Annotated in this window: 77 protein-coding genes (2 of these 77 running past the window's edge); 11 read left to right on the top strand and 66 right to left on the bottom strand. The window is 30.3% G+C overall.

Annotation, left to right across the window (positions count from 1 at the left end):
* The 5 genes from Ccar_RS26160 to Ccar_RS16600 all read right to left on the bottom strand — a co-directional run.
* Positions 1–322, bottom strand: partial view of a phage head morphogenesis protein gene (locus Ccar_RS26160; RefSeq protein WP_053075345.1) — the start only. Its footprint begins 620 nt before the window's first position; the window shows 322 of its 942 coding nt (coding positions 1–322); its start codon is at positions 320–322; the stop codon falls past the left edge of the window.
* Positions 315–1,856, bottom strand: a complete 1,542-nt coding sequence (locus Ccar_RS16585) for a phage portal protein (RefSeq protein WP_048030240.1) — start codon at positions 1,854–1,856, stop codon at positions 315–317. The genes Ccar_RS26160 and Ccar_RS16585 overlap by 8 nt, the downstream gene beginning before the upstream one ends.
* Entirely contained in the window at positions 1,853–3,265 is a 1,413-nt protein-coding gene (locus Ccar_RS16590) for a DEAD/DEAH box helicase family protein (protein ID WP_053075346.1), read from the bottom strand. The genes Ccar_RS16585 and Ccar_RS16590 overlap by 4 nt, the downstream gene beginning before the upstream one ends.
* Positions 3,258–4,046 carry a phage terminase small subunit gene (terS, locus tag Ccar_RS16595; RefSeq protein ID WP_048030243.1) on the bottom strand — a complete coding sequence of 263 codons (789 nt, stop codon included), beginning with the start codon at positions 4,044–4,046 and terminating at the stop codon, positions 3,258–3,260. Before terS ends, Ccar_RS16590 begins: the two co-directional genes overlap by 8 nt.
* Positions 4,047–4,115: 69 nt before the next feature.
* Complete coding sequence (locus tag Ccar_RS16600; RefSeq protein WP_048030244.1) at positions 4,116–4,553, bottom strand: hypothetical protein; 438 nt, start codon at positions 4,551–4,553, stop codon at positions 4,116–4,118.
* 109 nt (positions 4,554–4,662) lie between these two features.
* On the opposite strand from Ccar_RS16600, the gene Ccar_RS16605 reads away from it, so the two are divergent.
* Positions 4,663–4,803, top strand: a complete 141-nt coding sequence (locus tag Ccar_RS16605; RefSeq protein WP_048030246.1) for a zinc ribbon-containing protein — start codon at positions 4,663–4,665, stop codon at positions 4,801–4,803.
* On the opposite strand, the gene Ccar_RS16610 is transcribed toward Ccar_RS16605, so the two are convergent.
* The 39 genes from Ccar_RS16610 to Ccar_RS16770 form a co-directional block, all read right to left on the bottom strand.
* Positions 4,787–5,110 (bottom strand): hypothetical protein, encoded by a 324-nt coding sequence (locus Ccar_RS16610; RefSeq protein WP_048030247.1) that lies wholly within the window; start codon positions 5,108–5,110, stop codon positions 4,787–4,789. The genes Ccar_RS16605 and Ccar_RS16610 overlap by 17 nt on opposite strands.
* A gap of 55 nt (positions 5,111–5,165) precedes the next feature.
* Complete coding sequence (locus Ccar_RS16615) at positions 5,166–5,384, bottom strand: Rpo12/RPC10 RNA polymerase subunit family protein (protein ID WP_048030249.1); 219 nt, start codon at positions 5,382–5,384, stop codon at positions 5,166–5,168.
* A gap of 450 nt (positions 5,385–5,834) precedes the next feature.
* Positions 5,835–6,305 carry a hypothetical protein gene (locus tag Ccar_RS16620; protein ID WP_048030251.1) on the bottom strand — a complete coding sequence of 157 codons (471 nt, stop codon included), beginning with the start codon at positions 6,303–6,305 and terminating at the stop codon, positions 5,835–5,837.
* Between the two features lie 10 nt (positions 6,306–6,315).
* Positions 6,316–6,588 (bottom strand): hypothetical protein, encoded by a 273-nt coding sequence (locus Ccar_RS16625; protein WP_048030253.1) that lies wholly within the window; start codon positions 6,586–6,588, stop codon positions 6,316–6,318.
* 12 nt (positions 6,589–6,600) lie between these two features.
* Positions 6,601–6,960: a hypothetical protein gene (locus tag Ccar_RS16630; protein ID WP_048030255.1), complete on the bottom strand. Its 360-nt coding sequence runs from the start codon at positions 6,958–6,960 to the stop codon at positions 6,601–6,603.
* On the bottom strand, positions 6,947–7,069 hold the full coding sequence (locus Ccar_RS27600; protein WP_278336728.1) for a hypothetical protein: 123 nt from the start codon (positions 7,067–7,069) through the stop codon (positions 6,947–6,949). Before Ccar_RS27600 ends, Ccar_RS16630 begins: the two co-directional genes overlap by 14 nt.
* Positions 7,063–7,260, bottom strand: coding sequence for a hypothetical protein (locus Ccar_RS16635; protein ID WP_048030257.1), 198 nt, complete (start codon positions 7,258–7,260; stop codon positions 7,063–7,065). The genes Ccar_RS27600 and Ccar_RS16635 overlap by 7 nt, the downstream gene beginning before the upstream one ends.
* 13 nt (positions 7,261–7,273) lie before the next feature.
* Positions 7,274–7,501 (bottom strand): hypothetical protein, encoded by a 228-nt coding sequence (locus Ccar_RS16640; RefSeq protein WP_048030259.1) that lies wholly within the window; start codon positions 7,499–7,501, stop codon positions 7,274–7,276.
* 10 nt (positions 7,502–7,511) lie between these two features.
* Entirely contained in the window at positions 7,512–8,228 is a 717-nt protein-coding gene (locus Ccar_RS16645; RefSeq protein ID WP_082141607.1) for an N-6 DNA methylase, read from the bottom strand.
* Between the two features lie 233 nt (positions 8,229–8,461).
* Positions 8,462–8,725: a hypothetical protein gene (locus tag Ccar_RS16650; protein ID WP_048030260.1), complete on the bottom strand. Its 264-nt coding sequence runs from the start codon at positions 8,723–8,725 to the stop codon at positions 8,462–8,464.
* A gap of 65 nt (positions 8,726–8,790) precedes the next feature.
* On the bottom strand, positions 8,791–9,567 hold the full coding sequence (locus tag Ccar_RS16655) for a DNA methyltransferase (protein WP_053075347.1): 777 nt from the start codon (positions 9,565–9,567) through the stop codon (positions 8,791–8,793).
* A gap of 39 nt (positions 9,568–9,606) precedes the next feature.
* Positions 9,607–9,807, bottom strand: a complete 201-nt coding sequence (locus Ccar_RS16660) for a hypothetical protein (protein ID WP_048030262.1) — start codon at positions 9,805–9,807, stop codon at positions 9,607–9,609.
* Positions 9,808–9,814: 7 nt separating this feature from the next.
* A complete protein-coding gene (locus Ccar_RS27605; RefSeq protein ID WP_278336730.1) occupies positions 9,815–9,940 on the bottom strand; it encodes a hypothetical protein in 126 nt (41 codons plus the stop codon).
* 3 nt (positions 9,941–9,943) lie between these two features.
* Complete coding sequence (locus Ccar_RS16665; protein ID WP_048030264.1) at positions 9,944–10,288, bottom strand: hypothetical protein; 345 nt, start codon at positions 10,286–10,288, stop codon at positions 9,944–9,946.
* A gap of 12 nt (positions 10,289–10,300) precedes the next feature.
* Complete coding sequence (locus tag Ccar_RS16670) at positions 10,301–11,167, bottom strand: hypothetical protein (RefSeq protein WP_082141608.1); 867 nt, start codon at positions 11,165–11,167, stop codon at positions 10,301–10,303.
* A gap of 39 nt (positions 11,168–11,206) precedes the next feature.
* The gene (locus Ccar_RS16675) at positions 11,207–11,833 is read right to left on the bottom strand and encodes a putative metallopeptidase (RefSeq protein ID WP_048030265.1); all 627 of its coding nucleotides are present in this window, start codon (positions 11,831–11,833) and stop codon (positions 11,207–11,209) included.
* A 26-nt stretch (positions 11,834–11,859) separates the two neighbouring features.
* Positions 11,860–12,261, bottom strand: coding sequence for a DUF1064 domain-containing protein (locus Ccar_RS16680; protein ID WP_048030267.1), 402 nt, complete (start codon positions 12,259–12,261; stop codon positions 11,860–11,862).
* Positions 12,262–12,270: 9 nt separating this feature from the next.
* Entirely contained in the window at positions 12,271–12,435 is a 165-nt protein-coding gene (locus tag Ccar_RS26845; protein WP_156184587.1) for a hypothetical protein, read from the bottom strand.
* Positions 12,436–12,518: 83 nt separating this feature from the next.
* Complete coding sequence (locus tag Ccar_RS27610; protein ID WP_278336731.1) at positions 12,519–12,641, bottom strand: hypothetical protein; 123 nt, start codon at positions 12,639–12,641, stop codon at positions 12,519–12,521.
* On the bottom strand, positions 12,638–13,069 hold the full coding sequence (locus Ccar_RS16685) for a hypothetical protein (RefSeq protein ID WP_156184588.1): 432 nt from the start codon (positions 13,067–13,069) through the stop codon (positions 12,638–12,640). The genes Ccar_RS27610 and Ccar_RS16685 overlap by 4 nt, the downstream gene beginning before the upstream one ends.
* A complete protein-coding gene (locus Ccar_RS16690; protein WP_048030271.1) occupies positions 13,023–13,211 on the bottom strand; it encodes a hypothetical protein in 189 nt (62 codons plus the stop codon). Before Ccar_RS16690 ends, Ccar_RS16685 begins: the two co-directional genes overlap by 47 nt.
* A gap of 30 nt (positions 13,212–13,241) precedes the next feature.
* A complete protein-coding gene (locus Ccar_RS16695) occupies positions 13,242–13,433 on the bottom strand; it encodes a hypothetical protein (RefSeq protein WP_048030273.1) in 192 nt (63 codons plus the stop codon).
* A 69-nt stretch (positions 13,434–13,502) separates the two neighbouring features.
* The gene (locus Ccar_RS16700; RefSeq protein WP_048030275.1) at positions 13,503–13,709 is read right to left on the bottom strand and encodes a hypothetical protein; all 207 of its coding nucleotides are present in this window, start codon (positions 13,707–13,709) and stop codon (positions 13,503–13,505) included.
* Positions 13,710–13,771: 62 nt separating this feature from the next.
* Positions 13,772–14,389, bottom strand: a complete 618-nt coding sequence (locus tag Ccar_RS16705) for a hypothetical protein (protein WP_048030277.1) — start codon at positions 14,387–14,389, stop codon at positions 13,772–13,774.
* A 39-nt stretch (positions 14,390–14,428) separates the two neighbouring features.
* Positions 14,429–14,611, bottom strand: a complete 183-nt coding sequence (locus tag Ccar_RS16710) for a hypothetical protein (RefSeq protein WP_048030278.1) — start codon at positions 14,609–14,611, stop codon at positions 14,429–14,431.
* Positions 14,612–14,652: 41 nt separating this feature from the next.
* Entirely contained in the window at positions 14,653–14,871 is a 219-nt protein-coding gene (locus tag Ccar_RS16715; RefSeq protein WP_048030280.1) for a double zinc ribbon domain-containing protein, read from the bottom strand.
* A 53-nt stretch (positions 14,872–14,924) separates the two neighbouring features.
* On the bottom strand, positions 14,925–15,359 hold the full coding sequence (locus Ccar_RS16720) for a hypothetical protein (RefSeq protein WP_048030282.1): 435 nt from the start codon (positions 15,357–15,359) through the stop codon (positions 14,925–14,927).
* Positions 15,360–15,369: 10 nt separating this feature from the next.
* Positions 15,370–16,305, bottom strand: coding sequence for a phage replisome organizer N-terminal domain-containing protein (locus tag Ccar_RS26165; protein WP_053075348.1), 936 nt, complete (start codon positions 16,303–16,305; stop codon positions 15,370–15,372).
* A gap of 268 nt (positions 16,306–16,573) precedes the next feature.
* Complete coding sequence (locus tag Ccar_RS27080; RefSeq protein WP_169823846.1) at positions 16,574–16,744, bottom strand: hypothetical protein; 171 nt, start codon at positions 16,742–16,744, stop codon at positions 16,574–16,576.
* The gene (locus Ccar_RS16730; RefSeq protein WP_048030284.1) at positions 16,741–18,543 is read right to left on the bottom strand and encodes an ATP-dependent helicase; all 1,803 of its coding nucleotides are present in this window, start codon (positions 18,541–18,543) and stop codon (positions 16,741–16,743) included. Before Ccar_RS16730 ends, Ccar_RS27080 begins: the two co-directional genes overlap by 4 nt.
* On the bottom strand, positions 18,527–20,674 hold the full coding sequence (locus tag Ccar_RS16735) for a hypothetical protein (RefSeq protein ID WP_048030286.1): 2,148 nt from the start codon (positions 20,672–20,674) through the stop codon (positions 18,527–18,529). The genes Ccar_RS16730 and Ccar_RS16735 overlap by 17 nt, the downstream gene beginning before the upstream one ends.
* A 2-nt stretch (positions 20,675–20,676) precedes the next feature.
* Positions 20,677–21,831: a hypothetical protein gene (locus Ccar_RS16740; protein WP_179945225.1), complete on the bottom strand. Its 1,155-nt coding sequence runs from the start codon at positions 21,829–21,831 to the stop codon at positions 20,677–20,679.
* A 137-nt stretch (positions 21,832–21,968) separates the two neighbouring features.
* The gene (locus Ccar_RS16745) at positions 21,969–22,415 is read right to left on the bottom strand and encodes a DUF5348 domain-containing protein (protein WP_048030287.1); all 447 of its coding nucleotides are present in this window, start codon (positions 22,413–22,415) and stop codon (positions 21,969–21,971) included.
* Positions 22,402–22,626 carry a hypothetical protein gene (locus Ccar_RS16750; protein ID WP_048030289.1) on the bottom strand — a complete coding sequence of 75 codons (225 nt, stop codon included), beginning with the start codon at positions 22,624–22,626 and terminating at the stop codon, positions 22,402–22,404. Before Ccar_RS16750 ends, Ccar_RS16745 begins: the two co-directional genes overlap by 14 nt.
* A 27-nt stretch (positions 22,627–22,653) precedes the next feature.
* The gene (locus tag Ccar_RS16755; protein WP_082141609.1) at positions 22,654–22,863 is read right to left on the bottom strand and encodes a helix-turn-helix domain-containing protein; all 210 of its coding nucleotides are present in this window, start codon (positions 22,861–22,863) and stop codon (positions 22,654–22,656) included.
* A gap of 21 nt (positions 22,864–22,884) precedes the next feature.
* Positions 22,885–23,034 carry a Com family DNA-binding transcriptional regulator gene (locus Ccar_RS26850; protein ID WP_242852172.1) on the bottom strand — a complete coding sequence of 50 codons (150 nt, stop codon included), beginning with the start codon at positions 23,032–23,034 and terminating at the stop codon, positions 22,885–22,887.
* A 188-nt stretch (positions 23,035–23,222) separates the two neighbouring features.
* Positions 23,223–23,543 (bottom strand): hypothetical protein, encoded by a 321-nt coding sequence (locus Ccar_RS16760; RefSeq protein WP_048030291.1) that lies wholly within the window; start codon positions 23,541–23,543, stop codon positions 23,223–23,225.
* A gap of 12 nt (positions 23,544–23,555) precedes the next feature.
* A complete protein-coding gene (locus tag Ccar_RS16765) occupies positions 23,556–24,374 on the bottom strand; it encodes an ORF6N domain-containing protein (protein WP_048030292.1) in 819 nt (272 codons plus the stop codon).
* Between the two features lie 80 nt (positions 24,375–24,454).
* Positions 24,455–24,667, bottom strand: coding sequence for a helix-turn-helix transcriptional regulator (locus tag Ccar_RS16770; protein WP_048030294.1), 213 nt, complete (start codon positions 24,665–24,667; stop codon positions 24,455–24,457).
* Between the two features lie 204 nt (positions 24,668–24,871).
* On the opposite strand from Ccar_RS16770, the gene Ccar_RS16775 reads away from it, so the two are divergent.
* The 4 genes from Ccar_RS16775 to Ccar_RS16790 all read left to right on the top strand — a co-directional run bounded on the left by Ccar_RS16775 (position 24,872) and on the right by Ccar_RS16790 (position 27,114).
* The gene (locus Ccar_RS16775) at positions 24,872–25,348 is read left to right on the top strand and encodes a helix-turn-helix domain-containing protein (protein WP_048030296.1); all 477 of its coding nucleotides are present in this window, start codon (positions 24,872–24,874) and stop codon (positions 25,346–25,348) included.
* A 44-nt stretch (positions 25,349–25,392) separates the two neighbouring features.
* Complete coding sequence (locus Ccar_RS16780) at positions 25,393–25,830, top strand: ImmA/IrrE family metallo-endopeptidase (protein ID WP_242852173.1); 438 nt, start codon at positions 25,393–25,395, stop codon at positions 25,828–25,830.
* Positions 25,831–25,970: 140 nt separating this feature from the next.
* Entirely contained in the window at positions 25,971–26,519 is a 549-nt protein-coding gene (locus Ccar_RS16785) for a RodZ family helix-turn-helix domain-containing protein (protein WP_053075349.1), read from the top strand.
* 55 nt (positions 26,520–26,574) lie between these two features.
* Positions 26,575–27,114 (top strand): hypothetical protein, encoded by a 540-nt coding sequence (locus tag Ccar_RS16790; RefSeq protein WP_048030298.1) that lies wholly within the window; start codon positions 26,575–26,577, stop codon positions 27,112–27,114.
* Here Ccar_RS16790 and Ccar_RS27615 read toward each other — a convergent pair whose 3' ends face one another.
* Complete coding sequence (locus Ccar_RS27615; RefSeq protein ID WP_278336732.1) at positions 27,115–27,243, bottom strand: hypothetical protein; 129 nt, start codon at positions 27,241–27,243, stop codon at positions 27,115–27,117.
* 231 nt (positions 27,244–27,474) lie between these two features.
* On the opposite strand from Ccar_RS27615, the gene Ccar_RS16795 reads away from it, so the two are divergent.
* The gene (locus Ccar_RS16795; RefSeq protein ID WP_048030300.1) at positions 27,475–28,611 is read left to right on the top strand and encodes a tyrosine-type recombinase/integrase; all 1,137 of its coding nucleotides are present in this window, start codon (positions 27,475–27,477) and stop codon (positions 28,609–28,611) included.
* A gap of 362 nt (positions 28,612–28,973) precedes the next feature.
* On the opposite strand, the gene Ccar_RS16800 is transcribed toward Ccar_RS16795, so the two are convergent.
* The 5 genes from Ccar_RS16800 to Ccar_RS16820 form a co-directional block, all read right to left on the bottom strand.
* Positions 28,974–29,288: a hypothetical protein gene (locus Ccar_RS16800; RefSeq protein ID WP_007060788.1), complete on the bottom strand. Its 315-nt coding sequence runs from the start codon at positions 29,286–29,288 to the stop codon at positions 28,974–28,976.
* Between the two features lie 186 nt (positions 29,289–29,474).
* Positions 29,475–29,966, bottom strand: coding sequence for a M26 family metallopeptidase (locus Ccar_RS16805; protein ID WP_007060787.1), 492 nt, complete (start codon positions 29,964–29,966; stop codon positions 29,475–29,477).
* Positions 29,967–30,250: 284 nt separating this feature from the next.
* Positions 30,251–30,985: a Fic family protein gene (locus tag Ccar_RS16810; protein ID WP_007060786.1), complete on the bottom strand. Its 735-nt coding sequence runs from the start codon at positions 30,983–30,985 to the stop codon at positions 30,251–30,253.
* Between the two features lie 125 nt (positions 30,986–31,110).
* A complete protein-coding gene (locus Ccar_RS16815; RefSeq protein WP_007060785.1) occupies positions 31,111–31,605 on the bottom strand; it encodes a DUF1016 N-terminal domain-containing protein in 495 nt (164 codons plus the stop codon).
* Between the two features lie 488 nt (positions 31,606–32,093).
* The gene (locus Ccar_RS16820) at positions 32,094–32,324 is read right to left on the bottom strand and encodes a hypothetical protein (RefSeq protein WP_007060784.1); all 231 of its coding nucleotides are present in this window, start codon (positions 32,322–32,324) and stop codon (positions 32,094–32,096) included.
* Positions 32,325–32,472: 148 nt separating this feature from the next.
* Here Ccar_RS16820 and Ccar_RS16825 point away from each other — a divergent pair, with 148 nt between their 5' ends.
* Together Ccar_RS16825 and Ccar_RS16830 are read left to right on the top strand one after the other, a co-directional pair.
* Positions 32,473–32,901 carry a hypothetical protein gene (locus Ccar_RS16825; RefSeq protein ID WP_007060783.1) on the top strand — a complete coding sequence of 143 codons (429 nt, stop codon included), beginning with the start codon at positions 32,473–32,475 and terminating at the stop codon, positions 32,899–32,901.
* A gap of 283 nt (positions 32,902–33,184) precedes the next feature.
* The gene (locus tag Ccar_RS16830; protein WP_007060782.1) at positions 33,185–34,252 is read left to right on the top strand and encodes a M20 family metallopeptidase; all 1,068 of its coding nucleotides are present in this window, start codon (positions 33,185–33,187) and stop codon (positions 34,250–34,252) included.
* A gap of 290 nt (positions 34,253–34,542) precedes the next feature.
* Here the strand turns inward: Ccar_RS16830 and Ccar_RS27620 are convergent, their stop codons facing one another.
* From Ccar_RS27620 to Ccar_RS16900, 15 genes are all read right to left on the bottom strand, one after another.
* Positions 34,543–34,677, bottom strand: coding sequence for an OadG-related small transporter subunit (locus tag Ccar_RS27620; RefSeq protein WP_007060781.1), 135 nt, complete (start codon positions 34,675–34,677; stop codon positions 34,543–34,545).
* Positions 34,678–34,696: 19 nt separating this feature from the next.
* Positions 34,697–35,818 (bottom strand): sodium ion-translocating decarboxylase subunit beta, encoded by a 1,122-nt coding sequence (locus Ccar_RS16835; protein ID WP_007060780.1) that lies wholly within the window; start codon positions 35,816–35,818, stop codon positions 34,697–34,699.
* 25 nt (positions 35,819–35,843) lie between these two features.
* Positions 35,844–36,233, bottom strand: coding sequence for a biotin/lipoyl-containing protein (locus Ccar_RS16840; RefSeq protein WP_007060779.1), 390 nt, complete (start codon positions 36,231–36,233; stop codon positions 35,844–35,846).
* A gap of 25 nt (positions 36,234–36,258) precedes the next feature.
* The gene (locus tag Ccar_RS16845; RefSeq protein WP_007060778.1) at positions 36,259–36,591 is read right to left on the bottom strand and encodes a hypothetical protein; all 333 of its coding nucleotides are present in this window, start codon (positions 36,589–36,591) and stop codon (positions 36,259–36,261) included.
* 66 nt (positions 36,592–36,657) lie between these two features.
* On the bottom strand, positions 36,658–38,085 hold the full coding sequence (locus tag Ccar_RS16850; protein ID WP_007060777.1) for an oxaloacetate decarboxylase subunit alpha: 1,428 nt from the start codon (positions 38,083–38,085) through the stop codon (positions 36,658–36,660).
* Positions 38,086–38,325: 240 nt separating this feature from the next.
* Complete coding sequence (gene citX / locus Ccar_RS16855; protein WP_007060776.1) at positions 38,326–38,868, bottom strand: citrate lyase holo-[acyl-carrier protein] synthase; 543 nt, start codon at positions 38,866–38,868, stop codon at positions 38,326–38,328.
* Positions 38,869–38,897: 29 nt separating this feature from the next.
* Positions 38,898–40,430 carry a citrate lyase subunit alpha gene (gene citF, locus Ccar_RS16860; RefSeq protein ID WP_007060775.1) on the bottom strand — a complete coding sequence of 511 codons (1,533 nt, stop codon included), beginning with the start codon at positions 40,428–40,430 and terminating at the stop codon, positions 38,898–38,900.
* A 1-nt stretch (position 40,431) separates the two neighbouring features.
* Positions 40,432–41,319, bottom strand: a complete 888-nt coding sequence (gene citE / locus Ccar_RS16865) for a citrate (pro-3S)-lyase subunit beta (RefSeq protein ID WP_007060774.1) — start codon at positions 41,317–41,319, stop codon at positions 40,432–40,434.
* A complete protein-coding gene (gene citD, locus Ccar_RS16870; protein ID WP_007060773.1) occupies positions 41,319–41,618 on the bottom strand; it encodes a citrate lyase acyl carrier protein in 300 nt (99 codons plus the stop codon). Before citD ends, citE begins: the two co-directional genes overlap by 1 nt.
* A 15-nt stretch (positions 41,619–41,633) precedes the next feature.
* Positions 41,634–42,683 carry a [citrate (pro-3S)-lyase] ligase gene (gene citC, locus Ccar_RS16875; RefSeq protein WP_341390336.1) on the bottom strand — a complete coding sequence of 350 codons (1,050 nt, stop codon included), beginning with the start codon at positions 42,681–42,683 and terminating at the stop codon, positions 41,634–41,636.
* Between the two features lie 188 nt (positions 42,684–42,871).
* Positions 42,872–43,750, bottom strand: coding sequence for a triphosphoribosyl-dephospho-CoA synthase CitG (citG, locus tag Ccar_RS16880; RefSeq protein WP_007060771.1), 879 nt, complete (start codon positions 43,748–43,750; stop codon positions 42,872–42,874).
* Positions 43,751–43,754: 4 nt separating this feature from the next.
* Positions 43,755–44,444, bottom strand: coding sequence for a GntR family transcriptional regulator (locus Ccar_RS16885; protein ID WP_007060770.1), 690 nt, complete (start codon positions 44,442–44,444; stop codon positions 43,755–43,757).
* 193 nt (positions 44,445–44,637) lie between these two features.
* A protein-coding gene (locus tag Ccar_RS16890) for an IS1182 family transposase (protein ID WP_416101003.1) occupies positions 44,638–46,073 on the bottom strand; the annotation gives its coding sequence in 2 pieces (ribosomal slippage) (positions 44,638–45,491 and positions 45,491–46,073; 1,437 coding nt in all).
* A 194-nt stretch (positions 46,074–46,267) separates the two neighbouring features.
* Positions 46,268–47,569 (bottom strand): CitMHS family transporter, encoded by a 1,302-nt coding sequence (locus Ccar_RS16895; RefSeq protein WP_007063479.1) that lies wholly within the window; start codon positions 47,567–47,569, stop codon positions 46,268–46,270.
* Between the two features lie 267 nt (positions 47,570–47,836).
* Positions 47,837–50,095, bottom strand: coding sequence for a sensor histidine kinase (locus tag Ccar_RS16900; protein WP_007063478.1), 2,259 nt, complete (start codon positions 50,093–50,095; stop codon positions 47,837–47,839).
* 250 nt (positions 50,096–50,345) lie between these two features.
* Here Ccar_RS16900 and Ccar_RS16905 point away from each other — a divergent pair, with 250 nt between their 5' ends.
* A complete protein-coding gene (locus tag Ccar_RS16905) occupies positions 50,346–51,038 on the top strand; it encodes a response regulator transcription factor (protein ID WP_007063477.1) in 693 nt (230 codons plus the stop codon).
* An 88-nt stretch (positions 51,039–51,126) separates the two neighbouring features.
* Here the strand turns inward: Ccar_RS16905 and Ccar_RS16910 are convergent, their stop codons facing one another.
* Positions 51,127–52,209, bottom strand: a complete 1,083-nt coding sequence (locus tag Ccar_RS16910) for an AbrB family transcriptional regulator (RefSeq protein ID WP_007064886.1) — start codon at positions 52,207–52,209, stop codon at positions 51,127–51,129.
* A 151-nt stretch (positions 52,210–52,360) separates the two neighbouring features.
* On the opposite strand from Ccar_RS16910, the gene Ccar_RS16915 reads away from it, so the two are divergent.
* Together Ccar_RS16915 and Ccar_RS16920 are read left to right on the top strand one after the other, a co-directional pair.
* Positions 52,361–53,296 carry a LysR family transcriptional regulator gene (locus Ccar_RS16915; protein WP_007063475.1) on the top strand — a complete coding sequence of 312 codons (936 nt, stop codon included), beginning with the start codon at positions 52,361–52,363 and terminating at the stop codon, positions 53,294–53,296.
* A 204-nt stretch (positions 53,297–53,500) separates the two neighbouring features.
* On the top strand, positions 53,501–55,473 hold the 5' portion of the coding sequence (locus Ccar_RS16920) for a hydratase (RefSeq protein WP_007063474.1). The gene runs 331 nt beyond the window's last position; 1,973 of the gene's 2,304 nt are visible here — the first part of the coding sequence; the start codon lies at positions 53,501–53,503; its stop codon lies off the right edge, out of view.

Consider the following 55,473-nt stretch of genomic DNA (forward strand, 5'->3'; position numbering starts at 1 on the left):
AAGGCTGCATCTTCTTACTTAATTTTTTAATGTATTTATCCTCGTCTGAAAATAAAATAGCTTCTAGATTTTTCTCTAAGGATTGTGCTGCTATTTCATCCTCTGCAGCATTTTTTATTCTTGCAATATAATCCTTTTTCTGTTTATTAAAGAAGTCCGTCATAACTTTTTCTACATCTCTTGAAAATTGTTCTGCATCACTTATCCAAATTTTATTGCCTTGAACCTTTGCAAAATAATCCTTTGTATCTGTGTCAGCTTTAGCTATAGCCTTTTTTAATCCTATCGAAAGAGCCTTTAATACTTTTTTTCTTCTACTCATCCCCAAGAGCTCCCTCTACTGCTAACTGAATATCCTTTAAAGCTTCTAGTATTCCATTTTCATCAGATTTTTGAACAGCATTTTGTAACTGTTGAGCCTGCTTTTGAAGTTCTAACTCTTTCAAAGTTATTTGTAGTGGTTGATTAGCCCAATCACCTTCAAATTGCTCAAATTCTTTTCCTAATAGTTGACCCATTGCATCTAAAACCATATTAGGAGTTGCTGCACCACATGTTATATATGGATACAAGGCTCTTGCTATCTCTCCATTATCAGTTATCCTTGGAGATTTAAGAAACATTGAAACATTTTTTATTTCTAACTTAGTTTTTAAAAGATTATTAAGCCTGAATCCTAGATCTTCCCTCTCAGGCTGAAAAACCTGTTCCTCGGTAAGTTGCCTTGCAGTATCTGCAGTAGCTTTATTATAGTCCTGACTTTCTCCTGTATATATTGGGGGTAATCTATATGCTGATCTTATATTAGTTCTATTATTTTTACAGTATTCTTGAAACAATGCATCATCTTGAAGTATCTCAGCTAACTTTTCAAATCTTATATTAACTTTATTAGACTTTTCTTCAGTTCCTAATAATCCATCACCATCTTTAAATCCTTCAGCTTCAAGTACTAAATAGCCATGTTGTGCACTTTCACCTTTTGAATTTTTAAGCATATCTATGGATGATTGTGTTAGTTGTCCATTCTCCACGACTATTGCTAATGGTATGTGCCTGCCATCATCAAAGTAATTATAATTAAGTTCCTGAGCCTTTCTGCTGCCTTGAAGATTTAGCACGTTTCCTAAATATCGAGGTAGCCCATATTCTGTATAAGGACAGTAAATATTGAAAAACATTATTGAAGTTGCCTTTCTTTCCTCAGGAATATTTTCGCCATATTCACCTGTATTACAATCCATGTCCCGTGGATCTCCAAATTCTTTAAAGTAAACAGTGTTAATCCCTCTTATCTGAACAAATTTTCTAAACTTCTTTTTCCTTTTTATAGTTACTTCTTTTCCATTTTCATCAGTTATAACCACATCAATATCAACTAATATATCCTCTCTCTTACACATTCTTAAAGTATGTCCTGGTATATGCTCAAATCCCGCTGGATTGTTTAACCCATCAGGTATAACTTCAATAGCCCCCCAGCCAAGCTTTTCCCTATCATCAATAACTTTCTTCATAATTTCAACAAAAGATTCATCAAAATTACAGTATTTAAAGAAGTTATCATATTTATTCCATTCTAAATCTAATTGTTTTTTAGTTGCTTCATCTGATTTATCATAATCAATGTCATACTTAAAACTGTATCCAAAACCAACTATATTAGTTTTATAAGCTTCTATGCATTGTTGCAATATATCACTTTGCTCTGGTAGTCTTATTAAAAGCTCAGGATCATAAAGTGGTGCTATTACTCCATTGTTATATAATCCTGTAAATGGGTCCTTGTCTATTTGTCTACTTTGACCTACTGCATCATTTGCAACTATTTTCTTAACTACTACTGTGTTGTTCATATTCTACCTGCTCTACCTCCTTTCTGTCTTTCGTTAACTTGTTCTTTTACTGGTAAACATGCTAAAGTAACTGCATCAGCTCTATCCGGTGATTTAAGTCCTCTAGCTTTCATTTCTTTTTTAGATTCAATTTTAATTTTTCCTGATGAATGATAAATATATTTTCTACAAGACAGCTGCCCTACTAAATCATCATCGTTAGGAAGTATTAACTCACACTTTTTACCTCCAGATATGTCAATTAAATCTCTTACTATGCTCCACAAATAAGTGGTTATATCATAGTAAAATTTATTATGAATTGATATGGATAAATTAACCGGATATATTGTAATCCAATCTAATCCTTTATCTCTTTTTACTTCCTTAATTCTGTCTGTTACTCCCCCACCAAGTCCAGTATCATCAATTTTTACTTTTATTTTGCCACCCTGCTTAAAATACTCTGGATATTTTTCTCTTAAATTAGTGCAAGAAAAAAGAACATCTCCTGCTGTTCTCATTAAATCCTGGCCTCTTCTTATCAAAAGAGGATCTACTTTATTATTTATTTTCTTAGCTATTACTGTATCATCATCCCCAAATCTAGCAACGTCCACACCTAAATCAATGCTTTCAGTATCTCTTTCTACATACTCAGTCATTATGGATTGCTCTATAAATTCAAGTGGAATGAATACATCATCCTCTTGTTTTGGAAACTCTCCATCAACTCTAACTCTTACTACATTTGAATCTTCTCCATACTTTCTAATAAGTGACTCTATATTATCTTTATTGGTCCTTTTAACATTCCTGGCATTAACTTTTACAGTGTAATAATCAACCTTATCCTTAAAAAAAGCATCATGGAATATTCCAGTTGTTTTAGTTGGATTCCCTAATAGTAATAGTCTGTTATCCTTATGGCCTAAAGTACCTAATATAGCCTCTAATATTTTATCTTCTACACCGGAGGCTTCATCCACAACAAAAAGCATATACTGCTCATGATATCCCTGCATATTTTCAGGTCTTGTAGCAGTTTTTGCAGTTGCATACCATACAGCTCCATAACCACTCATTTCAATTCTAGTTTTCTTCCATATGATTTTTCCATCAAGTATGGTCCCAGTTAACCATTTGTTTATTTCAGCCCAAAGTACATCATGTAGTTGCTGCTTTGTGGGTGCAGTAGCAATTATTCTTGCATATGGATGCATGGCAATATACCATAAAATTAAACATGCTGTAAAAGCTGTTTTTCCTACACCCTGTCCACTTCTTATTGCAGTTTTAGGATTATCCCTTACACTTTTACCTGCTTCATTCTGCCAATTATCAGGATAAAAATTAAGTATGTCTTCAAAGAAACCTATAGGATCATTAAAGTATGTGGTAACTATCTTAACCCAAAAATCATTATTCATTGCTGCCACCATTCTTCCTTTTATCCATGGCCTGAAGAACTGCTTTAGCTAAATCATTATCTTTATTACCATCACCTGTTGTTTTTTCTATATCAACTTTTAGCTTATTAATTCTAAGTTTCTGTTCTTCTGTAGCTAAATTCCAATTAGTATGCAGCATTTCATCATATTGCTTAATAAGGCTCCTAAGTTCTGACATGGCTCTTGATTGTGCTTGTAAAAATGTAGCCTGTCTATCCCATGCAAACTGAAACTCATATTCATACTCTTGTTCAGACTCATTTGTAGAAGTTTTTTGTGTGCTTCTATCTTTTGATTTAACTTTAGACCTTTTAAGTTCCTTAATCATTTCTTCTTTTTCAGTAACATTCATAATTCTTTGGGACCTTGCTATTGCAGTATATTGAATTATAATATTTTCCCATAACATATCTAATGGATCTTTAACCATAATTTCCTCAACTATGTCTATTGTTTCAGGTGGAAAAATCTTAGAAAAAAAGCCATGGGTTTCAGCATTTTTATTACCTTTTGGGACACTGCTTTCATGACCTACTGAGTTTTTATTTCCTTTTGGTGCTCCTCTTTTTGTGTGCACACTTTTTTTATTTTTTTCTTCTTTTGTATGCACACCTTTTCTATTCCATTTATACCTTGTCTTCCATGATTTTATGGTATTCAAACTTACATTATATTTTTCAGCTAAATCTTTATATTTCATGCCTTTAATGTAATCTTTTTTTGCCTGCTCTTTTATGTCTGGAGCTCTTATGTTTGCCATATCACCACCTCATTGCTATATGCATTTGTTTTGTTTTGAACATAAAAAAGAGCTTGTAGAAGCTCTTTTTTATTTAGAAAATATTATAATAACTGCTACTACTATAACTAAAATAAATATTATAGAAAATAAAAATTTAAGAAAAATTATATTTAGTATTAATAAAAGTATTCCTAAAATCAAATTAACTATGAATTTAATTTTGCTTATTTTTATGTTTTCATCATAATAATCTTCTAATAACTCTTCAATTATGGGTATTCTTGTAAATAAAGATAAAATTAATATAAAATTAATTATTAGTGCTATTATTCCTAAAAATAAACATAAAAAATATTTATCAGTTTTAATAAACATAAATACTAAGACTTCCCATAGCCCACCTGGCTTTGGTAAGTCTTTTATAAATAATAAATACCCAATAACAGATATTGATTGAAAAGCTGCTAATATATAAAATATATTAGTATTTAGCACATTCTTTAAATACTTTGTAAATTTATGCATAATATCACCTCCATAACCTACATATTCTCCATAATTTTCAAATTTCCTTCCTAATTTTAGAGGAATTTAACATTTTGTGTTGAATATTCAATTATAAGGAGGTGATATTATGTACCATACTGGTGATAAACCTGGTAAAGGTCATTACAGATGTACTGTCTGTGGTGAAGTGATTTATTTAGATCAAGATACAGATACTTTACCACCATGCCCTAAATGTCATAAAACTGAGTTTACAAAAGTTGATTAATTCCTATGAACTTTTTAATTGACTCATCTGAATAACCAAAGGCTTTACCTAGAATCCAATGATCAAAAACAGTCTTTGGTTGTTCAGGTAAATTCTTTATTATTTCTAACATATACTTTTCTTTATATATCCATATAGTTTTCCATCCTTCTGATAAATCTTCTATGTAAGCAAATAAATTATTTTTATTTATAATGCTTTCAGCTTCTTCTATGTACCTATCTTGTAATGGCATCATAGCCGTTGGTTTACCACGACTTACAAACTCACAATAAGACACTATTTTTCCTTTATTGAGATCATTCATGATACTACCTCTAAATAATTTTTTTACTATCTTATGCCAAATACTTTTCAATTATTTACCTAACCTGTTTAATAGCTCCATTAACTCTCCTATAACTTCTTTCCTGCATACATTCCTTAAGACTATCCGAAGCCTTTTCTTTTACAACTCTTTTACTATTGCAATAAGGACATGTTAAATACCTACCATTAGCCATATTGTCTACATCATCTGTTAGCAATACAAATTCTTTTTTACATGTTCTGCACCTATAGCTTGTATAAATATTTAACATATTCCCACTTCCTTAAAATTTTATAATATATTTTTTATCATAAGGTTATATTTTTCTGTAATTTGGTTATACTCATAATTGTAAAAATTAATTCAAGTAAATTGATGTATAAAAATAAAAGGAGATTTAACTATGCATAGCCTGAATTATATTCAGGTCATAGTTCTCTATATTTTGTTTTGTATTTTTAATAATAGCTACATTTCCATTGAAAAACATAATGGAAAAATAGTAAAAATTTTTAAATATAAAGGCAAAAATTATAAAGAATAACATGGCCCGAGAAGATTTTAAGTATCTTCCCGGGTTTAATAAATCAAATAAATAAATAAAAAGAATCAACTGAAGTTAATCAATTGATTCTTTTTGCTATTGTCACCGATTTATAATCCCTGCTTTATGGCACAACCTTAAATTTCTAACTGTATATATTATATCACTTGACATACCCTAGTTACTGCCAACTTTATAAATTCTTAATCCTCTCTGATATGAAAATAATTCTCTCGCTTGCTTTAACCATCTATATATTGATCTCTCACCTGCAGGTATTTTAGTTGATGCAACATGTACTCTATCTTGTATATCACCTATAGTAAATTCTTTATCAGCATCCTTAAAATATACAATTTCTATTGCCTTTATTATATGTTTTTTATGCCTTGCTTCTAGTTCTGCTAAAACTTTATCTACTGCCTCCATATCATTGATTTCAGATATTCTTTCATTTACTGCTTTTTCTGCTGCAATAAGAGCCTGCTCTGTAGGTTTAGATATTCCATCTTTAACTTGTGTTTCTTTTTTCTTTATTTCATCTAATGCTTCAATGTATAGTTTCTGTTTATATTTTTCAGCTGACATTCCATTTTGAGCGTAAAACCTAAATGCAGCTGTTGCGTAATCTCTTAAGTAATCTTTCATGCTTGTCCTCCTAAACCTTAAATTCTTTTTTCTTAGCCTGTTTAAATTCATGTTTCATGATCTGTTTTTTAAATATCTTCCTAAATACCCCACTTAATAATTTCAATAGTTGATTTTCTTTTTTTAACTTTACAACATTAATAATTACTACTTCTTCAGCTTTTAATGCAATTTTTATATGACATCCCAAACTTTCAACATCTAATTTATTTAAATCTAAAACTACACTTCCTATCGCAACTCTATCACTCTTATAAACATAAGAAACTAGATACTTATTCATTTTTATTCTCCCTTAGCAATTATTTCTGCATTTATGATGTAATATCTTTTTGTTTACTACTCTTGAATTAAATCTATTTTTATAGCTTCTATGCTTCCAACTCTGCCTTAGCTTGTCTCCATCATCTATCTTCACTTGATTTACTTCTTTTAAGTCCTCGGAAAGTTTATCCATAAATTCAACTAATTCAGAAGTATCCATAGGTTTAGTTCCAATTATGGATTCTAGTTTCTTCTTTTCTGCCATATTTTCCTCAGCTTTTTGCACTGCCTTAACAACATTTCCTATAGCATTAGTAAAACCAACTACTAAACCAACACATAAGGCTCTAAAATTTTTTAAGCTTTCTTCTGAAAATTTAATTTCTAGCATCTTTATCATCCTTTCTAAGTTCCTTGGCTATTTTACATATAGCTAATGATATTACTGGAGTTACTATTATAAGAGTTATGGTTGTAACTAAAATTATTAATGTTAACATACATTACACCTTCTAACTACTTGTCCACCTACAAGTATTACCCCAGTTTCAAAACATATTAATGCTCTGCGTTTCTTCCCATTTATTTTGAATAGGCACCTATGATATATAGGTTTATGAATACTCTCAAATCTTACTTCTTTTGTCCCAGCTATGAAGTCCTTTAATGACACTTTTGCTAGCTGTTCCACAATTTTATCCTCCTTATTTGATATTATTCTTCTCCCTAAAATCTCTTATTTCACTTTCAAACATTTTTATAAGTACTTCTTCATGAGCTATGTCCTTCTCTAATTTTTCTAATCCTTTTTTTAACTTTGGATTATCTTTATACACCGAAACTACTGCTCTTCTGTTTAGCATTTTAAACTGTAATGCATGCTTTATTGCATACATTTCTACCAATGTTAACTTTATAGTTTGCTTAATCATTTTTATCCCCCTAAAACATAGCCATCTGGCCATTTTCTTTAACCTGAAAATCTATCTTCTTTTTAGGCTTTTTCTGTTTCCTGAATTGCCATCCGCCTAATACATAAAAAGGTGTTTTCCACTCTTCATACATTTTCATAGATAAAGTATTTCCATGAAGTACTATTGCTGGAATACCTAAAAGGCTTAATTGTATATAACACATATGAACTGCTTTTATATCCAAATCTACTGCAGTAACTATCAAAAGGATATGGTAGTTATAACCTTTATCTTTTAGTGCTAATGCTAGCCCAATTATTGTACTTCCTCCCCCTGCTGACGGTTCACTTACAGTAATAAACCCTTTTTCTTTTATAACTGTATCTATATTTTCTATAGTCATAGCTCCCATAGCCTTTGATATATGAATTGGTGTAAAAAATTGTCCCTTCCATTTGTTACCCAGTTGAAGCTCCATAAATATTTCTCCCAACACATCACTTGTTTCTTCTTCCAGTGCCATTACTAATTCTGCAAATAACTTCGGAAAAATTGCTCCTTCTTCTTTTGAATATGCTGCTATTACATCCATGTACCTTTTTTCCCTTTTGGATCTATTTATGAAGTCTACTGAATTGCTTAACGTTATGGCTGACATTTCTAAAAAATCTGAATATACCGTCCATAGATTGTGCCTATATGATACTTTTTCAAATAGTTTAATCATATTTTTCTTGTGATTCACTCAACCACCTTCTACTACATGAGTTTCATTTGAGAATAAAGTATTAAAACCTTACCCTTAATGTCCTTAATATTTGTATTACGACTTGTCTATTTTCCATATATCTAATATTTTTTGGTCTTTGCTTTTTAGAGCGTTCTTAAGAATCTTGCGTTGTTTATAATAACTCCCGATGAAAAACAAATAATTCTCTTTTATCTTTTTATTAATAGTTTTTTGAGGTCTATTCACAGCTATACCTCCATATTTTCAAATTTTATATCTTTAAATATCTTCATAATTTGCAACTCTTCCAAGTTTGTTAATGTTTTACGCCCTGATTTACCACTTTTATGATTATGCATTATTATTGTTGTATTACTTTCTAAATTATTTAGAGGATTATCCATGCAAATATCATTATTTAAAATATCAGTTTTACAAAATCCCTCTTTATTCTTTAAACACTGAGTTAAAGGACATTCAACATATATTCCATTTTCTTTTTTCTTCTTCATAAACATTCCTCCATCATAATGACGTATAATTTTCAGCTCCTATAGCTGCTTGTTGAATTACACACCTAAACAAATTTAAGCTGCCTTGTTTCTTCCCAAATTCTCTCGTTTGCTAATTCCGCCCAATATTGACCATAATATTCTCCTGGCTTCTCACACACTCCATTGTCAAAAGCTATAAAATTTCTATTGTTCTTTATAGCAGCTAATGGAATACTTCCATACCCTGTAGTTAAATCTAAAATCGTTGCTCCCTCATTTGTATAGGTTTTAATAAACCAATCACATAGCTCTATAGGCTTTTGTGTTTGGTGCAGAGGATAAGTATCCCATGCAAACTCTAATACATCTAAAGGATATCTTTCATCACTGTCATAGTGATAATCAGATATATTTGCATTGTAATTTGAGCTTTTATTTTCTTTTTTAACAGTTACTACTTTTCTTTTATGTCCAGTAGTCTTCTGAGGATTATATATAGGTAATTCATCATAAAATACTAAAACATCTTCATGTGCTTTCATAGGCATTTTACTAGCATTTTGATATCCTTTAGGTTGTCTTTTTTTACAAACTATTTTATATTTATAACTATCTAAATTACTGCACATTAGCTGTCCTACAAACTTTCCTTTAGCAAACAAACATACTGCTGCATTGTCTTTTTTTACTCTATTTATAGCATCCCATAGCTCATTAAAAGGAATTACCTTATCCCATGAATTATGTGTTTCTCCAAAAGGTAAATCACAGAATATCATGTCTATACTTTTGCTTTCTATATCTTTAGTACCTTCTAAGCACTCTTTATTTATTACTTTATTTCTAATTAATCTTCTCATTTCCACCCTCCCCGATGCTTCGTATAATTTTCATTATGCCTATTTTTCTAAATGGCATGTTAATCTGCTTTCTCGTTTATGGCTTTTAACAATATATTCAATTTTAAGTTTTTGGTTTTCTGCACATGCTTCACATGGAATATTTGAATTGCAAAACTCACTATTAAAGAAACATGTAAAGTCTATTACAGATTTAGCTCTTTCAATTTCTTCATGAGTACCTTCTATTGTAATCTTCATAATTACCCTACCTTTCTATAACCTCAGCATCCTTTTTGCTTACTTCTCCATCTTTAGTTACTCTATAGGTTTTTCCTATTTTATTTGAATACCATAAACTTTTACTGGAGTAATCCATAATCATTATTTTCATAAATTACTTTCCAACTCTCTTTTCTTTCTGAGCATCTTCTCCCTTATTCCAAATCATCCTACAATGCTCATGAATATATTGCATTTGCCTATACTTCCTATAGCAATAATCTTTAAGATCAGTTTTATTAATTTTCTTATCCTTATTCATTGCTAACTTTCCTGCATTAGCTGCTATAGCTGCCCACCTATCTGCAAGTACCCATGCTTTCTGACTTAATTTAAATGCGTGGCTACAATCTTCTGTAGTTAGATTTATATATTGAGTTGCTAAATCATAGTATTGATCTATATCTTCAGGAAAACATTCATCTAAATCTACTTTCTTACGTGTAATTGTTAATCTCATCTAATCACCCACCTAAGCACTCTTTAATATTTTTAAAATCTGCATCTTTCCTATGGCAGTATGCTTCGTACCATTGTCAAATATAATGTTTAAAATATCCTTTCCCATTCCATACTCACGCACTATAGTTCCCTCTATGATGTTCTTTCCATACATAGCTTGTACATAATCACCAACTTTAGCTTTGCTTATTTCTGGTACTGTAGACTCATCTTCTTCTTTTTCATCAACTAATATTTTCATAACATCTTCTTGATTACAATCAACTCTATTTATACTTGTAAAATCAATAATCCATCCATTTTCAAGAATATCTATTACATTATCTGAAAGCTCAATGAGTATATTACTGTCACCTTTTCTTTTGATTACTCTTTTTATACTATTTTTAAATTTACCAAGTACCTTTTGTAGATTCTCTTTCTGTATGGTGTTTGCATTAAATTCAGATTTATAGTACATGATCTTATCCATTGGAAGCACTGGAGACTTATTGGGTATAGTAAATTCCTCTCTTCCATCTTTATTAATGTAAATGGTCCTATAAGAATTTTCATATACTACTTCAATACCTAATCCTCCACCACAGTACTTAATTACCCTAGATAAATTCTCATTTTCCTTAACCTTATTTTTCTTTAGGAATTGTTGCTGCTCTTCCGTTGGAACTAAAGGGTTTATAATTTTCTCATTTTCTTTACATGCAACTTTAGTGATAATTTTTGTAGCCAAAACAGGATTTTCTGTGACCAAAACACCATTTTCTATAGCCATTTCAGCTTTTTTTGTGAACGATTTAGGTTTTTCTGTAATCTGTATGTCAAATATACTTAACTGACCATCTATAGGCTCAATATTATTTTTATCTACTTTCTTCACTTTCCTCCCTCCTTTCAGGGACCTAAAGTCCCTGACTTGTTACTTTTTATCCCTGCCTATATAGTCATATATAGATACTTGTCTTCCTGCCTTTCTAAGCTCGTCCCATAAAAATTCATCATCTAAAATATCTGCTATATTTGCCTTTGTTTCTGCCCAATCCTTTCCAAGTGTAGCTACCATATTGGACCAATCTTCAATATCATGATCTTTTAATGTTCCATCACTATCTATATGCCTTAACTCATGGTACATAAGTGCTACTACCTGTTCCTTGCTCATCTTTTCTGTGTAGTACTCTCTAGTTTCTATAATGTATTCATAACCTGTGACAGAATAAAGTTCATTATTTGTTGCCTTGATCCGAGCTATCCAAGATTTTTTACCTCCAGTTGGTTTCCAATAGGTATCTTCTAAAAATAAAATTTTATCTGGTTTAATATATTTCAATTCTTCAAACCTACTAACTAACTTGAAGCATATAGGTCTATATATTAGATTTTTAATCCAATGCTTTTCATCAAACTTTGCATTATCCAGTCGAGTAACTTTCTGAATTCTTCCTGAGTCTTCATTACTTGCATATTGAATGTTATATCCTCCAGAAAACTCTATGTCCTCTATTATTTCACCAGAGCTGCCTTCAACTATGGTAAGTTTTTTCATACTACCTTCTCCTTTCTTACATAATGCTAAACTTCTTTTAAGATTTCTAATTTTATACCTGGATATCTTAGTTTAAATTGCTTGTAAGTTCGTTTCCATTGCTCGCTTTCATACCCTTTAGTGTCTTCCACTGAATAAGTCCCATCATTATTTAGTATTAAAAAGTCTGCGCTATAAGTAATTGCTCTTTCTTCTATATTCCCTTCCTGAAGAATGAATTGTGGCTGTAATATGAATCCTGCTATTTCTCTAGCATGGAATAATAATTTTAACTGGCAGTACCTTTTCATTTCTAACTGACTTCTAAAAAATACTCCATCATGCCAGCAGCCATTGTTATTATATTTTTGTCTCTTAGCTTTTGGTTTTTCTAGCTTTTGTCCTCTTCGTTTTAAATAATCTTCATATTGCTCTGGTGTCCAGTTCATTAATAAACTTTACCTCCTTGTAACTTGTCCTACTTTTCGTCTACATGTTTTCTCTACTGCTCTTATGCTTAAACTATTTAAATCGCACTGTAACGCTCTTCTTGCATACTCCTTTAGCTTTTTACGTCTTTGCAAAATCTCATAGGTCTTTTGTGCTTTCTCACTGACAGCCATATTTTTTCTCCTTTCTTTTTGTATTAGTAAATTAATACTCTAGTACACTTAAATTAAAACTATATCTAAAGTTATCTCTAATCCTAGCCTTTTAAGTTCTTCCTTTTTTCAAGTTCATTATGTGCCCACTCTGAAAGTTTTACTGACTGCTGCACTTTGCCTCTTTTGGCATATATGACTTCTACCTTTAAGTAATTTATTATCATATGATCTCAACCTTTCTTGTATAAAAGTCTGCGCACATGAAACTTTCTTTATAATTCCCTGATTTAACAGTTATAAACTTGCTATTTTTACTTATTACTACCCCATCTATGAACCTAATTGGAACATTCTGCTTATCAGCAGTTACTTTAATTTTTATTTCTTTGTTTAAATTAATCATGTCTGCTATTTCCCTAATTTGCTGAGTATGCTTTCTGCCTTCTATCTCTAGTGCTGCTTCGCTACCATTTTCAGTCGTATGATTTTTCTTTTTAGTCAAAGACATTCGCTGTATTTTGCTGTCTACTGATCCTTTACTTCTATTAGTTTTAAACTTTTTGTTAAGCTCTTCTGTCAACTTATTTGCATCCATAATCGGCTTATTAGCTCTGATGAACTCCTCTTCCTTTGGGTCCCACTTCATCTGCATTTCCATTCCCCCTAAACCAATTTTGAAGTTCTAAATCACTTATTCCTAATTGTTTAGCTGTAATATCTATAGCTTCAGAAACCGTGCAATCATTGTTATAGTAGGTTCTAACTACTTCATCCATGAACTCAGATTTTTTCATACTTTACCTCCTATAATTTCTTTGTACTTTTTATAATCCAAGCCCTTTCATGAGCCCTATCATTAAAGCTTTAGCAATTTTTCTCTCATGTCTTCTAAATTTTTCATATCTTTTATACTCTCTTTTGCAGTCTCTATAGAACAAATCGTATCTTCCTGAAAGTCCAAATATTTTATAAGTTTTTTTAGCTGCCTTCGATATCTGCTTTTGATACTTATTCATGAGCATTTCACCCACCTTTGACTTATATTAATTTATATTCTTCCAACTCTTTTTTTGAAGCACATGACATTAAATACACATAATGCCTTTATCAAATAAACAACTATATACACTTTTTATGATCTCTTCATCAAACTCTCTTGGTGATTCTTCAATGTTTCTTAATAATGTCAAAATATCACCAGTAGAATATTGCTTTAATACTTCTATCTTTTCTTGATTAGTCTTTTCTGTATCAGTTTTGAAAAATAAATTAAATCTACTTCCATATGTCATGTGACTTTAAACCCTCCTTCATGAATTCTTTGTATTACATAACTATCCATATATACAGATAATTAGATTGTATTTTTAAAAACTCTTTTAAATTCAACTACCCATACCCAAGGATCAGCTTTCCAACCATACTTATCAAGAGATTCTTTTTTTACTGTAATATTCCATAACTTTTTAAATTCTTCTATATATTCATCTGCAGTATATATATCAGTAATAGGGTAATCAATTTTAATACCTTCTTTTTTACACTCTCCTGCAGTTGTTGACCTTATTTTTTTAACTTTTATATCAGTAACTTTCAAAAATATTCTTGCTGCTTGTTTTGGCATATGAATTGAAGGTATCCATACTTCATCTTTACACTGGTTGGCATTCCCCCAATAAGGGAATTTAGCCGGTTCACCATCTGCTTTATACACAAAACCTTCTTCACCATCAGGTGTCCATGTATTTGCCCATGTTTCCCTCACATAAAGAATATCTCCTACTTTATAAGGAGTTTTTATTTCAAACTTAGTAGTAAAAATGTGTGCATCTTTAAAAAGTACATTTCCATTATTGAGTTTTCTATCATACTCCATTCCTTCGACATTTTTAATTATTCTTCTTGTACTTGTCTTCCTACCTTCTAAAATTGCTTTAACCATCTGTGTATTAAATAATATAGGTTTTTCCATTTTTTCACCCTTTCTATAAAAGTTTCTCGCTGATTTAATTTAAAACATACTTATTTGTTCATTTTCTACTATCTCAAAAGGTTCGACATTCTTACCATCCACTATCAAAGGTATAAACATGTTTCCTGGTTCCTTTTCTAATTCATATAGTTCTACTGCTCCGGTTTCCGAAAATCTAAGTATATTTACAAGTTTTCTTTTCTTTCCCCAGTAAGCTAACATCAAACCACCTCCTGCAGCTATTCTTTGAATTATGACTTAAATTATTTATATAGGCCAACTGGAGCAAATTTATTAATAGTACACTCGTTACAATTTTTTGCTTTGCTTGTAACGATTTTTTTACTTGTTCTCCAGCAGTGCAGACATTTATCTTCAAGTAATTTTTGCCCACATTTTCCACAAAAGTTACATGGCATTTTGTTTTCTTTGCCACAATTAGGACAAGTAAGAATAGTTAAATATTTAGATTCATATTTCATAGTAAAATTCCTTTCTTAATACTCATAATTTTCAAATTATAAATTATTATCTGTTAGCTAAAGTTAAAGTCATTTGTAAGTAGATCCTTAACATCCTCTAAGTTGTAAAATTTCATATTCTCTTCATTACGTTGAAAAGTCATATCACCTAATTCATATAAAACGTTGCTTATAAACGTCAAAACTTTTTGTTCAGCATCCTCATTTATGCTCCTAAATCTAGCAAAGTTACCTTTATACAACTGTATAAATGCAATTAAGAATCTAGCTTTATCTGAATTTATACTAATTTGTTCTTTACTGAATCTTGAGTTTATGCTTTGAATTTTAGAATTTAATTTTTTATTTTTATCTTCCAAATAAGCTATTTTGTGATTCTTAGCTTCTATTACTTGCTGCAGCTCTTTTAAAATATCCTCAAATTTCTTAATTTTAGATCCATTTGGAACTTGGATATTCTCTCCTAGTATGCTTATTTGCTCATACACTTTTTTCGCCTCACTTTTGCCACCCTAATAATTTTTTCTCCAGGTCGTCATAATCATAGCTCCTCTGCTCAAAATTATTGAATGTGCTTTCTTTTTTACTGCTGAATTGCTGTCTATTAGGTTCTTTCTTTTTTTTCTTATTTTTAAAATCTCTTTTATCTGCCATTACTGCTTCTACAGTTTTTAGTCCATGTTCTAGCCACCTGTTTAATATTGCCTTTATATAACTTATTTCTCTAGCATCTTTTTCAACAGCTTCCTGAAGTGCTAATGTAATTACTGCAGATTGCATACCATCTTCAATATAACTTTGTAATATTTGAAACTCGAAGGGTGTCATGAGATGGCCAAAGTTATTATTAAAAAAATCTATAAAGTTATCCACATTATCCACAGGTTCATTTCCAGTAGTAGCAGTAGTAGTATTATCTACTTCTTTATCTACTTCTCCTTCTACTTCTATATCGTGACTGTCACGTGACATATCGTGACTTTTTTGTGACGTCACGTGATTTGTATTTTCAGTTCCACAAGATTCACCTTGCGCAGGTGCTTGTAATTCTTTGATTTTAGATCTTTGTCTTTGTTTTCTTAGTCTATTTTGCTCTCTTATCTTATCCATTCCTTCCAGATTCTGATGGTCCTCCCATCCTGATATTTTAATGCCCTCATTATGTGTCTCTACCATGTTGAACTTTTCAAATATTTCTAGTGCCATTTTTACTGTATTAAGTTCCATATCAAATTCAGTTGCAAGCATTTCTGGTTTATATGGCAAGCTTTCAGTAAGTAAGATATATCCTTGAGCATTACATTTACCTGCTAGAGTAAGCAGCATAACCCAAAATAGAACTATGTCATTTCCACCTGGGAGCTTACGTATCTGCTTAATTTTTCTATTATCAAACATATCTATATTTAATTTAATCCATGTTAGCTGTGCCATAATTACTGCTTCATCTCCTTATCTAAAAGTTTTTTCCTATTACGCCAACGTGTTTTAAGCCACTTTCATCTATCCAAACATAAAATTTAAGTCTTAGTTTTTTCTTAGCATTTTTCAAATTCTTCATCCTCCCATTTGGTATAAATTTCATACCATTGAGCATACTATTGATATATATAGGTTTAATATGCTACAATGGGGACAAGAGCTGGCAGGCTCTTATCCAATAATTTTTTATCAGGTATGCATCCTCTGCAAAGGGTGCATTTTATTCTTTCTCCATAAAATTCGCTTTTATCAAATCATCCCTACTGTCATATTTAATGCTGCCTAAAAAATACTCCAAATTATCCGAATCATGTATCTCATAACCATTCTTAACTAAAACTTCTATTTGTGAATTTATGCTTTCTATTAGAGTCTTTAAGGCCATGTTCATGGAATCATCTCCTCTATAAATTGACTTTGCTCTGTGTCTATTTCTTTGCCATTCCAACCTAAAATTTTCTTTGCTCTAGTTACAAATAACCTTTCTTTTGCTCTAGTGATAGCTACATAAAATAACCTACGCTCCTCTTCTAAATCTCCTCTTTTACTTGGAAAAATATTTTGATTCATTCCTGGAACAAATACTGTATTAAACTCCAATCCTTTACTTGCATGTACTGTCATAATCTTAACTGCATCCCGTTGCTCCATTAATTTTTCCTGAATATCTTTCATGTGTACCCACTTTAAGAAACTTGATATGTCTGTAGACTCTACTAAGCTTTCTTGTATTGATTGCCATCTTTCAATGGCTGACATAGCTTCATGTAAATCTTGAATTTTATTGTCTCTATTTTCATGGAGATATCTTATTGAAAGATTCAAAACACATATTGCTACATCAAATACTTTTACAGCTTCTGAACATTTTTCAGTTATATAATTTCTTATCTCATTTAATTGCTGAATAAATCTTTGTATATTTTCAAGAGATTCTGCTCCTTCTAAGGCTTCCATAAAACTTATAGACTCATCAATTTGAAACTTTTCTAATTCGTGAGCTTGAAGTTCATTTAATCTTTTTACAGGAAAATTTATCACTTTTTTTAAAGTTGCATCATCTTTAGGATTTAAAACTACTTCTAAAACATTTAAAATCATTTTTACATCATGTTTTTTAAGAGGATCTTCTTTATTACTTACTAATTGATAAGGTATATTAAATGCCTTGAACATCTGCATAAATGGGTCCATTTGCTTGTTTGTTCTGGTTAGTATTGCATAATTACTATAGCTGCTGTCTTCTAATATTTTTGAAGCTATTAAGTTAACTTCATTCATTACATTTTCAGCTTTAATAACTTCTACATTAGGACCAGTTTTATGAGCTTTTAATGTCTTTTTAGTTTGATTTTTGTTATGAGCTATAACATTATTAGCTGCATTTATAATGGATTCTGTGCTTCTATAGTTATCTTCAAGTTTTATTACTTCACAATCAGGATAATATTTTTGAAAGTTTATGATATATTCCGGTTTAGCTTTTCTCCAACCATATATAGATTGAAAATCATCACCTACTACAAACAAATTTTTAGGGTACAATGCTTTTATAATTTTCATCTGAACATCATTTGTATCTTGAAACTCATCTACGAACATATACCCATACTGGCTATTGTAATTTTGCTGAACTTCCTTAAATTCAGTTAAAAGCTTTAAAGTCTCTGTAAGAAGCATATCTAAGTCTATTGCATTGTTCCTTTTTAAAGTCCATCTATATTCCTGAATAACTGCCTCTTCTTCTCCGCAATCTACATTTCTATTTCCATCAAGTACATCAATTATTGCTTTGAGATTAGTGTATTTTTTATAGCCAAATTCCTGTATTATTTTATCTATAATTGACTCTCTATCTTCCTGGTCATATATAGTAAATTCCTTGTCATAACCTAGTAAGTATCCATATTCTTTAAGCACTTTTACACAGAATGCATGGAATGTATTACAAAATAATTTTTCACCTTCAGCACCTATTAACTTTATAACTCTCTCTTTCATTTCTTTACCTGCAAGTCTTGTAAATGTTAAAGCTAACATACTGCTGCATCCTACTCTATTTTCATGTAAGTGCCCTATTCTTCCAGTTAATGTACTTGTTTTTCCAGAACCTGCTCCAGCTAAACATAAGATAACCGGTGATGTGCTTTCTACAGCTTTTCTTTGTGCTTCATTAAGCTGATTGTTCATTTATTTCACCTTCTCTATTTAAATCCCAAACTTTAAACCCATCTACTTCTGTGGCAGCTATAACTCCTGAAAGAATGATATTATCTAATTTATTACTTATTTTATTTAAACCATCTATAACATTTTTAAAGTTTTCAGTATCAAGATTTTCAATATTATCTATGGCCAAGATCCTACATGTTGGATTTGCTTTTTCAATAAATGTTGTTAGCATTGAGATTAATAGAATCATTTGTTGCCCTGTACTAAGTGCATCAAAGTTCCTTTTATCACCAAACTTATCTTTCCATCCAAACTGGAATATTTCTTTTCCTCCTGCAGTTTCAGTGGTGAAGTAAAACTCATTTTTTATCCCCATTGCAGTCAAGTTCTCTTGTATAGCACTTTGAATAGGTTCTAAGGTTTCCTTTACTAATTCCCCTTGCAATCCTTTAGCTCCAAGTGTTTCATCTAATGATTTAAAATTTATATAATTGTACTCAGCAGTCTTACTATCTATCATTGTTGACTTTAAATTTGACAAAGTAATTTTTGCTTTTTCCTGCTCATCAATTTTAGATTTTAAAGAGTCTATATTAGTTCTAATACTTTCAATTTGTTTTTGCAGTATATCTATTGGAGCTATGGCTTCTACAGGCTCATTTTGAAGTTTCTTTAGTTCTGCATTTAAATTTGATATTTTTTCAGTTTTCAAACTATCAAATGACTTAGCTTGATTTAATAGTTTTTCCTCATTATTTATTGCTGCAGTTAATGAGTTGTTAGCTCTATTGGCTTCAATTTCTTGATTTTCTAATGCTTTTTTATTTTCTTGTAATTCCTTACACTTTTTATTTAAAGACTTCTCTTTTTCATCAAGTTCATTATAAGTATCTGCAAGGACTTGCTTTTGAACTTTCCATATATTTATTTGGCTTTCTGTATACTCAATAAACTTACTAAAATCTTTACCACAAGCTATTCTTCTATCTAATACACAACATTTTTTAATACTTTTTACTCTTTCTAAGCTTTTTTCATTAGCTTCAATCTGAATTCTTAATTCAGTTCCTTTGTTTTTAACTTCATCCTTATCTTTTATAATTGGTTTAAGTTCATCTTCAAGTTTGATTAGTTCATCTTTAATTGCTTTTATTTTTTCTGAGTTATCTACATTTTTTATCTTCATCTTTAGATTTTGAATTTTTTGCTGAATATCTTCTGTATTTACAGAACATTGTTGCAATTCCTCATTTTCAATAGCTTTTTTTAGCTGATCTATTTTAGCTAATTTAGCATCTATATTCTTTTTTTTCTGAGTATCCGCACTGATCTGCTTTTCTGCTTTTACAAGTTCCTCTTGAAGCTTCTCAAGCTCATCTTTATTAACTTTAAGATTTCTGTCTGTCTCAGCCAATTTATTCTTTAATTCCCCTAACTTCTGTACTGCTGCAGTAGCTCTCTTTTTTTCATCATTCCAGAAACTTAATTTAGTTTTAGTCCAATCAATCATACTTTGTAATCCTGCAACAATATCATATTTTTCAGGGAACTCATTTAAAACATCTAAAATTATATTTTTCATCAATTCAAATTGTTCAGGATTATTTACTTCAAGCTCTACTGTAAGAAGCTGATTTTCAAGATATTCTTTTACTTTGTCTTTGGTCCATTTCTCACTCTCAAACCCTGCAAGATTATATATAAATTCTCTTCTTTTGCTATCTGAAAGATTTAAAAACTCACTAAAGTCCATCATTATAGGAAAAGATCCTAATTCAGCTAGTATTCTTGCTTCTTTCTCGTTTATTTTCTTTTCACCTCTGGAGGGACTAACATTTAAATTTTGTTGTATACTCTCTTTTATAGAACCATCTCTGCTCTTAGAAACTTTCTTTTTAAATTCTCTAGTAAAACTGAACTCATTTGTTTTTAGTCCAACTTCCATAGAACTGCTGCTGCTTAGTTTAAAAGTTTCATCTGCTTTTTTCCCTTTGCCTGGAACATAACCAAGTAATGATATTCCCAAAGACTGAAGTCTAGTGGTTTTTCCTATACCATTAGGACCAATAATAATGTCTTTTCCTGTAAGTTCTTGAACTACATTTTGGCCTTTAATGTTTTTCATAGATATTCCAGTTATTTTTTTCATCTTTAAAATGCCTCCTGTTTATCTAATTTTGAATTTATTATTGTTTTAGCCATTTCTAACTGACCTGCTGTAAGCTCTTCATAAGGTTTTCTAAAGTTATCATGAATTACTTTATTAAACTCCTCTTCTCCCATAATTCCTATTACAGATTCTAAATCAGCTCTTAGAACCTTTACTTTTTCATTGTTCTCGTTATGAACATTTTCAGTATGGGTAATTTCTACATTTTCCCTTTCTTGAGTATTTATGTGCTGCATTGGTTGAGCTGTGCTTTCTGTAAGCTCTGGAGTTGTTTCTTCTTCATCCCTAGCAGTGTATATGTCCTCTTCTGTAATATCATCTATTACATTAGCATCAATAATATCTACTTTTGCACCTTTATATTCACTAATGCTTTCTCCTTTTTCAGCCATGTGAGCTAACTTTGTTAAATCATCTCTAGTTAAATCACTATTAAATCCCACTACATTTACAAAACCTACATGGAATTTATCTGGACCTACTGCATCAACATAAACCTGACATAAACTTGGGTGCTTCTTAAGTGCATTTCTTTCTGCAATTGTCTGTGCTTTTCTTTCTGCAAAAAGCTTATTTTGAATATATGTGTCCATGCATTTTAATATATCTACATTAGTTAAATCTACCCATATGCCCATAGTCCCTTGTATTCTTAAAAACATTCCTTTTTTCTTTTCATCATCTGTAAGAGTTTGCTCCATACACATTCTTCCAGAACCCTTATTATATTGAACTTTCTTGTTTAGGTCCTGAATAAAATACATTTTTATATCATAAAGAAGTGTACTTGAAGTCATTACTAAATTTCCTGTAGGACTATAGCCTATTGCAGTTTTCTTTACCCAAACCTTATCTATAGTTCCACTTTCAGGATCTATAATTGGGTAAGGATTAACTACTATATCTCCATTAGGCAATGTTAATTTTTCAGGCGTAATTATACTAATTCCTGCAAATTGATTCATTGCATTATATCCAGCTGCTGTAATCATTGCCTTTCCCTGTATTACTGCTAGATGCCCTTTTCTTTCTTCAAGCTTAACTCTACCTCTTAAAGCCTTTATTGCTCCTGTGGGTGTTCTTTTTATGAAAACATCACCATCTCCTAATTTTGCGACCTCTTGATTTTTACCCATCTCATATCCTCCTCATATTAAATAAATTTTATGGTTCTTTTTTACAGTTATTGGCATAGAATATAATGTAAAGTGTTTGTGTCTTTCCAAATTTAAGTTTTTTATAAAAGGCTTATTCAGCCTTATTTATCAATAAGTTAATCAACTCTTTCTCTTACTTTCATACCATCATAAAGTAATGTTTTCCATTGTCCATAAAAGTAATATCCTTGATTGTTGTGCTCAACACGACCTGAGTACCATCCTCCATCTCGCCCTATTTCTTCATCTGCTGCAAGATATATTTCAATAGATCTCCCACAGCTTAAAGGGTATGAGGTACCTCCTTGGTTAAAGTCAATCTCAAACTTACCATATGAATTTTTTCTTAAACGTCCCTCTTTCACTGGTTTTGAAAAATGCTCTATTGCCCATTTAGCATCATTCAAATTCTCTGCAGCTCTATAAATAGCACTTCTTATTTCTGATTCCTCCATGGTTTCACCATCTGAACAACTTGGAAGATTATTCAATGCATTATCAAGCTTTTCAGCTAAACTGGTTATGTCTGATAAATACTTTGTATACAATTTATCTCTTATCATTTTTTACCTCCTCCAGCATACTTTTAATACTTAATGGCTCCCATCCAAGATATTTTCTCATTATATTGCTCGCATCAATTAATGCTTTTAATTCTTCATATGAAGGACATTCAGAATATTTTTTGTACTTGCCACTTTGCCATTCTAGTAAAAATTCATATGAAAAAGTAACTTTTATAAAAGGTTCTAGACTATTTATTGCATGATCCATTAACTACACCTCCTCAAGGCCACCTCCTTAAACACATTGATAATACTTTGTATTAACCTTAATCCAATCTAATAATTTATCTTTGGGTATTCTTATCTTTCTTTCTCCAAGTCTTAACACTGGAAAATTCTTTTGATAAACAAGCTCATACGCTGCATTTTTACCTATGTTTAAAACTTTTCGCATATCTGTAACTGTTAACAACATTGGTAAATTCTCAAATTCTTTTTCTGTCACTAGTGCCACCTCCTAAATTACTTATTTACTATCTACAATTAAAGTTGCTATAGTACTGCATCTAGTGCACTTTATTTGAATCTGTATACTTCCCCTCAACTTATATTTAAAAAGTAATTTATTACATTTAGGACATCTAAATTGATCCATTTCACTAAAATCTTTTATCATTCGGGAACTCCTCCTTAATTCTGAGTTATTCCCCTCCATTTACCCCTTATTTAAGAATCTTAATGGTGATTCCATACATTTATACTCTAAAGTTTCTATAGTGTCCTCTAAAAGCTTCTTAGTGAATATCGCTGTAACCTCTACTCCTTCAAATTCTGTTTCTATAAGCTTTAATATTTTATCTTCTACTAAACTAATCTCGTTATCTGCAATTTTGCGGTAATACTATCTGGAATTTCTTCAAACATTAGTGTATTTGAAAGCTCCTGTAATTTATCTAATGCATTAAGAAGTTCTTTTGATGGAATGTTATGTAGATCTATTTTTATACTAACTGTCCCTTTATTTAGTAGTGCAGTTTTTTCAAAACACTTATTTACATTCTTACTAGATTGATTTTCATACTCAAGCACATTTATAACTCTTGATAATGCAGATGTTAATTCATCATTTTGGGGTTGCTCTTGAACTGGTACTTCTTGAGCAACTTCTTTTTTAGTTTCACTCATTCTTTGATCCTCCTAAGCAACTTTATATTTAATAGCCATTTCTTTTACTATAGCTATATAGACTTCTGTTAATCTCTTATCATCTGCAATTACATCTAACTTAGTTACTTTATTAGCTTTACTTTTACTGCCAGTTTCCTCTAGGACTTTCCTTCTTCTATTTGTAAGCCTTATCTCTAATTTTGCTCCTGCTCTTTCATTGAGTAATTTATAACTTTCATTTCTTACCTCTCGATAAGCTTCAGTTGTTCCACCACGTTCAATTGCAATCTTTGAAAGAATACTATTAATATCTGCTTTCCATGAATTAGGATTTAAAGCTATAACATCTCTAATTCCTTGGACCTCTTGCTTAACTGCTGCTGTTTCCTCTTTAGCTACTGCAAGTTCCTGCTGTAGTTGCTTTTGTTCAAGCTCTTGCTTTGCCATATTATCAAATATTTGCTTAAATGCTTGAAGTTCTGGACTAAGTTGATTTATTGAAAAATTTTGCTCCTTAACTCTAAAATAAGTTTCCTCTAAAGCTTCATATACTTCCCAAGCTTCATCAGTATCAAGAATCTTTGCATGCCTTGCTGCTCCTTTTTCAGTCCATAAAATAAGCTGTGGTGCGAATTTTAAAGGTTCCCTGATATTATCGGGTAAGCTATTTTTAAATTGTTTAAGCTGCTGTCCTTCTAACTTAAAATAATGTTTTCCTTCTACAAACCTATTTTTGTTATTGGAAAAATTATCTTGAATATTCTTCTCTGTAGCACCATATTCTTCTGCTAAAACTTTAGTTGTCATTATTCTTTGCTTTTTAAATTCAAGTGGTATTAAGTTACTCATTTTACCATCTCCTTTGTTTTTTATTTTCTCTTCCACGAAACCCATAATGTTCTATTAAGTTTTTTTAGATTTTACATATACTATATAGTAACTTTTAAGTTGACTTCATTGTCAAAAAAAATATCATGAGGAACTTTTAATATTGAAATCAGCTTTTTAACTTCTGCAACTGTAAATAAGTCAGGGTTATTTTCCTTTGTATTATAGTTAGCAATGCCCATTCCCATTAATTTTGCAGTTTCCTCTTGACTTAATCCTTTTAAAGTTCTAAATGCTTTGATTACATTTGACATATTTCTCACCCCCCTTTTTTGTAACCTTTAAGTTGACTTGCTATGATTTTATTATAATCACTTTTAAGTTGACTGTCAATAATATTTTTATCATTTTTTATAAAAATATTCTAAAAAACAATAAAAAGTATATTTAAAAGCGACTTTTATTTATTTTGTCAACCTTTGAGTTATAATATATTTAAATATATAAGAGGTGAAATCATGGAAAATATTACAGGCACTAGAATAAAAAGTTTAAGAAAAGAATTGCATCTAACGCAAGAAGGATTAGGCAATATTTTGCATGTTACAAAACAATCTGTTAGCAAATGGGAACTTGGTACAAACATTCCTGAACCTCCAATTTTAAAGCAACTTGCTAACATGTGTAATTGTTCAACTGATTATTTACTAGGAACTACAGATGTAAGAAACTACACAGATAAAGTATTTTCTGAACCTAGTAAATTAAATAAGGATGATAACACTGAATTAAATAAAAAAGATGAGAAAGACATAGAAAAAGCTACAGAAAAGTTTCTGGAAGGACTTGAAGGTGGAGCTATGCTTAATGGTGAGATATTAGATGATGAAGATTTTGAATTATTTAAGCAAGCAGTAAAGAATGGACTTACTTATGCTAAAATCTCAAATAAAAAGAAGTATACACCTAAAAAATATAGAAAAAATGATGATTAAATAGAATATAAGGGTTAATGGTCATAATATTGGGGGAATTAACTTTGAAAAATATTATTGATAAAACTGTTAAAAAACTTATAAAAAAGTATAATACTAGAGATCCTTTTGAACTTACTAGATATTTAAACATTAAAGTTCTTCAAGAGCCTTTAGGAAAACATATAAAAGGATTTTATCAGTTATGCCCAAAGAATAAAGTTATACACATTAACCAAGATTTAGAAGATGCTGAAAAAACTTTTATTTGTTCTCATGAATTAGGACATGCCTTATTGCATACCAAGCTAAACATTTTATTTTTAGAACGCAACACATTTTGTGTAAAAAACAGATATGAAATAGAAGCTAATACATTTGCTTCTTGCTTAATGATAAAAGACGATTTAGTACAAGCATATCCTGATTACTTTACCTTAGAACAAATAGCCGCAAGTGAAAATTTACCTGTAGAACTTTTAAAACTCAAATTTAATATTTGAGTATTTTTTGGACTATTTTGAGAAAAATTTTACATAAATGTATTATGTTGAAAATAGTCTAATGTTGTAGAAATAACAAATGACCATCCGAGAGCCTTTGAGCACCAACCCTTTATATATTGATGAAAGAAGGAATAATTATGGGATTTAGATTAAAAAAATCAGATAAAAATAAAATTTCTAAAAAGAGTAATGCTGCTAATAAGTCTACACCCACTACTAGTAAAAACCCTGGATGTGGATGTTTTACTGTAATAATTGTACTAATGCTTATTGGTATACTTCATTCTGCTTTTTCAGGCGATACCACTAAGAATGCTTCTACTAACACTAGTAGTAATAGTACAGTAGAAACAAAGCAAGATAATAAAAGTAATGCTACCAATGCAGAGAATCAAAATAAAACTACTACTCCAACAGATAACTCATCTAATACACAATCACAAAATAATGCTGTGCAGCCAAGCTCTCAAAACTCTGCCAGTACAGTTCAACCTCAAAATGGTACTTCTACTCAAAATTCAAACTCTGATGATAGCACCATAGTATATTATGTTCCTGGAAGTAAAGTATATCATTTAAGTAAAAGTGATGGAACTCTAAAAAGAAGCAAAAACATACAATCCATGACATTAAAGGAAGCAAAAGCAGCAGGAATGAAACAATCTGCATCTAAGGCAGATGAATAATAGTTTAAAGATATCATTTGAGCACCAACACTTTATATAAATTGGAGGAATGTTTATGGAGTACTCACAAGATAAATATTATAAAATAAAACTGACTAAAGAACTTATTATAAACTTAATCGAAAATTGTTTGAAAACAGTAGTTTTTAAAAATATAGAAATTAGACCAAGTATAAAGTATGAGGCTAAAAATAGCAATTTAAGCTTGCAAGGTCTATCTTTAACAGATTTTAAGAATGAAACTTTAAAGAATACTAAATTTAAAACTTTCTCTATGGTTATCCTGTGCAATTCGAATAATGAACTTTATTCTTTGGTTTTGTTAAAAGATTCAGCCATCAAAGATGAAATTGTTATAGCATTAACGTCCCATGATAAAATATGGGTAGATGAGAACTTAGATTATATAACAAAATTTTTAGAAAAATGTAACAATAACAACATTGATACTATTTTTACCAATAATTCTAATAAAAAATTAGAAAATTCTGCACCAAAGGGTAATTTATTTACATGGTTAAAAAACAATATAATTGGTATTCTGGCTATACTTGCAGCATGCATAATAGCGTATTTACAACATATATATAAATAATTAAAATTTATTCATTTTTGATTTTTTAAGTTCATTGATGATACTTTCTAATTTTGTAACTCTATACATTAATGAGACTATAGCAACACTTAAAGCTAATACTTCTAAAATGTTCAACAATGTATTCATTTAATCAACTCCATACATAATATTATTTACTTAAATTATATCACTTTCAAAGTATAGATAATAGTACTTATGCATATTGACACAAGAACATATATTTGCTATATTAACTATAGAAACCCGATAAAATTTAGAGATTTTTTAAAATCCGTTTAATAGAGGTTCCACGAAACCCATACAAGCCTTTGAGCTATGTATTGGGTTTCTTTATTTTTATATTGAGGAGGAACTTCTATGCAAACTGTATTTATTCGTAAACGTGGTAAAAAATATGTAGTTACATTAGAATATAGGGATTCATCTGATGGAAAGAAAAAGCAAAAATCATTAGGATCCTGCGATAAAAAAAAGGATGCTGGAAAATTATTAATAGAGGAAAAGTCAAAAATAAATAATAATGATTTTATTATGCCTGAAAAAACAACCTTTGAACAATACTTAAATACCTGGATAGAACAACATAAGAATAATTTAAGTGTAACAACTTATAATAGATATAAGGACATAATAGATAGGCACATAATACCTCATCTGGGTGAATTTGAACTACAAAAGCTAAATCCTTTACAAATACAAAACTTTTATAATATAATGGCTCAATTTTTAAATAGCAAAACAATATTACAATATCACAGAATAATTCATAAAGCACTTGATAGTGCATATAAATTACAAATTATATCTAAAAATCCTTCTGACTTAGTTGAAACACCTAAAATCAAAAAATATAAATCTAATGTTTTTAGCGTAAAAGAAGTTCAACAGCTTTTAGAGACTTGCAAAAATACTAGGTTAGAAGTACCTATAAATTTAGCTGTTATTCTAGGCTTAAGAGCTGGTGAAATATTAGGTTTAAGTTGGGACAAGGTTAATTTTTCAAATAATACTATAACGATAGATAAAAATTTAGTTAAGGATAGAATGTCAAAAAGTTATGTTTTTAAAGATCCTAAAAGTGAATCTTCCATAAGAACATTAACAGCTCCTAAAGAACTAATGAGTTTATTAAAAGAGCAAAAGAAAAAGCAAAGTCAATTGCAACTACAAAGTTATGGTACTTATAATAATAAATATCATCTACTATTCACTAAAATAAATGGAGAACCAATGACAAGTGATTCTTTCAGCCGAATGTTTAGAGACTTTTTAAAAAAGCATAAATTTCATTTAATAAGATTCCATGATCTTCGCCATACAAATGCCTCATTAATGTTAGCAAGTGGTACAAGTGCTAAAGTAGCTTCAACAAGATTAGGACACAGTACTATAGGAATAACAATGGACCTGTATACTCATGTTCTAGAAGGACTTGAAAAAGAAGCTGCTGACAATATTTCAAATTTAATTTATAATACTACATCAAACAAGTAATATCAATGCTTTAGAGCACATACAAAAAGTCAGTAATATGTCAGTAAGTCAGTAAAATGCCATGAGAATTATTAAAACTTATTAAAATCAAATGAAGAATATTAACACATAAAAAACTCACAAGCCTTTGATTATACTGGCTTATAAGGAATTGTTAAAACTTACTAAACACCATTAAAATTGCAACATGCGTATTCAAAATCCGTCGAGGTCACACTCGTGCGGGTTCAAGTCCCGCCTTCGGCACCACAGAAATCCGCACTTTTTTCAAAGTGCGGATTTCTTATTTTTTGATTCATTATTTTAATATAAAAAAAAGATACAGTAGAAATTATTTTTACTGTATCTTCTTTTTAATGATCTTATAATCCAAAGATTTCTTCTAATTTTTCTGCATCAGTTTTATTGTATTTTATATTTATATTTCTCTTTAGTTGGCTTTTGTCAGTTAAAAACATATCCGAAAGATCCATCTTAATTCCATCTACATATGCTGCTTCTGCTATGCCATTTTCCATCGCAAACTTTACTGTACCTGTATTAAGATGAGAGCTGCTTTTTTTCTCTGTTAAGATATTTGAAAATTCTCCTTGCGCTGTTACTGAATTATTTTTTATAGTGTTAGTATTAGTTGAATGATTTAAATAATTATATTCATTTCCTATTACTAATCCCATTTTATTAACCTTCTTTCTTTCAATTAATTTAATTATCTTTTATAAATATCGTGTATATTAGAGACTCATTTAATGTAGGAGTTACATTTATATTTCCAATAGGAGAAACACCCTTTTGCTAGTTTTTCATACTACTCAGTATATTACTTGTACTTATTAATTACCTATACCTAAAATGCAATAAACTTATTTAATTACAACATTATCATATACTTTTCCATCTAAACAAATAGCTACAATTGGACTAATTGATCTCCTGTTATTACCCGAAGACTCAATATTAACATTTTTAAGAGTAACATTGTAAATGCTTCCTTCTTCAACGTATCCAAATAAACCTATATATTTTGCTGTTTTACTAGTAGTTTTTAAATTACTAATTGTAAATCCATTACCATTAAAGGAACCGGTGAAAGGATTATCATCATCACCAATGGCTGTCCATTCCTGTGTTAGTGAAATATTTGAATCCAATATATAATTATAGGACATTGCATATTTTCCTTTTCCGATTGAATGAAGTTGATCTTCTGTTTTAACCATATAATAAGTTTTATTACCTATAGTTATTGTTTGCATATCTATAGTTTCTAACGTCTTAGCACTTACTACACCAGCATTTCCAATTGTCATTATTCCTAATAATAGTAATAATAATCCTCTAAATATTAATTTCATATTATCATCTCCTTAGTTTGTAAAATAATCATAAATAAGTATTATATAACAAGCCTATAGGAAACTTTTTTGACAAGCTAGTTCATTATAACCTTATATTACATTTTGTGTCAATTGAGTGTTTAATAGGTTAGTTTATTATTTTAAAAAGAGACTTTCAAGGCTAGAGATTCTAAGAATTTTAATAAAGAACGAAAAAAGCTATCGTTTTGGTAAGCCTTTTTCGTTCTTTTATAATCCTACCTTTATCCAATCTTGATCATTTACCTTTAAGCTAAGTTTCTTTATCCTAACACATATAAATATTTATCCAAACTTCTATTTACAGCTTCATTTATAATATTAATAAAATCTTGAAGATCATTTTCAACACTTGCTTTTTCAAGAGCACTCATATATTCATTTCTCTCTTCCATTCTTATAACAGTAATTGGATAACCATTTCTCATAAGGATTAAATTCATAAGCAATCTTCCACATCTTCCATTGCCATCTATAAAAGGATGTATAAATGTAAATTTATGATGGAACTCAGCTGCAAGAGCCATTGGATGTAGTTTATTTTTATTTTCATCATACCACTTAATTAAATCCTCCATTTCTTGTGGAACTAAGAAATGTTCTGGTGATCTGTGGTTGCTGCCACTTATAAGTACGTTAACGCTTCTATATCTTCCTGCATTTTCGTTGTTTATGCTTTTTAAAATAATATAATGAAGATCTTTTATAACATTTTGATCAATATCTATATTTCTATTTACTATATCTTCAACATAATCAATAGCTTCTTTATGATTGATGACTTCAAGATGTTCCTTGAGAGTTTTCCCTTTTCCAATAGTGATACCATCTTCAAGGATAACTTTTGTTTCTATAATTGTAAGTGTATTTCCTTCAATAGCATTTGAATTATATGTAAGGTCTACATCAAAATATTGCTTTAAATTTTTAATAGCAGTTTCATTAAATGGCCTTTTACTATAAAGTATCTTTTTCTTTTTATCTATTTCTTTAATCATATAATCACCTTTTATAGATTAGAATTTTATATATGCTTTAATAAACATTTTTTCTTAAAAGCAATTCATATAAACTCAATTCACTTACTATCTATCTATAAAATTCTAGCCTATATAAATTTCTCTTACTCTATTTGCTTATCCTCAAACTTCTCTCTAGCATTTTCAATAGCAGCATGTAATTTTCCCTGCAAAACTTCCTTTGGTGGTAACTGTGTCATATATTCAACATGTATTCCACTTGACCCTAGCTCCAGCAATTCTATTTCCTCTAAATCTTTTTCACTATATGTATCTTTTAAATCTAAAAAATCTAAAACATAAGGATCTCTAAAAAATAAATTTATGCTCATTTTATTATTTTCACTTAGCTGATTAAGATCATTTATTATAGTTTCTTCAGGCTTTTTAGATATAGCCGTTCTTTCATATAACATGGAGTTGATCCTTTCATTCAGGGTTCTTACACTCCATCTCTCATTGGTACACATTGTTATATAAAACTCTCTCTTTAAAATATCATTTATTGCTATAAGTTTTAGTAAATGAGACCATGTTAATTTTGCAGACAGTGTCTGCAAAATTTCAAAATCACCTATGGTTTCATATAACTTTAGCATATTAAATAAGTTTCTCTGACTATATTCTTTTCAATGATAATTATAGCATAAGGTACTATACTAAAAATATTCATCAATTTCCTCATCATGGTCCTCATGCTCAGTTTTATAATTCTTTTTTGACATTTACTTATCTATTCTTTCTATTTGTTTATATTGAAATATTGATATAAGTTTATTAACTTTTTTATATCTCCAAGCTCCCACATCTAGTAACCTTAAATAAGCACCAGTGCTCTTCACTAGTGCTTATTTAAAACAATATATATATATATAATAAGGGGGACTTATTATATTCTTTTAGTTCTTCCTCTAAGGTCTATCTCCTTAGGACACTTATTATTATATACAGTAATTGTTACGATTTTGTGTTATATTTGTTACTTGTTAGTGTATATTTTTAAAACATTTTATGAATAAAACACCTGACACTTAATCAGATGCTTTATTATTGCCACCTTACTCTTTTTGTAGCATCAAGTCATTATTTAATCTGTTTTCCAAAACAATTTCCATATATCTTTTAGAGTAAAGTTCTTTTTCATAAAAGTTAAGTATAAAAATAATATACTGAAAATACTACCAAACACTATACTACTTAAATCATGAACTTTAGTCCAAAACCCTAATTGGACAAATATAACTAATATATAACTCATAAGAAAATAGTCTGGATCACTTTTTAATTTTTCAATATTAAACCACAAAAATCGCTTCATTATATTTATCCCCTTTCTATATAGCAATTTAATGTATACAAACCTATACTATTTACAACCATATTATACCATACAAATAAGTACTACGAATATATTGCATATGTATGTCATATTTATTAATATAAATTCTTCAGGGAGGTACATATATTTGGAAAACTTAAATTTGAGCTATACTATGCAAAAGAAAACAAAAAAGCTTTTAAAACTAAAAAATGAATTGGATAATAAAAAGGGTAAACTTATACTTTCATCTGGATTTACAGGAATGCTTGTAGTCTATGTTGGCTTATCTAATGACAGATATTTTGATTATGCTGCAGCAGCATTTAACACTAATATTCCGCAAATATATGGATTGGAATTTTTTGATTTAGTAACATTGGTTTTGGCATTCATTAGCGGTTTTGTTCTATATAGTGAATTAAACAAATTCAATAAACTTAAATCCTCATATGAATCTCTAAAACAAAGTATTAAAGAATCTATTAATAGTGATTTTTGTAATTGCTCTACTACTTGTAATTGTAAAGATGACTATATTATATTTATGGAAGGTAAAGGAATAGATTTGATATGAGTATATGTTTTAATAGATTAGGAAGTCTTTACAAAGAAAATGAAATCAAGATATATAAGCTAAACCTTATTTCTATTGGTTAAATAGGTTATTAATTTTTCTCATTTTCATCCAATTTATAAATAAATCAATCATATGTAATTCATTGAAAAATTTTCATATTACACTAATCCTTGATTTAACAAGTTTTTTAAAGCCTCCTTTTAAAAAATTTATTATAATAGAACTGGTACATTTATTGCTTTATTACATTTAAGTAAAATATAACTAGGGGGTCTTATAAATGGATTGTGTAGAAATTACAAAAGAACTTATTAAGATTGATAGTTCAAATTTAAAAGGAGCAAATAAAGCTATAGATTTTTGTAAAGATATATTGATATCTAATGGACTAAAACCTGAAATAATAGAAAATAACGGATTTAAAACTTTAATATGCAATATTGGCTCTGGAAATAAAAAAGTTATACTAAATGGTCATTTAGATGTTATTTCTGGAACTCCTGATCAATTTATACCTTATATTGAAGATGGAAAACTCTACGGCAGAGGTAGTGCTGATATGAAATCTGGAGCTGCTGGTATGCTTAACACAATTTTGAATCTTAAGGATAAAAATTTACCTTGTAAAGTTGAGCTTCAATTAGTTACAGATGAGGAAACTGGCGGCTTCAACTGCTCAGGGTATTTAGTCAATAACGGTTTTACAGCAGATTTTGTAATATGCGGTGAACCTACTCAACTAGGTATCGGCATACAAGCTAAAGGTATATTACAAGTTTATTTAGAATTTACAGGAAAATCTGCCCACGGAAGCAGGCCATGGCTTGGTGATAACGCTATAATAAAAGCTTATGAAGCCTTTAAATTAATTGAAAATCTACCTTTCACTAAAGAAAAGTCAGAACTTTATAGTCATCCTTCCATTAACTTATCAAAAATTGAAGGTGGAGATGTTTATAATAAAGTACCTGATTATTGTAAAATGTATCTTGATATAAGATTTCTTCCAGAACAAAATCCTCAAGAAATAATAAGACAAATTGAAGAAATTACTGGAACCCACGTAAACATTCATTCAATGGGAAATGCTGTAAAAACCAAAGTTGACGATATACATGTAAAGAAACTAGAAGAATCAATTTCCAAAATATCTAATGGCAAAACCGAAGTGTTTGGACAACATGGTTCTGCCGATACTAAATTTTATTCTAACCATAACATACCTGCTGTAGAATTTGGACCTACAGGACAAAATTGGCACGGCAAAGATGAATTCCTAATAGTAGATTCTCTCTATGCATATGAGAAAATGCTTATGGAGTTTATATTGAATTTAGACTCTATTTAATAACTCAACTTTTTTTAAGAGGACAGATGACAATTGTCCTCTCAAAAAAGTTGTGCCGCAATGTTCTTATATTAATTCAAAACTTTGTATCTATGAAAATTCAATTAGTATCCTATTTTTAGCTAATAAATAAAAAAAACCTACCTATTATATATACTAATAAACTAGTTACCTATAAGAAAGTCTAAAACATTGTAATAATCTTAATGATAAATATATTTCTAAAGACAAAAAGCTGTAGATGAGGTTTATATATAACCTCACCTACAACTTGTATATTAGCTTGCTTATTATTTTTCTGGAAAAACCTTTATTAAAGTTTTTATTAAAAGAAATATTATTAACATTACTACAAATATTCCGCACATTCCTGAAACTGTTACTTGTAATGCTTGTTCGAAATTCATTAGAGCAGTACCGCCCATTTATAACACCTTCCTTATCTTATCTAATTAAGTTCATTATTAGTCCGCCGGCTATAACTGAAGCTATTTGTCCTGCAACGTTAGCTCCTACTGCATGCATCAATATAAAGTTCTGGCTGTCTTCCTTAGTTGCCATCTTCTGTATTACTCTAGATGACATTGGGAATGCAGATATACCTGCTGCACCAACCATTGGATTTATCTTTTTCTTTAAGAAAAGATTTAGGATCTTAGCAAATATTACTCCACCGATTGTATCAAATATAAATGCTACTAGTCCAAGTGCTATTACAACTGCAGTCTTCATTGTTACAAATTGATCTGCTTTCATAGATGCAGCTATAGTAATTCCTAGTAACAAAGTTATGATATTTACAAGTTCATTTTGTGCTGTTACTGACAATCTCTCTAATACACCACATTCTCTAATAAGATTTCCAAACATTAAGAATCCTACTAGGGCTACAGAAGTTGGTGCTATTAATCCAGCAATCACAGTAACTATTATAGGAAACAATATTCTTGTCTTCTTAGATATTGATTCTGGTTTATAAGGCATTTTTATTGATCTTTCCTTTTTAGTAGTTACTAATTTTATTGCAAAAGGTTGAATTACTGGTACAAGTGACATATATGAGTATGCAGCAACTGTAATTGGTGCTATAAGATTACTATGAAAATAGTTAGCTACAAATATTGAAGTAGGACCATCGGCTGCTCCTATGATACCTATTGAAGCTGCATCTTTTAATTCGAAACCCAAAAGTGTTGCTGCGCACATAGTAAAGAAAATACCAAACTGAGCTGCTGCTCCGAATAAAAGCATAAAAGGATTTGATAAAAGTGGTCCGAAGTCAATCATGGCTCCTATACCGATAAATAATAGTAAAGGAAATGCTTCTGTTGAAATTCCACTATTGAATAAGAAGTCCAGTATACCCTCAACTGGAGTTCCGTTTAACGTCTGTGTTATTGCTCCAGACATAGGTATATTAGCAAGTATTGCTCCAAAACCCATTGGTAATAGTAATGCTGGTTCAAAGTCTTTAGCAATAGCTAAATATATAAGTACTCCTCCGATAACCCACATTACAAGCTGTTTTATTGTAATGGCCGCAATACCTTGAATTAAAAATTCCATTATTTTTATCCTCCTCGTTTTCTTCCTAAGCTATTTGAACTAAAGCATCTCCTGGATTTACCATATCGCCTTTTGCTACATTTACTGAAACTATTTTCGCATCTCTTGCAGCAACTATTTCATTTTCCATTTTCATTGCTTCTAATACAAGTAAAACTTGTCCTTTTTTAACTTGATCTCCAACTTTTACAGCTACGCTTACTATGCTTCCTGGCATTGGAGCTTCTATAGTTTCTGCTCCTGCAACTGGTGCAGAAGGTGCTGCGGCTGGTGCTTCTTGTTCTATTGTTGTAGCAGCAGTTTCTTTAGTAGCTGAAGCTTGTTTTTCTAACAATGAAGCAGAATTTTCTGCAGTTACTTCTTCCATTTCCACTTCATAAACTTTACCATTTAACTTTATCATGTATTTTTTCATATTAATTAAACACCTTCCTAATCAATTATTTTATCCTAGTTAATTTTGATATATGAAAATAAGAATCTGGTTTTTCTTTAGAAGCCATAATTGATGCAGCTAATGCTACTACCAATCTATCTTCTTCATCATTATCATCATTGAAAGTCTGCACAGGGTTTTGAGATGTAACATTATTACTATTAGTAAAGTTTTGTACAGTATTTTGTGCTGCACTGTTTCCTGATTTAAACTCTATTATTGCTTGAGATAGCTTAGAAACCATTGATATTGCATATAATACTAATATAGCAAAAACTACTGCTAAAGCTCCAAATGCAATAATAACTGTTTCTGAAAAATTTACGCTATTTCCCATTGTATTTCACCTCCTTGATACTCTTCATAACTCTATCAAATATTGTCATCATATCTTCTCAAGTTGTTACATAGTAACTGTAATATACTGTACTTTTTCACTATTGTCTTTTACTTCATTACTGTTTTTTGCTTCATTAATATCTTCTGTTTTAGGATTTAACCTATTTTCAAAGAATTTTTTAGCAACTTGAGGGAATAGAGCATAAGAAAGTACATCCTCTAAGGAGTTAGCTAAATCTCCAACTTCTTTCTTATAGTTTTCTAATTCTGGTTGTAATAAATCTGCTGGTCTTACAGTTATAACTTCTTCATCTCCAATAATCTTTTTCTTAATTTCATCACTAATTGGTGCTGGAGAAGTTCCATAAAGACCTCTAACATATTCCTTAATTTCCTTTGGAACCATTTTATATCTTTCACCTGCTAGTATATTAAATACTGCTTGAGTTCCTACCATTTGACTTAACGGAGTAACTAGAGGTGGAAATCCTAAGTCTTCCCTTACTCTAGGTATTTCTTTAAGTACATCTTCATATTTATCTTCTGCACGCTGTGCTTTTAACTGGGATAACAGGTTGGAAAGCATTCCTCCTGGTACCTGGTACTTTATAGTCTTTGGCTCAACATCCATTACTTTTGGATTCAATATTCCTGATTCTCTGTATTTTTCTTTTATAGGTTTAAAATAATCAGCAATTTCTCCTAATAAATCAGTATTAAGCTCAGGTCCACGATTACCTTCTTTAAGTGTCAATGCCATTGATTCTGTTGAAGGTTGTGATGTTCCTTCTCCAAATGGTGAAATTGCAGTGTCAATTATATCTATTCCTGCATCTACAGCTTTTAGATATGTCATTGACGCAATACCACTTGTGCTGTGAGTGTGAAGTTCTAAAGGAATATCTACTGCCTCTTTCAATCTCTTTACAAGTTCATAAGCTGAAAAAGGAGTTAGTATACCTGCCATATCCTTTATACAAATTGAATCTGCTCCAACACTTTCCATCTTCTTTGAAAGTTCTACAAAATAGTCTATAGTATGAATTTTACTTGTTGTATAGCTTATTGCACATTGGCAGTGAGCACCTGCTTTTTTTATTGCTTTAATTGAAGTTTCAAGGTTTCTTACATCATTTAAAGCATCGAAAACTCTGATTATATCTATTCCATTTTCAACAGATTTCTTAATAAATGCTTCAACAACATCATCAGGGTAATGTTTGTATCCTAAAAGGTTTTGACCTCTTAAAAGCATTTGTAACTTAGTATTTTTAACAATCTTACGTATCTTCCTCAATCTTTCCCATGGATCTTCATTTAAAAAACGAAGACATGCATCAAAGGTTGCTCCTCCCCAAACTTCCAATGAATAATATCCAACCTTGTCCATTTTTTCTAGGATAGGTAGTATCTCTTCAGTTGTAAGCCTGGTAGCAATTAAAGATTGATGACCATCTCTTAGTGATGTTTCTGTAATTTTTACTGGATTCACTACTATATTCCTCCTTTTAGTCGGAAGCACTGGGTAATTTAATCCGTTCGCTCCAGCTCACAAATTACCCGTTAAAGTCCATTTAGGACTTTAACCTCCCTAAATATTTTAATACTTGTATGTTCTTTTAATATTATCTTCTCTATTCTATAAAGAATGCAGAAAGTTTTTTACATTTTTCTGTCGCATTTCTCAGTTTCGGGAGATGTGACAGCAGAATGTAAAAGTTTTGCTAAAACATTATATACTTCCTCGATTAAAATAAGTTAAAGCAATTTTTTCAATATGATCTAGCAATTCATCAACGCTATGTTTCCTTGATCTACCACATTCAAAAGCGTTTCTTCCACATAACAAGCATTTCCTAGGTTCTCTTCCAATTTCCTGCCTACTTAACTGATTTCCCTCTAAGTCCAGAACGTCAAAATCAAACAATCTGCCTAAAGGATGTGTTTCTTCAATTTTAGTGGTTATTTCTTTAATAAAAGATGGTGTATCCTTAAAGGATGCAAAATATTCTGGTCCACTATTTTTATAAAGCAATTTTTCATCAATAATTTCAATAGAAGCTTTCGCCAACTCATTTTTAGCAGCTAACAACCCATCATCAAATATTTTTTTAATAAAAGAATTATATTTAACAGGTCCAGGAATATTAAGCTTATAAGAAATAAGTGGACTCTTATACTTTTTTAAGAAATACTGCTGAATTTGTACTCTTTCATCTCTTGAACTCAATATATCTTGAATATTTTGTTCTTCACCTTTGAAGGATACACCCATCTGAAACACCTCTTCTTATTACTTTGTAATTACTTTACTTTTCTTATTACATCAATGATGCTTCCATCTCTGTATTCAACAAGTGCCACTACTTTGTCGTCATATTGAATTGGATCAGCTTCTCCAACTATCTTCTTAGCCTTGTCTCTTAACTCTTCAACTGTAACTAATGGAAGTCCACTATTTTTAAATACTTCTACTAAATCAGTTCTCTTAGGGTTAATAGCAATTCCTGCTTCAGTAACTATAGCATCTACACTTTCGCCAGGTGTAATTACTGTATTAACAGAATCAACTACAGTTGGTATTCTTCCACGAACTAATGGTGTAACTATTATAGTCAATTTAGCAGTAGCTGCTGTATCACAGTGTCCACCTGAAGCTCCTCTAGCAACTCCATCAGAACCAGTTATAACATTAACATTAAAATCAGTATCTACTTCTAATGCTGAAAGCACAACTACATCAAGTTTGTTTACAATTGGTCCTCTGTTGTGAGGATTTGCATAGAAAGAAGAACTTATTTCATGATGTGTTGGATTTTTAGCTATTGACTCTACAGCACCTAAATCAAAATCTTGAACGTCGAAAATATGTTTTATTAATCCTTCTTCAAGCATTTCAGTCATTGGTTTTGTGATTCCACCAAGTGAAAAACTTGCTACATATCCTCTTTTTATCATTTCATTTTTTATGAATCTAGTAACAGCTAGTGTAGATCCACCTGAACCTGTTTGGAATGAAAATCCATCTTTAAAGTATGGAGATCCTATTATTAAATTAGCTGCATTTTCAGCAATTAATAATTCCTTAGGATTTTTTGTAAATCTTGTAGCACCTGAAGCTATACCTGATGGATCTCCTATAGCATCAACCTTAACTACATAATCAACAAATGTTTGATCAATACTTGCTGGAACATTAGGAAAATCTGCTAAAGTATCAGTGATTATAACTACTTTATTAGCATATTCTGCATCAATTTTTGCATATCCTAAAGATCCGCAGTTAGCTTTTCCACCTATTCCACTAGCATTACCATAATCATCACAAGATGATGCACCTAAAAATGCTACATCTATTTTTAACTCTCCTGCTTCTATAGCTCTTGCTCTTCCACCATGTGATCTAACGATTACTGGATTTTCCATTAATCCATTAGAAATAGCTTCTGCTAATTCTCCTCTTAAACCACTTGTAGTGATATTTGTAACTACACCACTTTTAATATGTTTAACTAATTCTTTATGAACATTGCTTAAAGAGCTTGCAGCTACTGTTAAGTTCTTTATTCCCATTTTAGCTATGATATCCATTACCATGTTTAGAACGAAGTCTCCTTCTCTAAAATGGTGATGGAAAGATATTGTCATTCCGTCTTTTAATCCTGTCTTTTTGATTGCTTCTTCTAAGCTGTCTACTAATTTAGTTTCACCAGGATTAACATGTTTAATTGTTGGAGCTACTTTAGCTACTTCACCAGTATGCGCAAACTGTCCTTTAAATATTCTTTTTCCTTTTAAAACTTCATCTGGAATCTCTCTACCTATAACGTTCTTCATATTAGATTTCCTCCTTATACACGCCTGCAGCTTTTGCTAATTCAAGTACTCTTTCTGCTCTTTCAATAATTGGTTTATCAACCATTTTACCATTAAGAGAGATAACACCTAATCCTCTTTCTGCTGCATCTTTTGCTGCTCTTACAACATCTACAGATTTCTTTATTTCAGCATCTGTTGGTGTATAAATTTCATTTACTGGAGCTATTTGTCTTGGATTTATTATTGATTTACCATCAAAGCCTAATTGATGTATTAATTTAACTTCATTTCTGAAGCCTTCTTCATTATCAACATTACTATATACAGTATCAAAACAAGCTATTCCTGCTGCTCTTGCTGCTATTATAAGCTGAGTTCTTGCACCTAAAAGTTCCATTCCGTCAGGGAATCTCTTAGTTTTCATGTTAGTAACATAATCTTCTGCACCTATTGCTACACCTATAAGACGTTTACTTGACTTACAAATATCGTATGCATTTATAATTCCTAATGCACTTTCAATTGCAGCCATCATTCTAGTAGAACCTACTTCTCTTCCGATTTTCTTTTCTACTTCTTCAATTACAGCTTCAACATCAAGAATATCCTGTGCTGTTTCAGTTTTTGGTAATCTTATTACATCAACACCAGCTCTTACAACAGCTTCTATATCATCTCTTCCATAAGGTGAATCTAAGGCATTTACTCTTACAACTATTTCTGTATTACCATAGTCCACAGTTTTTATAGCATTATATACTAAAAGTCTAGCTGAATCCTTTTCAGTTAATGCGACTGCATCCTCTAAATCAAACATTAGTGAGTCAGCTCCATAAATATAAGCATCTTTAACCATACCAGCATTGCTACCTGGTAAAAACATCATGGTTCTTCTTAAACGTCCCATTAGTCAATTACCTCCCAGTTTATATTTTGAGTTAATCCTGCTGCTCTAAAAGTAGCACATTCAACTCTTGCCTTTATTACGCAATCTAATGCTCCTTTATCTATAGCCATTACTTTTGCATTTTCAACTTTCATAGTTTCTAAAGTTTCTTTTATAACTTTTCTTATTTGTCTTCCAAATTGTTTTTCAACACTACTCTTTAATTCAATCTCTATTCCAGCTTCTTCCTTAGGTTCAATTCTTACCTGTATGTCACTTGATTCCAAAGTTCCAGCTATTGAGACTTGTTTAATTTCCATTAATTGTACCTCCCTTTAGTGTCTTCCAATATTATTTTTAATTTTTTCTACTAATTCCGCTGCAGCTTTAGATTTAAAATATTCATAAGTGCTGTTTGGAACTAGTTTTTTAACTTCAGCCATTTTTCCTTCTTTTATATAATTCCTAACTTTTGAAGCACTTATTGCTTCACCCTTCAATTCCAACCTTGGAACTATTATGCATTCTACACCTGCTTTTTCCAGAGTTGATTTCATTATTTCGTTATATTTTCTTGTTACTTTACAATAAGGTTCTTCTCCTACATATCTTCTGTTTATGCCTAATGCTGGCACAATGTACCTTTTAAATATTTCTAAGTCCAATCTTGCATGAGTGTCAACTACTGATCTTCCATCCTTAATGAAATATGATGGAAATGTAGCACTAGATATAATATAATTTCCTGCTTTATGAATAATGACATTTTTTAAGTGCTTTGTACCTTTTTTTACAAGGTCATATCTAACTGAAAATGGTATAATTGATGCATCCTCTGAAACCACAAATAGATGAACAACATCATTTTCACTTGCAACCTTTTCTATCAAGTACTGATGTCCAAGAGTAAATGGATTTGCATTAACTACAATGCTAGCTACCTTATCAGCATCTACTCTTTTTTTTGATAAACTCTTAACATATTGTTGTATCCCATTGGGGTTGTTTTCCATTAATACAACTGCATCTTCTATTCTAGCAATTTCATTAAATCCTGCATTTTGAAAAAATTTTGCTGTATCACATTTGGTATACAGAAATATATCCGTATAACCTCTGTAATATTGTTCACTCATAAGCTCCGAAACCAACATATTGGTTACTCCTTGTCCCTTATAGTCTGAACTTACAGCTAGGCATCTTAAAGTATTTTTAAAAAATGAACCTGTTGCCACTAATTGTTTTGAATCATAAACTCCAATAGTGTACTCAAGATTTTTATCCAACCTAATACCTTCATTGTTTAAAAATAATTCAACTTTTTTTCTTTCACCTAAATCATCTAAAAATATTCTTCTATCTTGAAGGCCGTAATCCATAATCATAATTCTTACTTCCCTCCTTTAACAAATTAAGAGTTTCATTCTGTAATTTAATTATAAGACAGAGTTCTTCCACGACCAAGTTTTTTTGATGTTCTTTCCTGCACTTTTGATGTTTTTCTCATATTTTCCCTGTTTTTTTGTCGAAAAAAATAGGGACACTTTCAAGTATCCCTAAGCCTTGTTCTATCCTAGCTGATGATTCCTTCAATAAATCCAAGAAAAATACTTACTGCAAGAAGATCTGCAGAACCACCAGGACTTATATTTTTTTCCACAAACTTTATATTCATAACTTCTAATTTTTTTATTGCATCAATTTGATTCATTCCACCAATCTTTATAAATTCTTTTGATATATTTTTAGTATAAGTAAGACTTTCAATTCCTCCTCTAATAACTACATTGCTATCTTCACTTTCAGTCATAATGCTCATCAAAACTTGTAAAAACAAATCATTAATAGAAAGTTGTCTATTTTTAGTCCACTGTCTAATGATTGGTATTGCCTGCTTTTGAACAGTTTGAAAACCACCTTCTACTTCACCACGTATACCCTTAAATCCATATTCTTTAAATAGCCGTTCACCATGAGTTAGATTAGTTTTTGTATTAATTCCTTTAAAATCTTTAACTGTCAAATCCCTAGTAATATCTTTTACTTCATTACAAACTTCTTCTATAAAAAAATTTTCTTTTTTATGTTTTCTATATAAATTACCTACTGCTGCACAAAGAATTCCTAGTGAAAATATTATTCCCTTATGAGTATTAACACCTTTTGTAGCTTCAAACATAGATTTCTCACATTTAATACCTGGAGCCCTCAACCTATCCATGAGCTTTGTACTATCTAACTCATTAAAAGAAATACCTTCAAGAACACATTCATATAAGCCATTATAAAGTGCTGAACTACTTGCCATGAAGGTAAAAAAATCCATGTCCTTATGTGAACCTGTATTATCACGATCTACTAATCCAGGTTTAGGAGTCGTACTAACCTCATAAAGTATTGATCTTTGTGCTAAAGAAGCTATATAGTGTGCAAATTCATTATTTTGTTTCAATATTTTATTCCTCATCTTTCATCGTTGAATACACAATATCTAGTGAAATATGTAAATGTCTTTCTACAATTTTATCAATGCCCTCAGTATTTTTTTCCGATATTGCCTTTAAAATTTGTCTATGCTCAACTAGAGCTTTTTCTCTTCTCTCATCATCAGTTATAGAAATGTCCCTAAATTTTCCAATGTAATCATTTAACTTGCTAATCATACTAGCTAACCTTTTCATTTTGCTAGCTTTATATATTAAAGAATTAAATTCTCCAAACAATCTTATTACTTCTTTAACATCGCCTTCTCTATTTTTCTGTTCTGTTAAATTCAGTAATGCTTCTAATTCTTCCAGTTCCTCTGGAGTTATATTTTCCATTGCAGTTGTAGTTGCCAATACTTCTAATGAATGTCTTATCTTATAGACCTCAATAACATCTTCCTTTGAAATTCTTTTTACTACTACCCCTATACGATGTACACTTTCAACTAATTCTTCTTCTTCCAATTTTCTTAATGCTTCCCTTACAGGTGTTCTACTAATATTCAATCTTCCAGCATATTCTTTTTCTATAATTCTTTCCCCTACTGGAACAACGCCGCTAATAATTGTCTTTCTTAAACCTTCATATACTATTTCCCTTATTGGTTTGTTCTGATTAAAATTCGTATTCTTTACAAATTCATCCATATAATCCGTCATAAAAAACCTCCTTTCCATCGTAAGTATATTATACTACATAATAAGTTTTAAACAACAATAAACCATTTAAAATATCATCTTAAAATGTAATTTTGAAAAGATTATAAATTCAAACTATTTATAAAATAAGAAAAAGCTCCCCTAGGAGCTTTTTCAGATTGTTCATAAACCCAGCATTTTTAAAGTGCTGGGTTTAATTTTGTCTTAAATATTTATGCGGTAGCATATAAAAAGAGAATGTTATCCATAAATTGGTTAGTGAATTCTTTAAAAATTGCAAAAATAGGTGCGATAGCACCCTGGCTATCTTTTTCATATTCTGAACTGCTGCTGTTAACAAACATTGTTCAGAAACTTTTTTAATTCCACGCATGCGACAATAGCGCAGACCATGGAGATTTTTTGAATCTGCAAAGCTACGCTCGATAGTTTCTTTTCTTCTTTTATATAGCCATTTTCCTTTATCAGTCTTAGTAAATTTGATTACTTCATCCTTGTAATCTTCCCAGACATGGCGATAAACAACTTTTCTTTTGCTTTTATCTGATAAGCAATTTTCTTTTTTATTGCATTGGCTGCAGTACTCGATTTTACATACATATTCTCTATAACCATCACGGTTAGTAGTTCTATATTCTAATGCTCTTAAATCTGGACAATAATATACATCTTGTTCTTTAACATATTGGAATCTAAATTTAGTAAATTTACCTTTTACATGAGGACTACGTCTATAGCCCATAACTGCTTTTAGTTCTCGTTCAAATATTTGTTTACAAATATTATTAGTAGAATAACCAGCATCGGCTCCAACATATTTAGTTTGCAAATTAAACTTTTTAATTTGAACATCTAGTCTTTCTATATAAGGATCTACATCATTTATGTTACCAGGCGTTACATAAACATCTGTTATTATGTTATACTTTCCATCTACAGTTCTATGATCTAAATAAAAAAATCCTTTTGGTTTTCCATCCCTATGCATATAGCCACTATCAGGGTCTGTAGTACTGGTCTTAATTTCTTTAGTTTTTTCTATTTTATCTTTTTTTTTAGAGGTTGTTTTCCATGAGCTACTCTATCCTTATTAATGTCTTCTTCTAACTCATTAAAATAGTCTTTGGTTGATTGTGTAATTTGTTCTTTTGTAAACTTGTTTTTATTAGCGTTAGCTTTCAAATGTGTAGAATCTGTATATAGAATTTTACCATCTACCAATTTTTTATTTATTGCTTGAAATACAATATTATCGAAGATTTCTTGGTATATATTTGTATCCTTAAATCTTGTTATTCTATTTTGGCTTATAGTAGAATGACTTGGGATTTTATCTGTTAATGAAAATCCTAAAAACCAGCGATAAGCTACATTTACTTCAATTTCTTTCACGAGCTGTCGCTCTGATCTTATTGCAAATAAGTAACCTATAAATAACATTTTGAATAAAACTACTGGCTGAATTGCTGGTCGTCCATTATCAGGACAATAGAAGTCCTTAGTTAAATCTCTTATAAATGAAAAATCTATATATTTATCAATTTTCCTTAAGATATGATCTTTGGGAACTAAATTTTCTATATATACTAACTCTAATTGTTGCTGTGCAGAATTATTTTCTTTAATCATAATAGTTAACTCCTTAAAAAATCTGATATTATATTAATTCTACACAAAATCTTAAAATCCTTTTTGAATTTAAAAAAAGCCCTATCGGGCTAAAAATTTAAAAGGCTGCTGACAAAATATGTTTATCAACAGCCTGAAAAAGCTCCCCTAGGAGCTTTTTCTTATTTGTAAATAATATTTGAAATTATGTACTTTTATAAAGGCATAACACCTGTAAGTGACGCTGCTAATACAAATATTATAAATGTACCTATTGACCATTTAGCAGAATGTCTTTGCCATTCTCCCATATCTACTCCTGTTAATTGTAATAGTAAATATATGAATCCAACAAGTGGACTTAATAAGTGGAATGCCTGTCCCATTGTAGCTGCAATACCAATTTGTAATGGAGTAAATCCATAAGCTACACCTGTTTTTGCAAGAACAGGAAGAACACCTAAATAGAAAGCATCATTTGAAAGCATAAATGTACCTGGTACACTAATAACTGCTGTAACTGCAGTCCAATGTGATCCTAGTGATTTTGGAACTACTGAAGCTAAGTTTTTAGCAATAGCTGTTGCCATTCCACTTTCTGTCAATATTCCCATGAATATTCCTGCTGCAAGTATCATAACTATAACCTGTACAGCATTTCCAGCATTTCTTTCAATAACTTCTCTTTGTGTTTTTATGTCACGATAGTTAATTAAAAGTGCTAATGCTGCACCTACTTCAAATATTACAGAAGATGGAATATCACCCATAATTAATATAACCATAACTGCTATAGTTAATATGAAGTTAACCCATATAAGTTTTGGTCTCTTAAGAGCTTCTTCTTCTTCTGATGTAGCAGCTAATTCTGCAAAAGCTGCTTCGCTAATTTGTACAATGCCTAATCTCTTACGTTCCTTTAATCCAAGTATATAAGCAACACCAATAACATATATAATAGCAAGTATCATTCCTGGAATTAAAGGATTTAATATTTCTGAACTTTCAAGCTTTAATGCTGCTATTATACGGGCAGTTGGTCCTCCCCAAGGCAAAAGATTCATTATAGAATTTTGCATTATTATTATAGTAGCTAAATAAAGTGGCTTAATTTTAAGCTTTTTATATACTGGTAGTAAAGCAGAACATACTATCATAGTAGTTGTTGATCCATCACCATCAACAGATACAAGTGCTGCTAAAATTGCTGTTCCAACAAGTACTTTTACTGGATCTCCCTTTACAAACTTTACAATTGCTTTAACAAGTGGATCAAACAATCCAACATTTATCATAATACCAAAGAAAAGAATTGCAAATAATAACATAGTTGATGTTGTTGCTACCCCTTTAATACCTGTAAGCGCAAACTTTCCAATAGTGAGACCAAAGCCTCCAATGTATGCAAACACAATTGGTACTATTATAAGAGCTGAAAACGCAGTCAAACGTTTCGTCATAATTAGAACCATGAAAACTACAACAATACTATAACCTAATATAGTTAATAATGACATAACTTTGTACACCTCCACATTTTTCGAAAACGATATCAATAATAATTATTTAACAAACCTGGCCAGCTTGTTTTTTATTATATGATGCTAAATCGTTTTCTACAATATGTTTTTCGACATTTTATAATATTCGTTATAACTTTCTTACAATTCTTAAAATGGTATTAATAAATTCTTAAAATAATATTAAAGATTATTAAATTGTTAATAAATATCAGACAGCAAAAATTACAATTATTGTTATTTGATGTTTTTATTTAATAAATATCATATAATTTTATTTATTGCCTCTAAAAGTTCAGATAATTCTATAGGTTTTCTAACAAAAGCATCAACAATAGAGTTATAATTCACATCACTTTCATCAACATATCCAGACATCAGTATAACAGCTGCATCATTTTTTATTTTCTTAATTTCTGCTGCTAGCTCAATTCCTTTAATATTGGGCATCATATAATCAGTAATAACAATATCAAATTTTTTACTATTCTTCTTAAATAACTTTATTGCTTTTCTTCCATCTGTTCTTGCTACCACCTGAAAGCCAACATGTTCTAAAGATTTTTTTATTACTTTTATGTTTTCTAAACTATCATCTATTACTAATATTCTTTTTTTATAACTTAACTTATCTTCAAGTAACTTACGCTCTGAATTTTCGCTTTTATCCATATCGGACTCTTCATTGACTAAAGGTAGATAAACCTTAAAACAACTTCCCATGTCTATCTCACTATCCACCATTATTACTCCACCATATCTATTTACTATACTTTGAACTACAAACAATCCTAAACCAGATCCTTTTCCAATATCCTTTGTAGTAAAGAAAGGATCAAAAATTCTCTTTTTAGTTTCCTCATCAATTCCACAACCATCATCTTTAATCATCAATTCAACATAATCATGTTTTTCCGAAAGCACATTACTAATATTGTTAGCCTCTATTCCGCTAACAGTATTTAAACATATTTCAACTTCACCTCTGCTATTTCCTACTGACTGATAAGCATTTGTACATAAGTTAAATATAACTTGATGAATTTGAGTAGGATTAGCTTTTATATATCCACAATCTTTGTTTATGTTTTCTTTAAGAGTTACATTCTTAGGTATAACTGCTTTTAAAAGATTTATAGTTTCTTTAATTATATCATTAATATTAACTGGTTCTATTTTAACATTCTCTTTATCATTTCTAGTAAAAAGTAATATTTGTTCAATTAAATCTTTTCCTTTTTTTGAAGCCTTAAGTATCTCCTCAATATCTTCATAATATTCCTCATCTTCTCCAGTTCTCATAAGCAATAATTCTGAATACCCCAATATAGGAGTAAGTAAATTATTAATATCATGAGCAATTCCACCAGCAAGTGTACCAATCATTTTTAGCTTATGAGAATGATAAAGCTCCGCCTCTTTTTTTCTAAGTTTCTCAGAAGATTCATTTAAAATTCTTAAGTATTCTGTTTCTTTCTCAAGTGCTTCTTTATTTTTTTTCATTCTGAATAATTCCGAAAGAAAAAAGTATATAATTATGATAATTATTATAACTATTCCAATAACTATAACTAAAAATCTATTAATAGGTCTTTGTACTTCATCATAAGACATTGTCACTGCAACAATCCAAAAATAATTGCCAAGCTTAGCAGGAGTATAGGCATTAAGCTTTTTTGCTTTTTTCAAGGATGACTCCCACCACCAATAGGAGTGATAGATTGCAGTACCTTCATCTCCTTTAAGTTGGTGATCTATTAACTCTTCAAGTTCACGAAAATCTAATCCAGGATGCATTTGTTTTCTCGTTTCAATAACATCTATGCCAATTTGTTCTTTTAATTGGTGCATAATTATTATTCCATCTTGATCTTTAACCATTGCATATCCCTTTTCTCCTACTTTTACATCAGCAATTAACTTTTTATAGATAGCATCAACTCTTAGTTGTACTGAAATCACACCTTTAAAATTGTCTCCATCAAAAATGGGTTGATATACACTGTAAATAAAAATGTCTTTACTTTTGTTTAAGTGCACTTTTCCAATGTAAGTCTTTTTCTTTGATATAGCAGCATCAATATCTGTTTGAAGAACACTATCCGTATTTTGTAAACTTTTTGGGTACTGTGTTACAAGTTTTCCATTCTTATTATAAAAGCAAATTGAATCTATAGCATCATCCTTCGCTTCATAATAGGACCTAATTTTATTATCATAAACATCAAGCATTTCTCCATTTTCAATATAGGAGATACTTTTAATAAAATCCTTATCTAAAGCAATAGCCTCTACACTATCCATAGCATCATCAGTATACATTTCTATACTCCGGGATATAGACCTTGAAATACTCAGCATTTGCTGCTCCTGTTGAACTATAATTGTCTTTTTATATTCATTGTATGCAAGATATATAAACCCACTTAAAATTATAACTAAAAGTATATATATAACTGTTCTTACAACTTTATTTTTTGGTACTAATTTTTCTCTTAATATATCAAATATCCTTATAATCACCTTTTTACCTCCACTCAAAATAATAATTATGCTCTTGCAGTTCAATTATAATTGTATTACAATTATAATTAAATTTTAAGCCATTTTTCCTAACATATTTTTTTACAATATATACCTTATACATATTTTTTTGTAATGTACACCTTTTCAGTTGTTACTATATTTTGTTTAGTGTTTATTACTATGTAATTGTTTTCTGTTTTAATTAATTACTATATATTAATTAAAATTTTATACTGTGAGGTTAATTATGGAACAAATCAGAATACTTATTGTTGAAGATGAAGAACCTATAAGAAAATTAATTTATAAAATACTTTCAACTCAAGATATGCTAGTTTATCAAGCTCAAAATGGAAGCCAAGCCCTTGAAATGATAAATAAATACAGCTTTGACTTAGTACTATTAGACATATTGATGGATGATATATCTGGATATGACGTTGCAAGAGAAATCAGGAAACATAACTTACAACTTCCAATTATCTTTCTTAGTGGTAAGAAAGATGATGAAGATATTATAAAAGGCCTAGACATAGGTGCAGATAGTTATATCACAAAACCTTTTAGCCCTTCAGTTCTTTCTGCACAGGTAAAATCAAAAATAAAAAGACGTAAAGAAATATTACACGAAAATACTGACTCAAACATAATAGTTCATTTTCCTTTTAAATATGACTTGAATACGTATAAATTTTATAAAAATGATATAGAACTCAAACTATCTTCAAAAGAAACAAAGCTTATGAAGTTCTTTATGGAACATCCAAACCAGGTATTTTCAAAAGAACAACTTTACCAAAGTGTTTGGCAAGGTAATAACAGCGATGACAATAGCATAATGGTTTATATAAAATATCTTAGAAATAAAATTGAAGATATACCACGTAAACCAAAACATATAAAAACCGTATGGGGAATAGGATATGAATTCTGTGTATAAATAGTTTTGTACTTAATACCTCAATTTTCAGAGGACAGATGACAATTGTCCTCTACAAAAGTTGAGTTAATATCATATACTTGTTTTTTCACGAGGTGACAATCTTAATTAATAATGGAAAAATACCAATTACAGTTACAACTCTTACTGTATGCAGAATGGCAATTTTAGGTGCGTCTCCTCCCAACTCCTTTGCTATAAGTGCCATATCTGATAATCCACCAGGAGCACTAGCTAAAAGAGAAGTTATAAGTTCAAGTCCACTAGTTTTATTTATTAAAAATCCAATAAATAAATTAACAGAAATAATACCTATCAAAAGGATAAAAGCGGGTATTAATATGCTTTTTAGCTGCACTATATCTCCGTATGTAACTCTTGATCCTATGAGAGCTCCTGCAAACATTTGAGTTAATCTTCTAAGATTTAGCGGCATGAAGCCTTTATCAAAAATTACATTTAGAGCACCTACTGCAGCCATTGAAAATGTCATTGTACCAGCTGGAATTTTTAGTATATATCCAATTAAACCAGTTGCTAAAGCTAAAACTGTAGTTATTAATAAATTTATTGATTTTTCTTTTAATGTGCTTTTATTTTTTGTTCTATTTGATTTTCTTTGTAAATTTGCTTCATCAACACTACTAGCTATTTCATCCAAAGCATTTTTATCTTCATTTTTAAAGCTCTTAGCTATAAAATTCATCATTGGAGGAAACACAATTAGTACAGTAACAAGTCTAATAAGATGCAAAACAACTACCTTTGAAGTATCTGCTCCAAAATCATCACTTATAAGGGACATATCTACAATACCTGCAGGCGCTGTTGAAAATAACGCTGTTATTAAATCAATTCTTGTAACTCTAAACATTACATATCCCATAAAAAGATCTAAAGTTATCATGCTTACCACCATTAAAATAGCAGGCTTTATTATTAACCTCATTTCCAATACGTCTTTACGTTTTATACTGGCTCCAATATATGCTCCAGCACATATTTGAGTTATGATTTTTATATTCTGTGGAATAAATGCATGTCCTGTAATAACACTAAACACAGCTACAACCACCATAGACCCTACCATGGCACCTGCTGGAATTTTAAGACGCAGTGCAATAGTACCACCAAGAATTGCAACAATTAAAGTCATAATTAAATTTATCATAAATAACAACCTTTCCGCCAATTATCTAAACTTTGTTGAATTCTAATATTTATCTAGTCATATTCTATCATGTAATATATAATATATCTAATACTATAATTAATATAAACATTATAACTATTAACCTATAGTAGTCAAGGAGGATATTCTAATGGATTTTAGACAATTACAATATGTATTAACAGTAGCTGAAGAAAAAAATTTTTCTAAAGCTGCACATAAATTATTTATATCTCAACCTTCATTGAGTCAATATATTCAAAAAATAGAACTTGAATTAGGTACTCAACTTTTTGATAGATCTTCCTCCCCATTAAAGCTTACATTTGCAGGAGAGCTGTATATTGAAACAGCTAAGAATATTTTAGATCTAAAAGATCAGCTGTATCAACAAATTAACGATATTGCTAATCGAAAAAAAGGTCGTGTTATTATAGGACTTTCTCCAGTTAGAAGCACTTACATTATGCCAAAGATCCTTCCAATCTTTCATGATAAATTTCCTGATATTGAAGTAGTTCTTATCGAAGATATCTCTAGTACCCTAGAAACTTTAGCAGTGAAAGGTTCAACTGATATTGACTTAATAACAACCCCAATGAAAAATGACATGCTTGACTTTGAAACCATATTCTCAGAGGAAATACTAGTTGTAATTCCTCCAAATCATCCTATACAAAGTAAGATTAAATATAAAACTTCTGCTAAATCTACTCATCCTACAATTGAGCTTAAAGAACTTAAAAATGAGCCATTTATTTTGCTAAAGAGGGATCAAAAATTGCATAAAATGGCTACTTCACTTTGTGAGCAAGCTGGTTTTTCTCCGCGAATTATACTTGAAAGTGAAAGTATTGAAGCCGCTCATGCATTAGCAAAAGCAGGTATGGGTATCACTTTTGTTCCTGATACGTTAATATCAGCTCATCAAACAGAACCTTATCCACTTTATTGTTCAATTGACAAATTGAGACCCACTAGAGATGTAATAGTTGCCTACAAAAAAGGCAGATATCTTTCAGTAGCTGCCAAAGAGTTTATTTCTATTTTAAAAACAGTTTTTCCGAAAAATCAAAAGCATATTTAATGAAAAAGCTTGCACTTTATTTCACCATTCAATGGTAATTGATTCAACATTTGTTTATTATGTTTACAAACGTTAAACATTTGTAAAATCAACAAACAAATTTTGAATATTACTTTTTTATATGTTATAATTTGAATTATAAAAATGAAGAACTTTCAATTAGTAAGATTTATCTAAATTTTATAATATTTACAGGAGGTACTCATGATCAATTTATACGGCGAAGGCGCATATTTGTTAAACGGCAATGATTTAACTTTCAACGACAAAGAATCTGATGAATGTATTAAAACTAAATTAGGTGAAAAATACCTTGATAAAGAAGAAGCTAAGAAAAATACTATAGCTTATGGTATTTTACAAGATCACAATAAATCAGGTAATCCTGATAAATTACAATTAAAATTTGATGCTTTGACATCTCATGATATAACTTTTGTAGGTATTGTTCAAACAGCAAGAGCTTCAGGTCTTGAAAAATTCCCAATACCTTATGTACTAACAAACTGCCACAACAGTCTTTGTGCTGTTGGAGGAACAATTAATGAAGATGACCATTTATTTGGATTATCAGCAGCTAAAAAATATGGCGGAATTTTTGTTCCACCACATATTGCAGTTATCCACCAATATATGAGAGAAATGATGGCTGGATGTGGAAAAATGATTTTAGGTTCAGATAGTCATACTCGTTATGGTGCATTAGGAACTATGGCCATAGGTGAAGGCGGCGGAGAATTAGTTAAGCAGCTGCTATCCAACACATATGATGTAGATTATCCTGAAGTTGTTGGTGTTTATCTTACTGGAACACCAAACCCAGGCATTGGACCACAAGACGTTGCTCTTAGCATAATTGGTGCTGTATTTAAAAGCGGCTTCGTTAAAAATAGAGTTATGGAATTCGTTGGACCTGGAATTAAAAACTTAAGTGTTGAATATAGAACTGGTATAGACGTAATGACTACTGAAACTACATGCCTTACATCAATTTGGTGTACAGATGATAAAGTAAAGGATTATCTTGAAGTGCACCAAAGAGGAAATGATTACTCAGAACTTAACCCAAGTGAAGTTGCTTACTATGATAAGATGATAACTGTTGACTTATCTAAAGTACAATCAATGATAGCACTTCCATTCCATCCAAGTAACGTTTATACAATTAATGAACTTAATGCAAATATGATGGATATTTTAGATAAGGTAGAAAAAGAAGGACAAAAACTCTTCAAGGGAACTGACTTAAAATTCTCATTAAAAGATAAAGTTATAAATGGAAGATTATTCTCTGAACAAGGATCAATTGCAGGTTGTGCAGGGGGAAATTATGAAAATATTTGTGCAGCAGCAAATATACTTGACGGAAAATCTATTGGAAATGCAGAATTTACTTTAAGTGTTTATCCATCAAGTATGCCAGTATATCAAAGCTTAGTGGATAATGGAATTGCTTCAAAACTTATACCAACAGGAACTGTTTTAAAAACAGCTTTCTGCGGACCATGCTTTGGTGGTGGAGATACTCCTGCAAACAATTCCTTATCAATTAGACATACTACAAGAAACTTCCCTAACAGAGAAGGTTCAAAACCAGGAGATGGACAAATTGCTTCAGTTGCATTAATGGATGCTCGTTCAATTGCAGCAACAGCAGTTAACAAAGGACTTATTACAGCAGCTACTGAACTTGAAGGCATTAATCCTGAAATTCCAAAGTATTACTTCAATAAGACTATATATGATAACAGAGTATTACAATCTTACAATAAAGGAAATGATGATACAGAGCTAAGATTTGGTCCAAACATTGCAGATTGGCCAAAGATGGAGCCATTAACAGATAATATGCTTCTTCAAGTAGCATCAGTATTATTAGATCCAGTAACTACAACAGATGAACTTATTCCATCAGGGGATACATCAAGCTATCGTTCAAATCCTCATAAGTTAGCGAGCTTTACACTTTCTAGAAAAGACCCAAATTATGTAGGTCGTTCAAAAGAAATTCAAGCTGCTGAAATTAAGAGATTAGAAGGATCTATTCCTGAAGAAGATAATGCAGCTTTAAAAGAAGCTTATGAAAAGCTTACAGCTAAGTTCAGCAATTTTGATAAGAAGAATACACTAATTGGAAGCATGATTTATGCGAATAAACCAGGAGATGGTTCTGCAAG

The organism is Clostridium carboxidivorans P7 (assembly GCF_001038625.1).
In the GTDB taxonomy this organism is placed as follows: domain Bacteria; phylum Bacillota; class Clostridia; order Clostridiales; family Clostridiaceae; genus Clostridium_AM; species Clostridium_AM carboxidivorans.

Excerpts from the sequence above, each read along its gene's own strand:
- Ccar_RS16585 (WP_048030240.1), bottom strand. The coding sequence starts at position 1,856 with ATGAACAACACAGTAGTAGTTAAGAAAATAGTTGCAAATGATGCAGTA.
- Ccar_RS16590 (WP_053075346.1), bottom strand. The coding sequence starts at position 3,265 with ATGAATAATGATTTTTGGGTTAAGATAGTTACCACATACTTTAATGAT.
- terS (WP_048030243.1), bottom strand. The coding sequence starts at position 4,046 with ATGGCAAACATAAGAGCTCCAGACATAAAAGAGCAGGCAAAAAAAGAT.
- Ccar_RS16600 (WP_048030244.1), bottom strand. The coding sequence starts at position 4,553 with ATGCATAAATTTACAAAGTATTTAAAGAATGTGCTAAATACTAATATA.
- Ccar_RS16605 (WP_048030246.1), top strand. The coding sequence starts at position 4,663 with ATGTACCATACTGGTGATAAACCTGGTAAAGGTCATTACAGATGTACT.
- Ccar_RS16610 (WP_048030247.1), bottom strand. The coding sequence starts at position 5,110 with ATGAATGATCTCAATAAAGGAAAAATAGTGTCTTATTGTGAGTTTGTA.
- Ccar_RS16615 (WP_048030249.1), bottom strand. The coding sequence starts at position 5,384 with ATGTTAAATATTTATACAAGCTATAGGTGCAGAACATGTAAAAAAGAA.
- Ccar_RS16620 (WP_048030251.1), bottom strand. The coding sequence starts at position 6,305 with ATGAAAGATTACTTAAGAGATTACGCAACAGCTGCATTTAGGTTTTAC.
- Ccar_RS16625 (WP_048030253.1), bottom strand. The coding sequence starts at position 6,588 with ATGAATAAGTATCTAGTTTCTTATGTTTATAAGAGTGATAGAGTTGCG.
- Ccar_RS16630 (WP_048030255.1), bottom strand. The coding sequence starts at position 6,960 with ATGCTAGAAATTAAATTTTCAGAAGAAAGCTTAAAAAATTTTAGAGCC.
- Ccar_RS27600 (WP_278336728.1), bottom strand. The coding sequence starts at position 7,069 with ATGTTAACATTAATAATTTTAGTTACAACCATAACTCTTATAATAGTA.
- Ccar_RS16640 (WP_048030259.1), bottom strand. The coding sequence starts at position 7,501 with ATGATTAAGCAAACTATAAAGTTAACATTGGTAGAAATGTATGCAATA.
- Ccar_RS16650 (WP_048030260.1), bottom strand. The coding sequence starts at position 8,725 with ATGAAGAAGAAAAAAGAAAATGGAATATATGTTGAATGTCCTTTAACT.
- Ccar_RS16655 (WP_053075347.1), bottom strand. The coding sequence starts at position 9,567 with ATGAGAAGATTAATTAGAAATAAAGTAATAAATAAAGAGTGCTTAGAA.
- Ccar_RS16660 (WP_048030262.1), bottom strand. The coding sequence starts at position 9,807 with ATGAAGATTACAATAGAAGGTACTCATGAAGAAATTGAAAGAGCTAAA.
- Ccar_RS27605 (WP_278336730.1), bottom strand. The coding sequence starts at position 9,940 with ATGAAAATAATGATTATGGATTACTCCAGTAAAAGTTTATGGTATTCA.
- Ccar_RS16665 (WP_048030264.1), bottom strand. The coding sequence starts at position 10,288 with ATGAGATTAACAATTACACGTAAGAAAGTAGATTTAGATGAATGTTTT.
- Ccar_RS16675 (WP_048030265.1), bottom strand. The coding sequence starts at position 11,833 with ATGAAAAAACTTACCATAGTTGAAGGCAGCTCTGGTGAAATAATAGAG.
- Ccar_RS16680 (WP_048030267.1), bottom strand. The coding sequence starts at position 12,261 with ATGAACTGGACACCAGAGCAATATGAAGATTATTTAAAACGAAGAGGA.
- Ccar_RS26845 (WP_156184587.1), bottom strand. The coding sequence starts at position 12,435 with ATGGCTGTCAGTGAGAAAGCACAAAAGACCTATGAGATTTTGCAAAGA.
- Ccar_RS27610 (WP_278336731.1), bottom strand. The coding sequence starts at position 12,641 with ATGATAATAAATTACTTAAAGGTAGAAGTCATATATGCCAAAAGAGGC.
- Ccar_RS16685 (WP_156184588.1), bottom strand. The coding sequence starts at position 13,069 with ATGCAGATGAAGTGGGACCCAAAGGAAGAGGAGTTCATCAGAGCTAAT.
- Ccar_RS16690 (WP_048030271.1), bottom strand. The coding sequence starts at position 13,211 with ATGAAAAAATCTGAGTTCATGGATGAAGTAGTTAGAACCTACTATAAC.
- Ccar_RS16695 (WP_048030273.1), bottom strand. The coding sequence starts at position 13,433 with ATGAATAAGTATCAAAAGCAGATATCGAAGGCAGCTAAAAAAACTTAT.
- Ccar_RS16700 (WP_048030275.1), bottom strand. The coding sequence starts at position 13,709 with ATGACATATGGAAGTAGATTTAATTTATTTTTCAAAACTGATACAGAA.
- Ccar_RS16705 (WP_048030277.1), bottom strand. The coding sequence starts at position 14,389 with ATGGAAAAACCTATATTATTTAATACACAGATGGTTAAAGCAATTTTA.
- Ccar_RS16710 (WP_048030278.1), bottom strand. The coding sequence starts at position 14,611 with ATGTTAGCTTACTGGGGAAAGAAAAGAAAACTTGTAAATATACTTAGA.
- Ccar_RS16715 (WP_048030280.1), bottom strand. The coding sequence starts at position 14,871 with ATGAAATATGAATCTAAATATTTAACTATTCTTACTTGTCCTAATTGT.
- Ccar_RS26165 (WP_053075348.1), bottom strand. The coding sequence starts at position 16,305 with ATGGCACAGCTAACATGGATTAAATTAAATATAGATATGTTTGATAAT.
- Ccar_RS27080 (WP_169823846.1), bottom strand. The coding sequence starts at position 16,744 with ATGAACATGGCCTTAAAGACTCTAATAGAAAGCATAAATTCACAAATA.
- Ccar_RS16730 (WP_048030284.1), bottom strand. The coding sequence starts at position 18,543 with ATGAACAATCAGCTTAATGAAGCACAAAGAAAAGCTGTAGAAAGCACA.
- Ccar_RS16735 (WP_048030286.1), bottom strand. The coding sequence starts at position 20,674 with ATGAAAAAAATAACTGGAATATCTATGAAAAACATTAAAGGCCAAAAT.
- Ccar_RS16740 (WP_179945225.1), bottom strand. The coding sequence starts at position 21,831 with ATGGGTAAAAATCAAGAGGTCGCAAAATTAGGAGATGGTGATGTTTTC.
- Ccar_RS16745 (WP_048030287.1), bottom strand. The coding sequence starts at position 22,415 with ATGATAAGAGATAAATTGTATACAAAGTATTTATCAGACATAACCAGT.
- Ccar_RS16750 (WP_048030289.1), bottom strand. The coding sequence starts at position 22,626 with ATGGATCATGCAATAAATAGTCTAGAACCTTTTATAAAAGTTACTTTT.
- Ccar_RS26850 (WP_242852172.1), bottom strand. The coding sequence starts at position 23,034 with ATGATAAAAGATTTTAGTGAAATGGATCAATTTAGATGTCCTAAATGT.
- Ccar_RS16760 (WP_048030291.1), bottom strand. The coding sequence starts at position 23,543 with ATGAGTGAAACTAAAAAAGAAGTTGCTCAAGAAGTACCAGTTCAAGAG.
- Ccar_RS16765 (WP_048030292.1), bottom strand. The coding sequence starts at position 24,374 with ATGAGTAACTTAATACCACTTGAATTTAAAAAGCAAAGAATAATGACA.
- Ccar_RS16770 (WP_048030294.1), bottom strand. The coding sequence starts at position 24,667 with ATGTCAAATGTAATCAAAGCATTTAGAACTTTAAAAGGATTAAGTCAA.
- Ccar_RS16775 (WP_048030296.1), top strand. The coding sequence starts at position 24,872 with ATGGAAAATATTACAGGCACTAGAATAAAAAGTTTAAGAAAAGAATTG.
- Ccar_RS16785 (WP_053075349.1), top strand. The coding sequence starts at position 25,971 with ATGGGATTTAGATTAAAAAAATCAGATAAAAATAAAATTTCTAAAAAG.
- Ccar_RS16790 (WP_048030298.1), top strand. The coding sequence starts at position 26,575 with ATGGAGTACTCACAAGATAAATATTATAAAATAAAACTGACTAAAGAA.
- Ccar_RS27615 (WP_278336732.1), bottom strand. The coding sequence starts at position 27,243 with ATGAATACATTGTTGAACATTTTAGAAGTATTAGCTTTAAGTGTTGCT.
- Ccar_RS16795 (WP_048030300.1), top strand. The coding sequence starts at position 27,475 with ATGCAAACTGTATTTATTCGTAAACGTGGTAAAAAATATGTAGTTACA.
- Ccar_RS16800 (WP_007060788.1), bottom strand. The coding sequence starts at position 29,288 with ATGGGATTAGTAATAGGAAATGAATATAATTATTTAAATCATTCAACT.
- Ccar_RS16805 (WP_007060787.1), bottom strand. The coding sequence starts at position 29,966 with ATGAAATTAATATTTAGAGGATTATTATTACTATTATTAGGAATAATG.
- Ccar_RS16810 (WP_007060786.1), bottom strand. The coding sequence starts at position 30,985 with ATGATTAAAGAAATAGATAAAAAGAAAAAGATACTTTATAGTAAAAGG.
- Ccar_RS16815 (WP_007060785.1), bottom strand. The coding sequence starts at position 31,605 with ATGCTAAAGTTATATGAAACCATAGGTGATTTTGAAATTTTGCAGACA.
- Ccar_RS16820 (WP_007060784.1), bottom strand. The coding sequence starts at position 32,324 with ATGAAGCGATTTTTGTGGTTTAATATTGAAAAATTAAAAAGTGATCCA.
- Ccar_RS16830 (WP_007060782.1), top strand. The coding sequence starts at position 33,185 with ATGGATTGTGTAGAAATTACAAAAGAACTTATTAAGATTGATAGTTCA.
- Ccar_RS27620 (WP_007060781.1), bottom strand. The coding sequence starts at position 34,677 with ATGGGCGGTACTGCTCTAATGAATTTCGAACAAGCATTACAAGTAACA.
- Ccar_RS16835 (WP_007060780.1), bottom strand. The coding sequence starts at position 35,818 with ATGGAATTTTTAATTCAAGGTATTGCGGCCATTACAATAAAACAGCTT.
- Ccar_RS16840 (WP_007060779.1), bottom strand. The coding sequence starts at position 36,233 with ATGAAAAAATACATGATAAAGTTAAATGGTAAAGTTTATGAAGTGGAA.
- Ccar_RS16845 (WP_007060778.1), bottom strand. The coding sequence starts at position 36,591 with ATGGGAAATAGCGTAAATTTTTCAGAAACAGTTATTATTGCATTTGGA.
- citX (WP_007060776.1), bottom strand. The coding sequence starts at position 38,868 with ATGGGTGTATCCTTCAAAGGTGAAGAACAAAATATTCAAGATATATTG.
- citF (WP_007060775.1), bottom strand. The coding sequence starts at position 40,430 with ATGAAGAACGTTATAGGTAGAGAGATTCCAGATGAAGTTTTAAAAGGA.
- citE (WP_007060774.1), bottom strand. The coding sequence starts at position 41,319 with ATGGGACGTTTAAGAAGAACCATGATGTTTTTACCAGGTAGCAATGCT.
- citD (WP_007060773.1), bottom strand. The coding sequence starts at position 41,618 with ATGGAAATTAAACAAGTCTCAATAGCTGGAACTTTGGAATCAAGTGAC.
- citC (WP_341390336.1), bottom strand. The coding sequence starts at position 42,683 with ATGATTATGGATTACGGCCTTCAAGATAGAAGAATATTTTTAGATGAT.
- Ccar_RS16885 (WP_007060770.1), bottom strand. The coding sequence starts at position 44,444 with ATGACGGATTATATGGATGAATTTGTAAAGAATACGAATTTTAATCAG.
- Ccar_RS16895 (WP_007063479.1), bottom strand. The coding sequence starts at position 47,569 with ATGTCATTATTAACTATATTAGGTTATAGTATTGTTGTAGTTTTCATG.
- Ccar_RS16905 (WP_007063477.1), top strand. The coding sequence starts at position 50,346 with ATGGAACAAATCAGAATACTTATTGTTGAAGATGAAGAACCTATAAGA.
- Ccar_RS16910 (WP_007064886.1), bottom strand. The coding sequence starts at position 52,209 with ATGATAAATTTAATTATGACTTTAATTGTTGCAATTCTTGGTGGTACT.
- Ccar_RS16915 (WP_007063475.1), top strand. The coding sequence starts at position 52,361 with ATGGATTTTAGACAATTACAATATGTATTAACAGTAGCTGAAGAAAAA.